55 protein-coding genes and 2 pseudogenes (2 of these 57 only partly in view) are annotated in these 54,972 nt (G+C 73.5%); 32 read left to right on the top strand and 25 right to left on the bottom strand.

What is annotated here, in order from left to right:
* Positions 1-150, top strand: the 3' end of a protein-coding gene (locus ACIBIW_RS11785; protein ID WP_399334667.1) for a sulfurtransferase. The gene continues 681 nt to the left of window position 1, outside the view; only the last 150 of its 831 coding nucleotides appear in the window; its start codon lies beyond the left edge, outside the window; the stop codon is at positions 148-150.
* A gap of 104 nt (positions 151-254) precedes the next feature.
* On the opposite strand, the gene sepH is transcribed toward ACIBIW_RS11785, so the two are convergent.
* Positions 255-1,292 carry a septation protein SepH gene (gene sepH, locus ACIBIW_RS11780; protein WP_399334665.1) on the bottom strand — a complete coding sequence of 346 codons (1,038 nt, stop codon included), beginning with the start codon at positions 1,290-1,292 and terminating at the stop codon, positions 255-257.
* Between the two features lie 510 nt (positions 1,293-1,802).
* Here sepH and ACIBIW_RS11775 point away from each other — a divergent pair.
* A complete protein-coding gene (locus tag ACIBIW_RS11775; RefSeq protein ID WP_399334663.1) occupies positions 1,803-2,921 on the top strand; it encodes a hypothetical protein in 1,119 nt (372 codons plus the stop codon).
* Between the two features lie 95 nt (positions 2,922-3,016).
* On the opposite strand, the gene ACIBIW_RS11770 is transcribed toward ACIBIW_RS11775, so the two are convergent.
* Both ACIBIW_RS11770 and ACIBIW_RS11765 read right to left on the bottom strand, forming a co-directional pair.
* The gene (locus ACIBIW_RS11770; protein WP_399334661.1) at positions 3,017-4,327 is read right to left on the bottom strand and encodes a D-arabinono-1,4-lactone oxidase; all 1,311 of its coding nucleotides are present in this window, start codon (positions 4,325-4,327) and stop codon (positions 3,017-3,019) included.
* The gene (locus tag ACIBIW_RS11765; RefSeq protein ID WP_399334659.1) at positions 4,296-5,534 is read right to left on the bottom strand and encodes an MFS transporter; all 1,239 of its coding nucleotides are present in this window, start codon (positions 5,532-5,534) and stop codon (positions 4,296-4,298) included. Before ACIBIW_RS11765 ends, ACIBIW_RS11770 begins: the two co-directional genes overlap by 32 nt.
* 220 nt (positions 5,535-5,754) lie before the next feature.
* Here ACIBIW_RS11765 and ACIBIW_RS11760 point away from each other — a divergent pair, with 220 nt between their 5' ends.
* Both ACIBIW_RS11760 and ACIBIW_RS11755 read left to right on the top strand, forming a co-directional pair.
* Positions 5,755-6,882 carry a ferrochelatase gene (locus ACIBIW_RS11760; RefSeq protein WP_399334657.1) on the top strand — a complete coding sequence of 376 codons (1,128 nt, stop codon included), beginning with the start codon at positions 5,755-5,757 and terminating at the stop codon, positions 6,880-6,882.
* A gap of 107 nt (positions 6,883-6,989) precedes the next feature.
* Positions 6,990-7,790, top strand: coding sequence for an inositol monophosphatase family protein (locus ACIBIW_RS11755; RefSeq protein ID WP_399334655.1), 801 nt, complete (start codon positions 6,990-6,992; stop codon positions 7,788-7,790).
* 241 nt (positions 7,791-8,031) lie between these two features.
* Here the strand turns inward: ACIBIW_RS11755 and ACIBIW_RS11750 are convergent, their stop codons facing one another.
* Positions 8,032-8,205 (bottom strand): hypothetical protein, encoded by a 174-nt coding sequence (locus ACIBIW_RS11750; protein ID WP_399334653.1) that lies wholly within the window; start codon positions 8,203-8,205, stop codon positions 8,032-8,034.
* Between the two features lie 301 nt (positions 8,206-8,506).
* Here ACIBIW_RS11750 and ACIBIW_RS11745 point away from each other — a divergent pair, with 301 nt between their 5' ends.
* From ACIBIW_RS11745 to ACIBIW_RS11730, 4 genes are all read left to right on the top strand, one after another.
* On the top strand, positions 8,507-9,160 hold the full coding sequence (locus ACIBIW_RS11745; protein WP_399334651.1) for a response regulator transcription factor: 654 nt from the start codon (positions 8,507-8,509) through the stop codon (positions 9,158-9,160).
* A 6-nt stretch (positions 9,161-9,166) separates the two neighbouring features.
* Positions 9,167-10,411: a sensor histidine kinase gene (locus ACIBIW_RS11740; RefSeq protein ID WP_399334649.1), complete on the top strand. Its 1,245-nt coding sequence runs from the start codon at positions 9,167-9,169 to the stop codon at positions 10,409-10,411.
* 379 nt (positions 10,412-10,790) lie between these two features.
* Positions 10,791-11,087 carry a DUF4193 domain-containing protein gene (locus ACIBIW_RS11735; RefSeq protein ID WP_003951337.1) on the top strand — a complete coding sequence of 99 codons (297 nt, stop codon included), beginning with the start codon at positions 10,791-10,793 and terminating at the stop codon, positions 11,085-11,087.
* A 13-nt stretch (positions 11,088-11,100) separates the two neighbouring features.
* Positions 11,101-11,964 (top strand): hypothetical protein, encoded by an 864-nt coding sequence (locus tag ACIBIW_RS11730; RefSeq protein ID WP_399334646.1) that lies wholly within the window; start codon positions 11,101-11,103, stop codon positions 11,962-11,964.
* Between the two features lie 129 nt (positions 11,965-12,093).
* On the opposite strand, the gene ACIBIW_RS11725 is transcribed toward ACIBIW_RS11730, so the two are convergent.
* Positions 12,094-12,552: a DUF3093 domain-containing protein gene (locus ACIBIW_RS11725; protein WP_399334644.1), complete on the bottom strand. Its 459-nt coding sequence runs from the start codon at positions 12,550-12,552 to the stop codon at positions 12,094-12,096.
* Between the two features lie 80 nt (positions 12,553-12,632).
* Here ACIBIW_RS11725 and ACIBIW_RS11720 point away from each other — a divergent pair, with 80 nt between their 5' ends.
* The 9 genes from ACIBIW_RS11720 (at position 12,633) to ACIBIW_RS11680 (ending at position 22,063) form a co-directional block, all read left to right on the top strand.
* Positions 12,633-13,217: a PaaI family thioesterase gene (locus ACIBIW_RS11720; RefSeq protein WP_399334642.1), complete on the top strand. Its 585-nt coding sequence runs from the start codon at positions 12,633-12,635 to the stop codon at positions 13,215-13,217.
* Positions 13,214-13,753: a dUTP diphosphatase gene (gene dut / locus ACIBIW_RS11715; protein ID WP_399334640.1), complete on the top strand. Its 540-nt coding sequence runs from the start codon at positions 13,214-13,216 to the stop codon at positions 13,751-13,753. Before ACIBIW_RS11720 ends, dut begins: the two co-directional genes overlap by 4 nt.
* Before the next feature lies 1 nt (position 13,754).
* On the top strand, positions 13,755-14,567 hold the full coding sequence (locus tag ACIBIW_RS11710; RefSeq protein WP_399334638.1) for a DUF3710 domain-containing protein: 813 nt from the start codon (positions 13,755-13,757) through the stop codon (positions 14,565-14,567).
* Between the two features lie 266 nt (positions 14,568-14,833).
* On the top strand, positions 14,834-16,060 hold the full coding sequence (locus tag ACIBIW_RS11705; RefSeq protein WP_399334636.1) for an alginate lyase family protein: 1,227 nt from the start codon (positions 14,834-14,836) through the stop codon (positions 16,058-16,060).
* A 207-nt stretch (positions 16,061-16,267) separates the two neighbouring features.
* Positions 16,268-17,167, top strand: coding sequence for an ABC transporter ATP-binding protein (locus ACIBIW_RS11700; RefSeq protein ID WP_399334634.1), 900 nt, complete (start codon positions 16,268-16,270; stop codon positions 17,165-17,167).
* Between the two features lie 198 nt (positions 17,168-17,365).
* A complete protein-coding gene (locus ACIBIW_RS11695; RefSeq protein ID WP_399334632.1) occupies positions 17,366-19,909 on the top strand; it encodes an ATP-binding protein in 2,544 nt (847 codons plus the stop codon).
* A gap of 110 nt (positions 19,910-20,019) precedes the next feature.
* On the top strand, positions 20,020-20,706 hold the full coding sequence (locus ACIBIW_RS11690; RefSeq protein WP_399334630.1) for a response regulator: 687 nt from the start codon (positions 20,020-20,022) through the stop codon (positions 20,704-20,706).
* A 133-nt stretch (positions 20,707-20,839) separates the two neighbouring features.
* The gene (locus tag ACIBIW_RS11685; RefSeq protein WP_399334628.1) at positions 20,840-21,247 is read left to right on the top strand and encodes an OB-fold nucleic acid binding domain-containing protein; all 408 of its coding nucleotides are present in this window, start codon (positions 20,840-20,842) and stop codon (positions 21,245-21,247) included.
* A 3-nt stretch (positions 21,248-21,250) separates the two neighbouring features.
* On the top strand, positions 21,251-22,063 hold the full coding sequence (locus ACIBIW_RS11680) for a DUF3159 domain-containing protein (RefSeq protein WP_399334626.1): 813 nt from the start codon (positions 21,251-21,253) through the stop codon (positions 22,061-22,063).
* 21 nt (positions 22,064-22,084) lie between these two features.
* Here the strand turns inward: ACIBIW_RS11680 and ACIBIW_RS11675 are convergent, their stop codons facing one another.
* Positions 22,085-22,762 (bottom strand): potassium channel family protein, encoded by a 678-nt coding sequence (locus ACIBIW_RS11675; protein ID WP_399334624.1) that lies wholly within the window; start codon positions 22,760-22,762, stop codon positions 22,085-22,087.
* On the bottom strand, positions 22,762-23,430 hold the full coding sequence (locus ACIBIW_RS11670) for a potassium channel family protein (protein WP_399334622.1): 669 nt from the start codon (positions 23,428-23,430) through the stop codon (positions 22,762-22,764). Before ACIBIW_RS11670 ends, ACIBIW_RS11675 begins: the two co-directional genes overlap by 1 nt.
* Before the next feature lie 239 nt (positions 23,431-23,669).
* Here ACIBIW_RS11670 and ACIBIW_RS11665 point away from each other — a divergent pair, with 239 nt between their 5' ends.
* Entirely contained in the window at positions 23,670-25,757 is a 2,088-nt protein-coding gene (locus ACIBIW_RS11665) for an APC family permease (RefSeq protein WP_399334620.1), read from the top strand.
* A gap of 94 nt (positions 25,758-25,851) precedes the next feature.
* Positions 25,852-27,180 carry a class I SAM-dependent RNA methyltransferase gene (locus tag ACIBIW_RS11660; protein WP_399334619.1) on the top strand — a complete coding sequence of 443 codons (1,329 nt, stop codon included), beginning with the start codon at positions 25,852-25,854 and terminating at the stop codon, positions 27,178-27,180.
* Here ACIBIW_RS11660 and ACIBIW_RS11655 read toward each other — a convergent pair.
* The 3 genes and pseudogenes from ACIBIW_RS11655 to ACIBIW_RS11645 form a co-directional block, all read right to left on the bottom strand.
* Positions 27,134-27,451, bottom strand: a pseudogene (locus ACIBIW_RS11655) (TetR-like C-terminal domain-containing protein); the annotation flags it as partial. The gene ACIBIW_RS11660 and the pseudogene ACIBIW_RS11655 sit on opposite strands and share 47 nt — an antisense overlap.
* A 103-nt stretch (positions 27,452-27,554) precedes the next feature.
* Positions 27,555-27,884 carry a nuclear transport factor 2 family protein gene (locus ACIBIW_RS11650; protein ID WP_399334617.1) on the bottom strand — a complete coding sequence of 110 codons (330 nt, stop codon included), beginning with the start codon at positions 27,882-27,884 and terminating at the stop codon, positions 27,555-27,557.
* Between the two features lie 307 nt (positions 27,885-28,191).
* Positions 28,192-28,659, bottom strand: coding sequence for a hypothetical protein (locus ACIBIW_RS11645; RefSeq protein ID WP_399334615.1), 468 nt, complete (start codon positions 28,657-28,659; stop codon positions 28,192-28,194).
* Positions 28,660-28,904: 245 nt separating this feature from the next.
* On the opposite strand from ACIBIW_RS11645, the gene ACIBIW_RS11640 reads away from it, so the two are divergent.
* Entirely contained in the window at positions 28,905-29,837 is a 933-nt protein-coding gene (locus ACIBIW_RS11640) for an aldo/keto reductase family oxidoreductase (RefSeq protein ID WP_399334613.1), read from the top strand.
* A gap of 331 nt (positions 29,838-30,168) precedes the next feature.
* On the opposite strand, the gene ACIBIW_RS11635 is transcribed toward ACIBIW_RS11640, so the two are convergent.
* Positions 30,169-30,927 (bottom strand): thioesterase II family protein, encoded by a 759-nt coding sequence (locus ACIBIW_RS11635; RefSeq protein WP_399334611.1) that lies wholly within the window; start codon positions 30,925-30,927, stop codon positions 30,169-30,171.
* Between the two features lie 213 nt (positions 30,928-31,140).
* Here ACIBIW_RS11635 and ACIBIW_RS11630 point away from each other — a divergent pair, with 213 nt between their 5' ends.
* Together ACIBIW_RS11630 and ACIBIW_RS11625 are read left to right on the top strand one after the other, a co-directional pair.
* Entirely contained in the window at positions 31,141-31,791 is a 651-nt protein-coding gene (locus tag ACIBIW_RS11630) for a HEAT repeat domain-containing protein (RefSeq protein WP_399334609.1), read from the top strand.
* A complete protein-coding gene (locus ACIBIW_RS11625) occupies positions 31,785-32,789 on the top strand; it encodes a MerR family transcriptional regulator (RefSeq protein ID WP_399334607.1) in 1,005 nt (334 codons plus the stop codon). The genes ACIBIW_RS11630 and ACIBIW_RS11625 overlap by 7 nt, the downstream gene beginning before the upstream one ends.
* A gap of 24 nt (positions 32,790-32,813) precedes the next feature.
* On the opposite strand, the gene ACIBIW_RS11620 is transcribed toward ACIBIW_RS11625, so the two are convergent.
* From ACIBIW_RS11620 to ACIBIW_RS11595, 6 genes and pseudogenes are all read right to left on the bottom strand, one after another.
* On the bottom strand, positions 32,814-33,488 hold the full coding sequence (locus ACIBIW_RS11620) for a class I SAM-dependent methyltransferase (protein WP_399334605.1): 675 nt from the start codon (positions 33,486-33,488) through the stop codon (positions 32,814-32,816).
* A 335-nt stretch (positions 33,489-33,823) separates the two neighbouring features.
* Positions 33,824-34,159, bottom strand: a pseudogene (locus ACIBIW_RS11615) (aminopeptidase P N-terminal domain-containing protein); the annotation flags it as partial.
* Between the two features lie 30 nt (positions 34,160-34,189).
* Positions 34,190-34,828, bottom strand: coding sequence for a DUF3995 domain-containing protein (locus ACIBIW_RS11610; RefSeq protein ID WP_399334603.1), 639 nt, complete (start codon positions 34,826-34,828; stop codon positions 34,190-34,192).
* Between the two features lie 346 nt (positions 34,829-35,174).
* Complete coding sequence (locus ACIBIW_RS11605) at positions 35,175-36,353, bottom strand: enolase C-terminal domain-like protein (RefSeq protein WP_399334601.1); 1,179 nt, start codon at positions 36,351-36,353, stop codon at positions 35,175-35,177.
* Between the two features lie 144 nt (positions 36,354-36,497).
* Positions 36,498-37,265: a FadR/GntR family transcriptional regulator gene (locus ACIBIW_RS11600; RefSeq protein WP_399334599.1), complete on the bottom strand. Its 768-nt coding sequence runs from the start codon at positions 37,263-37,265 to the stop codon at positions 36,498-36,500.
* A 134-nt stretch (positions 37,266-37,399) separates the two neighbouring features.
* The gene (locus ACIBIW_RS11595) at positions 37,400-38,746 is read right to left on the bottom strand and encodes an MFS transporter (RefSeq protein ID WP_399334597.1); all 1,347 of its coding nucleotides are present in this window, start codon (positions 38,744-38,746) and stop codon (positions 37,400-37,402) included.
* Positions 38,747-38,945: 199 nt separating this feature from the next.
* On the opposite strand from ACIBIW_RS11595, the gene ACIBIW_RS11590 reads away from it, so the two are divergent.
* From ACIBIW_RS11590 to ACIBIW_RS11575, 4 genes are read left to right on the top strand one after another with little or no spacing between them, the layout of a single operon-like run.
* On the top strand, positions 38,946-39,665 hold the full coding sequence (locus ACIBIW_RS11590; RefSeq protein WP_399334595.1) for an RraA family protein: 720 nt from the start codon (positions 38,946-38,948) through the stop codon (positions 39,663-39,665).
* A 46-nt stretch (positions 39,666-39,711) separates the two neighbouring features.
* Entirely contained in the window at positions 39,712-40,743 is a 1,032-nt protein-coding gene (locus tag ACIBIW_RS11585; protein ID WP_399334593.1) for a zinc-binding dehydrogenase, read from the top strand.
* Positions 40,740-41,504 (top strand): SDR family oxidoreductase, encoded by a 765-nt coding sequence (locus ACIBIW_RS11580; protein ID WP_399334591.1) that lies wholly within the window; start codon positions 40,740-40,742, stop codon positions 41,502-41,504. The genes ACIBIW_RS11585 and ACIBIW_RS11580 overlap by 4 nt, the downstream gene beginning before the upstream one ends.
* Before the next feature lie 59 nt (positions 41,505-41,563).
* Positions 41,564-42,730 carry an enolase C-terminal domain-like protein gene (locus ACIBIW_RS11575; RefSeq protein WP_399334589.1) on the top strand — a complete coding sequence of 389 codons (1,167 nt, stop codon included), beginning with the start codon at positions 41,564-41,566 and terminating at the stop codon, positions 42,728-42,730.
* A 71-nt stretch (positions 42,731-42,801) separates the two neighbouring features.
* On the opposite strand, the gene ACIBIW_RS11570 is transcribed toward ACIBIW_RS11575, so the two are convergent.
* From ACIBIW_RS11570 to ACIBIW_RS11560, 3 genes are read right to left on the bottom strand one after another with little or no spacing between them, the layout of a single operon-like run.
* Entirely contained in the window at positions 42,802-44,925 is a 2,124-nt protein-coding gene (locus tag ACIBIW_RS11570; protein WP_399334587.1) for a xanthine dehydrogenase family protein molybdopterin-binding subunit, read from the bottom strand.
* Positions 44,925-45,932, bottom strand: coding sequence for an FAD binding domain-containing protein (locus tag ACIBIW_RS11565; protein WP_399334586.1), 1,008 nt, complete (start codon positions 45,930-45,932; stop codon positions 44,925-44,927). The genes ACIBIW_RS11570 and ACIBIW_RS11565 overlap by 1 nt, the downstream gene beginning before the upstream one ends.
* Complete coding sequence (locus ACIBIW_RS11560; protein WP_399334584.1) at positions 45,929-46,516, bottom strand: 2Fe-2S iron-sulfur cluster-binding protein; 588 nt, start codon at positions 46,514-46,516, stop codon at positions 45,929-45,931. The genes ACIBIW_RS11565 and ACIBIW_RS11560 overlap by 4 nt, the downstream gene beginning before the upstream one ends.
* A gap of 103 nt (positions 46,517-46,619) precedes the next feature.
* Here ACIBIW_RS11560 and ACIBIW_RS11555 point away from each other — a divergent pair, with 103 nt between their 5' ends.
* Positions 46,620-47,786: an XdhC family protein gene (locus ACIBIW_RS11555; RefSeq protein WP_399334582.1), complete on the top strand. Its 1,167-nt coding sequence runs from the start codon at positions 46,620-46,622 to the stop codon at positions 47,784-47,786.
* 74 nt (positions 47,787-47,860) lie between these two features.
* Positions 47,861-48,313: a DUF6924 domain-containing protein gene (locus ACIBIW_RS11550; protein WP_399334580.1), complete on the top strand. Its 453-nt coding sequence runs from the start codon at positions 47,861-47,863 to the stop codon at positions 48,311-48,313.
* 47 nt (positions 48,314-48,360) lie between these two features.
* Here ACIBIW_RS11550 and ACIBIW_RS11545 read toward each other — a convergent pair whose 3' ends face one another.
* Entirely contained in the window at positions 48,361-49,230 is an 870-nt protein-coding gene (locus ACIBIW_RS11545) for a LysR family transcriptional regulator (protein WP_399334578.1), read from the bottom strand.
* 85 nt (positions 49,231-49,315) lie between these two features.
* Here ACIBIW_RS11545 and ACIBIW_RS11540 point away from each other — a divergent pair, with 85 nt between their 5' ends.
* The 3 genes from ACIBIW_RS11540 (at position 49,316) to ACIBIW_RS11530 (ending at position 50,959) form a co-directional block, all read left to right on the top strand.
* The gene (locus ACIBIW_RS11540) at positions 49,316-49,732 is read left to right on the top strand and encodes an ester cyclase (protein ID WP_399334576.1); all 417 of its coding nucleotides are present in this window, start codon (positions 49,316-49,318) and stop codon (positions 49,730-49,732) included.
* Complete coding sequence (locus ACIBIW_RS11535; RefSeq protein WP_399334574.1) at positions 49,722-50,480, top strand: SDR family NAD(P)-dependent oxidoreductase; 759 nt, start codon at positions 49,722-49,724, stop codon at positions 50,478-50,480. The genes ACIBIW_RS11540 and ACIBIW_RS11535 overlap by 11 nt, the downstream gene beginning before the upstream one ends.
* Positions 50,481-50,575: 95 nt before the next feature.
* Positions 50,576-50,959, top strand: a complete 384-nt coding sequence (locus ACIBIW_RS11530) for a VOC family protein (RefSeq protein WP_399334571.1) — start codon at positions 50,576-50,578, stop codon at positions 50,957-50,959.
* A gap of 55 nt (positions 50,960-51,014) precedes the next feature.
* On the opposite strand, the gene ACIBIW_RS11525 is transcribed toward ACIBIW_RS11530, so the two are convergent.
* From ACIBIW_RS11525 to ACIBIW_RS11515, 3 genes are all read right to left on the bottom strand, one after another.
* On the bottom strand, positions 51,015-51,140 hold the full coding sequence (locus ACIBIW_RS11525; RefSeq protein ID WP_399334569.1) for a hypothetical protein: 126 nt from the start codon (positions 51,138-51,140) through the stop codon (positions 51,015-51,017).
* 2 nt (positions 51,141-51,142) lie between these two features.
* The gene (gene trpS, locus ACIBIW_RS11520; RefSeq protein WP_399334567.1) at positions 51,143-52,255 is read right to left on the bottom strand and encodes a tryptophan--tRNA ligase; all 1,113 of its coding nucleotides are present in this window, start codon (positions 52,253-52,255) and stop codon (positions 51,143-51,145) included.
* Positions 52,256-52,473: 218 nt separating this feature from the next.
* The gene (locus tag ACIBIW_RS11515; RefSeq protein ID WP_399334565.1) at positions 52,474-53,094 is read right to left on the bottom strand and encodes a TetR/AcrR family transcriptional regulator; all 621 of its coding nucleotides are present in this window, start codon (positions 53,092-53,094) and stop codon (positions 52,474-52,476) included.
* 86 nt (positions 53,095-53,180) lie between these two features.
* Here ACIBIW_RS11515 and ACIBIW_RS11510 point away from each other — a divergent pair, with 86 nt between their 5' ends.
* A complete protein-coding gene (locus ACIBIW_RS11510) occupies positions 53,181-54,101 on the top strand; it encodes an NADP-dependent oxidoreductase (RefSeq protein ID WP_399334564.1) in 921 nt (306 codons plus the stop codon).
* A gap of 89 nt (positions 54,102-54,190) precedes the next feature.
* Here ACIBIW_RS11510 and ACIBIW_RS11505 read toward each other — a convergent pair whose 3' ends face one another.
* Positions 54,191-54,972, bottom strand: partial view of a TerD family protein gene (locus ACIBIW_RS11505; RefSeq protein ID WP_399334562.1) — the 3' end only. It continues 1,162 nt past the right edge of the window; 782 of the gene's 1,944 nt are visible here — the last part of the coding sequence; the start codon falls outside the window, past its right edge — the gene reads right to left on this strand; its stop codon occupies positions 54,191-54,193.

Here is a 54,972-nt window from a genome sequence, read left to right as displayed (position 1 = left end):
GGCGTGTACTGCGGCTCCGGGGTGTCGGCGGCGCAGGAGGTGCTGGCGCTCGCGGTGGCGGGCATCGAGGCGGACCTGTACGCGGGTTCGTGGTCGGAGTGGTCTTCGGACCCGGCGCGTCCGGTGGCCACGGGCCCCGGACCTCGGTAGCCGGCCGCGGCGGCGGGTCGCCCGCGCGGCGCGTGCCGCCGGGCGTGGCGGGCGCGTCGAAGGGGCCGCGGGCGAGCGCCCGGGTCCCTTCGACGGCTGCTGAATCAATCCTGCTTCTTCCGGCGGGTGCCGAACACGATCTCGTCCCAGCTCGGTACGGCGGCGCGGCGCCCGGGGCGCACCCCGTCGGCCTCCGCCTGCCGGTCGGTGGAGCCGACGAGCCGGTCGCGGTGGCTGGTGACGGAACGCGGCATCAGTACGTCCGCGTAGGCGGACCCGGCGGACGCGGCGGGCGCGGGCGGCTCCTCCGCCTCCGGCTCCTCCTCGGGCTCCTGCGGGGGGTGTTCGGCGGCGGGCGCGGGGCGCTCGGGCACGACGAGGTCGCCGCGGAAGCTGGGCACGGCCTCCAGCAGGCTGGTGAGGGAGTCGCGGCCGTCGCCCGTGGCCTCGTCGGCGTCGCCGGTGCCCGGCGGCAGTCCCGGGCGCTCGGGGGTGCGCTCGGGCCGCTCCCTGGGGAGCCTGGCGATGCGGGGCACGAAGGGGAAGCTGGGCTCGGGGGCCGCGAGGTCGTCGTCGGCCTCGCCGATCAGCGAGCGTGCCTCGGCGTCGACGGCCTGCACCAGGCGGCGCGGCGGGTCGTAGGTCCAGCTCGCGGAGTGCGGTTCGCCCGCGACGCGGTAGACGAGCAGGACTTCCCAGGTGCCGTCGTCGCGGCGCCAGGAGTCCCACTGGACGGTGTCCTTCTCGGCGCCGCGGAGCATAAGACGCTCCTGCACGGCCTCGCCGAGCTGGGGGCCCGCGTTCTCACCGGGGCGGCGTACGGGGGTCTTGCGGGCGCGCTCGGCCATGAAGGCGCGCTCGGCGAGCACGGGGCCCTCGAAGCGGCGCACCCGGTCGACGGGGATGCCCGCGAGCTGGGCGACCTCCTCGGCGGTGGCGCCCGCTCTTATACGCGCCTGGATGTCGCGCGGGCGCAGGTGGCTCTCCACCTCGATCTCGATCTGACCGAGGCGTGGCCGGTCGCCGCGGACGGCGGCACGCAGCCGTTCGTCGATGGCAAGCGTGTACTCCGTGCTGTCCGCAGCCTTCAGCACCAGCCGTGTGCCGTCATTGGAGACGGCCACGACACGCAGTTCGGGCATGGGGACCTCCCGGGTGGTGCCTGCCGACGTCACGTGCGTCGCTGCTTCCGCTAGTCGAGTGTGGCCTGCCCGGGTGCAGCCTGCCACAACCTTGCCGAGTTGCCCGGCGTGTCGGGCGTGGACCCAGGAACGCCGTTATGGCACGGTTACCTGTTCGCAACGCTGAGTGATCAGTCTGGTCACCCTACGCAACGCGCGCTCCCTTCCGGCGTTCCTCGCGGGTCCTTGAGGTCTGGCCATCCCTGGTGGGAGACCGAACCCAGGGATCGCAACAGTACTCCATTCGGGCCACCCGGATGGAAGGGCGCGCCATCGAAGTTCGGCCGGTGATCGTGAAATCCCCGTCTCTGACCGGGGGTTTGTGAAGGTTGCGGGTGGCGTACTTCACGTAACCCCCCGAAAGGGAACTTCGGCACTTCACCCATACGTACCCTTATCCATGCAATCAGTGGAACGGGGCGGGCAAGGCGGGCAAGGTTCGACATGGGCGGTGGGCCGGTGAAGCCGGACATGGGGGTTTCCCGACGGAGAGCGGGGCGGCGCGGGGAGCCGGGCCCCGGCGAGGAGCGGCCCGGGCGCCGCCGGCTCGACCTGAACGTGCCGCAGGTGGCGGGCAGCGCCGTCGCCGCCGTGGTCGCCGCCAAGCTCGCCTCCAACCTCGGGGTGTACGGGACGATCCTCGGCGCGGGCGTCGTCAGTATCCTCGCCACCTGTGGCGGAACGATCTTCCAGCACTTCTTCCGGCGCACCGGCGAGCAGTTGCGGGACGCGGCGGTGCAGGCGAAGCCCCGGGCGCGGCAGGTGCCGGTGAGCGGCACGGGCCGCCCGGTGCCCGATACCTTCCGGCCCTCCCCGGCGCCGCCCGACCTCCCCGGCGGCCTCCCGCACCCCGTGCGCCCCGAGGACGACGCCACGGCCCTGCTCCCCACCGCCGGGGCCCCCGACGCCGTACCGCCTGGCGAGGAGGACCCGGGGGCCGACCCCACGCTGCTGCTGCGGCCCGTCCCCGGGCCGCGCCCCCCGGCCGACGACGCCACCCAGGTGCTGCGGCGCATGGCGCAGGCGCCGCCGCCCGCCGACGGGTTCGGCGAGGCGACCGTGCACCGGGCGGGCCGGCGGTTCGGCTGGAAGCGGCCGCTGCTCGCGGCGGGGCTGGTCTTCGCCGTGACGATGGGCGGCATCACGGTGTACGAGACCGCGTCGGGGCACAGCTTCGACGGCGGCGGTCACGGCACCACGATCGGCTCCGTGCTCACCGGCGGCGGCTCGGACACCGGCCCCTCGCACCGCCCCTCGGACGGGCCCGCCTCGACGCCGGGCGACTCCCCCTCGCCCTCGGCTCCCGACCCCTCCGATTCGGCCACCCCCGGCGACGGCGACCGCGGCGGCGCCACGACGCCCTCCACACCGGGCGGCACCCGCGGCACCGACCGCGCCCCCGGCGCGACCACGGACCCGGGGCAGGACGGGAGCCCCGGCGCCTCACCGGGCGGCGACGGCACCACCGCGCCCTCGGAAGCGCCCTCCGAGTCCCCGCAGGGCCCGGACGACCCGGGCTCCGCGCCCGGCTCGGGTAACGGCGCCCAGGACCAGCGGCAGGACCAGCGCGAGGAGGCGCCGACGCCCTGAGCGGCCGGGGGCGGCCCGGGGAGGGCGCCGCGCTCCAGCGGAAGCGCCGCCCGCGCGGGCGGCCGGTCGCGCGGCCCCGGGCCGGTCGCGCCGGGTCAGTCGCCGAGGACGCGCCGCAGATAGGCGTTGGCGAACCTGCGCTCCGGATCGAGCCGGTCGCGTACCGCCGTGAACGCGCCGAAGTCCGGGTAGGACGCGGCCAGGCCGGCGGCCCGCCGGGTGTGCAGCTTGCCCCAGTGCGGCCGCCCCCCGTACGCCGTGAAGATGCGTTCCGCGGCGGCGAAGTACGCGCGGTACGGCGTGCCCCGGTACATGTGCACCGCGATGTAGCCGCTGTCGCGGCCGCTCGCGGTGGACAGCGGGATGTCGTCGGCGGGCGCCACCCTGACCTCCACGGGGAAGCCGACGCGCAGCCGCGAGCGGTCCACCATCGCCTTCAGCTCCCGCAGCGCGGGCACCACGGCGGCCCGCGGCAGCGCGTACTCCATCTCGACGAAGCGGACCCTGCGGGGGCTGGTGAACACCCGGTGCGGGATGTCCGTATAGGTGCGTGCGGACAGCGCGCGGCTGGAGACAGCGGCGATCGCGGGCACCGTCGCGGGCAGCGCCCTGCCGAGGCTGCTGACGACCTGGAAGAGGCCGTTGGAGAGGAGTTCGTCGTCGACCCAGCCGCCGACCAGGCCGAGCGGCCTGGCGGGACCTGGGGCGCGGTTGTTGCGCTTGGTGACGCACCTGTCGGTGTGCGGGAACCAGTAGAACTCGAAGTGCTCGTTCTCGGTCGCGAAGGCGTCGAAGTCGGCCGTGACCCGGTCGAGGCGCATCGGCTCCTCGCACGCCCTGAGCAGGAACAGCGGCTCCACGGCGAACTCCACCGCGGTCACCACCCCGAGGGCGCCGAGCCCGACGCGGGCCGCCGCGAACACCTCGGGGTGCCGGGTGGCGGAGCAGGTCAGCAAGGAGCCGTCGGCGGTGACGAGTTCGAGGCCGCGGACCTGGGCGGCGAGCGCGGCCGAGTCCCGCCCGGTGCCGTGGGTGCCGGTGCCGATGGCGCCCGCGACGGTCTGCACCGCGATGTCGCCCATGTTGGTCAGGCTGAGCCCCGCGTGCGTGAGCGCGGCGTTCAGCTCCCGCAGCGGGGTGCCCGCGGCCACCGTGACGGTGCCCGCCGCCCGGTCGACGTGCCGGACGCCGGTCAGCCGCCGCAGGCTCAGCAGGACGCCCTCGGTGGCGCCGACCGCGGTGAACGAGTGGCCCGCGCCGACCGCCTTCACCGTGAGGCCGTCCTCCGCCGCCGCGCGCACCGCGGCCCGTACCCCCTCGACGGACGCGGGCGCCACGGCGTGCTCGGGGCGCACGGCGACCGTGCCCGCCCAGTTACGCCATGTCGGGCTCTTGCTGTTCGCCATGGGCCGCGGCTCCTTCCGTACCCGGCTGCGGACATGCCAGACGGCGGTACCCGAGCAGGGCGGTCACCAGCGCGAGCGCCCCGGCGACGCCCGGCACCGCGAGCGCCGTCTCGGCGCCCGCCGCGTCTATGACCCATCCCGCCGCCGAGGAGCCGACGGCCACTCCGACGGCCAGGCCCGTGTTCGTCCATGTCATGCCCTCGGTCAGCCGTGAGCGTGGCACGTGCTGGGCCACCAGCGCCATGGTCGTGACCATGGTTGGTGCGACGGCGAGGCCCGAGACGAACAGCGCGGCGGCGAGCGACGGCAGATTTCCCGCCAGTTGCAGCGGCACCATGCTCACGGCCATCGCGGCCACGCCCACGAGCCAGCGCCGCGCGGGCGGCCCGGTGAAGTGCACGAGCCCGAACAGCAGCCCCGCCACACAGGAGCCCGAGGCGTATATGGCGAGGACGACGCTCGCCGCCGCCTTGTGGCCCTGCTCGTCGGCGAAGGCCACCGTCACCACGTCCATCCCGCCGAAGATGCCCCCGGTCGCCACGAACGTCCCCACCAGCGCCCGCAGGCCCGGTGAGCGCAGCGCGGTCCCGCCGCCGCGGTGCTCCTCGCCGCCGGGCGGCGGCTCCGTGGCGCGCTGCGACGCGAGCCAGAACACGCCGAGCGCGAGGAAGCCCCCGGAGACCAGCGGCCCCGCCTCGGGGAACCACACGGTGCACAGCCCGATGGACAGGATCGGCCCGACGATGAAGCAGACCTCGTCCACCACCGCCTCCGCCGAGTAGGCGGTGTGCAGCCGCTTGGGCGCGCCGCGGTACAGCTCCGACCAGCGGGCGCGCACCATCGCCCCGGTGCTCGGCACACAGCCCGCGCCCGCCGCGAAGAGGAACAGCATCCCGTCGGGCAGCCGCAGGGCCGTGCTCAGCAGCAGCCCCGCGATGGCCGTGAGCGCGACGAGCGTGGTGGGACGCAGCACCCGTCGCTGCCCGTGCCGGTCGACCAGGCGCGATATCTGCGGTCCCAGCACCGCGGCGGACAGCGCGATCGTCGCGGACAGCGCCCCGGCGAGCCCGTACCTGCCGGTGATCTGTGACACCATCGTCACCACGCCGATCGCGGTCATCGACAGCGGCAGCCGCCCGATGAACCCGGCGACGGAGAACGCGAGCGCGCCGGGTGCCGAGTAGACGACGCGGTAGGGACTGGGCACGGCGGACTCCGGCGGGGAGGCTGGGACGCGCCGTAAGGCGCGAAAGAGTCAAGGAAGCCTACGCACGGCCGGGCCGGCCGGACACCGGTTATCACCGCTCTCCCGCCGTACGCGCGCATGCCGGGCCCGCGGGGCACGCGCGCGCGTGCGAGGCGCGTGCGTGCGTCCGACACCCCGGGCGTTTCCACCGCCGTCACCGGGGGGTGGCAGGATTCCTGTCATGCCACAACCGCTGTCTGCCGCTCCCTACGATGCCCTCCTGTTGCTGTCCTTCGGCGGCCCCGAGGGCCCCGACGACGTCGTGCCGTTCCTGGAGAACGTGACACGCGGCCGGGGCATCCCGCGTGAGCGGCTGAGGGAAGTGGGGCAGCACTACTTCCTGTTCGGCGGGGTCAGCCCCATCAACGAGCACAACCGCGCCCTGCTCGACGCCCTCCGCAAGGACTTCGCGGACCACGGCCTCGACCTGCCCGTGTACTGGGGCAACCGCAACTGGGCGCCCTACCTCACCGACGCTCTGCGCGACCTGGCCAGGGCCGGGCACCGGCGCGTCCTCACCCTCGCCACCAGCGCCTACGCCTCGTACTCGGGCTGCCGCCAGTACCGCGAGAACCTGGCGGAGTCGCTCGCCGCCCTGGACGCGGAAGGGCTCGCGCTGCCCCGCGTCGACAAGCTGCGGCACTACTTCAACCACCCCGGCTTCGTCGGGCCCATGGCCGACGGGGTCGTCGAAGCCCTCGCCGAACTGCCCGAGGACGTGCGCGAGGGCGCCCACATCGCGTTCACCACCCACTCCATCCCGACGGCCGCCGCCGACACCTCGGGCCCCGAGGGCGGACACGGCGACGGCGGCGCCTACGTCGCCCAGCACCTGGACGTCGCTGGCACCATCGCCGGGGCCGTGCGCGAGCGCACCGGCGCCGACCACCCCTGGCGCCTCGTCTACCAGTCGCGCTCCGGCGCCCCGCACATCCCCTGGCTCGAACCCGACATCTGCGACCACCTGGAGGAGCTGCACGCCGCGGGGGCGCCCGCGGTCGTGATGGCCCCCATCGGCTTCGTCTCCGACCACATGGAGGTCATGTACGACCTCGACACGGAGGCCGCCGCCAAGGCCGCCGCGCTCGGCCTCCCGGTGCGCCGCTCGGCCACCGTGGGCGCCGACCCGCGCTTCGCCGCCGCCGTACGGGAACTGGTCGTCGAGCGCGCCGCCGCCGAGAGCGGCCGCCCCGTGGAGCGCTGCGCGCTCGGCGCCCTCGGCCCCAGCCACGACGTGTGCCCGGCCGGCTGCTGCCCGGCCCGCACCCCCAAGCCCGCCGCCGCGGGCGCGGACAGCCCCTACGCGTGAGGCGCGCCCGCGCGCGTACGGGCCGGCCGGGCTCACGCGCGCGGGCTGCCGCCCCGCCCGGCCGCCGCACGAGACCCGTCCCACCCCGCCCGTCGCCGAGGAGAACCGTGACAGAGTCCCCGCACCGACAGCTCCTTGAGCTGGCCCTGGAGGCCGCGCACCGCGCCGGTGCCCTGCTGCGCGACGGCCGCCCCGCGGACCTGGGCGTGGCCGCGACCAAGTCGAGCCCCATCGACGTGGTCACCGAGATGGACATCGCGGCCGAGCGGCTCATCACCGGGTTCCTCGCCGAGCGCCGCCCCGACGACGGCTTCCTCGGCGAGGAGGGCGCGGCGGCCGAGGGCACCTCGGGGGTGCGCTGGGTCATCGACCCGCTGGACGGCACCGTGAACTACCTCTACGGGCTGCCCACCTGGGCCGTGTCCATCGCCGCCGAGTACCGCGGCGAGACGGTGGCGGGCGTCGTGGAGGCGCCGATGCGCGGCGAGACCTTCCACGCGGTGCTCGGCGGCGGCGCCCACGAGGGCGGGCGGCGTCTCGCGCACCGCCCCGCGCCGCCGTTCGCGGAGGCGCTGGTCTCCACGGGGTTCAACTACGTCGCCACCGTGCGTGACCATCAGGCGGAGGTGGCCCGGCAGTTGATCCCCCGGCTGCGCGACATCAGGCGGGGCGGCTCGGCCGCCATCGACCTGTGCGACCTGGCCGCGGGGCGGCTCGACGGCTACTACGAGCGCGGGCTGCACCCCTGGGACCGCGCCGCGGGCTGTCTGATCGCACGGGAGGCGGGCGCGCTCACCGGCGGCCGCCCCGGCGGGCCCGAGACGGACGACCTCACGGTCGCGGCGTCCCCCGGTGTCTTCGAACCGCTCCAGCGCGCCCTGGAGGAGCTGGGCGCCTGGCACGACTGACCGCGCTGCCCGCGGCCGGGAGCCCGTACCGGGCGCGGGGCATCGGGCGGGGGCGCCTCGGCGCAATCACCGCGCGTGTACGCGTGCGCGCGCACGCATTGAGGTCGGCCGCGCCGGTACGGCGCCCGGAGGCGGCGGGCCGGGTGGGCCGGGCGGGATGGGGCCCCGGCATGCGGACGGGCCCCGCGCCCATCAGGGTCGCGAGGCCCGCCCACACTGAACTGAGGGTCGAGAAAGAGCTTCAGGAGCTGGTCGCCCCCACCTCGACGCCGTGCTCGGCCGCCAGTCGGCGCAGGTCGTCGAGCTCGCCCTGCTCGACGTCTGCCAGGAAGTCGTCTCCTGTCTCGCGGGCGCGAGAGAGATCGGACTCCGTCGTCCTTATCCTCTGGAGCAGTCCTGCCGTGAATGCGTCCATGGTTGCGCCCCCTCGTCCTGGGTCGGGTCACTGGCACGGGGGTGTGCCCTGGGAAGGGGCGATCACGATGCGGCGGCGCCCTGAAAAGCGAGTCGTGGCGCGCCCCATACATGGCGTGATCGCGGGTGTGAATTCGTCCTCCCCGCACCGCCTCGGCCGGAAACCTCCAGCCGCGCGGAAAATTCCGGGGCCCCGCGGGCGGTCCCCCACAGTGGCGCCTTACAGCCGGTTTACGGCCGAAAGAGGCAGGATGGAGGCACCGAAGCCGTGCCCTTCCACGGGCAGATGGGAAGGAACCGACGTGCGCGTACTCGTCGTGGAGGACGAGCAACTGCTCGCCGATGCGGTGGCCACAGGACTGCGCCGGGAGGCCATGGCCGTGGACGTCGTGTACGACGGGGCGGCGGCCCTGGAGCGCATCGGGGTGAACGACTACGACGTGGTCGTGCTCGACCGTGACCTGCCGCTCGTGCACGGTGACGACGTGTGCCGGCGCATCGTCGAACTGGGCATGCCCACGCGTGTCCTGATGCTGACCGCGTCCGGCGACGTCAGCGACCGCGTCGAGGGCCTGGAGATCGGCGCGGACGACTACCTCCCGAAGCCGTTCGCCTTCACCGAGCTGATCGCGCGCGTGCGCGCGCTCGGCCGGCGCACCAGCGTCCCGCTGCCGCCGGTGCTGGAGCGCGCCGGGATCAAGCTGGACCCGAACCGCCGCGAGGTGTTCAGGGACGGCAAGGAGGTGCAGCTCGCGCCGAAGGAGTTCGCGGTGCTCGAAGTGCTGCTGCGCAGCGAGGGCGCCGTGGTCTCGGCCGAGCAGCTCCTGGAGAAGGCGTGGGACGAGAACACCGACCCGTTCACCAACGTGGTACGGGTCACGGTCATGACGCTGCGCCGCAAGCTCGGCGAGCCCGCCGTCATCGTGACCGTCCCCGGCTCCGGCTACCGGATCTGACCCGCCGTGGCCGCGAGTCCCGCGCCCCCCGCGGCGCCCCCCAAGCCCACGTGGGACCCCAGACGCCCCGAGCCGACGTTCCCCTGGCTGCGTCCCACCATCCGGATAAGGCTCACACTGCTGTACGGCGGCATGTTCCTGATCGCGGGCATCCTGCTGCTGTCGATCATCTACCTGCTCGCCGCGCAGGCCGTGCACGTGGGCAACGACCTGCCGTTCACGATCCGCTCGGGCAGCATCTCCGTGAGCAGCGACGCCTGCCCCGGCCTCGACCAGAGCACGGCCAACCCCGACGACTTCAACAGGGCGCTCAACAGTTGCGTCAACCACCAGCGCCAGGAGGCCCTGGACAACCTGCTCAGCCGCTCCCTGCTGGCGCTGCTCGGCCTCGCCGTCATCGCGTTCGCCTTCGGCTACGCGATGGCGGGCCGGGTCCTCTCGCCGCTCGGCAGGATCACCCGTACCGCGCGCAGGGTCGCGGGCTCCGACCTGTCACGGCGCATCGAGCTGGACGGGCCCGACGACGAGCTGAAGGAACTCGCCGACACCTTCGACGACATGCTGGAGCGCCTGGAGCGCGCCTTCTCGGCGCAGCAGCGCTTCGTCGGGAACGCCTCGCACGAGCTGCGCACCCCGCTCGCGATCAACAGGACCCTGCTCGAAGTGCAGCTCTCCGACCCGGAGGCGCCCGCCGAGCTGCAACAGCTCGGCAAGACCCTGCTCGCGACGAACGAGCGCAGCGAGCAGCTCGTCGAGGGCCTGCTGCTGCTCGCCCGCAGCGACAACCAGATCGTGGACCGCGGCCCCGTGGACCTCGCCGAGGTCGCCTCCCGCGCCCTCGACCAGGTGCGCGGCGAGGCGGAGCGGGCCGGAGTGGAGATCAGGGGCGTGCGCGGGCCCGCGGTGGTGCAGGGCAACGGCGTCCTGCTGGAGCGGATCGCGATCAACCTGGTGCAGAACGCCGTGCGCTACAACGTGCCGCACGAGGGCTGGGTCGAGGTCACCACGCAGGCGCAGCACGGCCAGGCCGTGCTCACGGTGGCCAACACGGGCCCTGTCGTGCCCGCGTACGAGATCGGTAATCTCTTCGAGCCGTTCCGGCGGCTGCGCACGGAGCGGACGGGCAGCGACAAGGGGGTCGGCCTCGGGCTCTCCATCGCGCGGTCGGTGGCGAGGGCGCACGGCGGGCGGATCGACGCCGCACCGCGCGAGGGGGGTGGGCTGGTGATGCGTGTCACGTTGCCGATCTGAGATGCGCGTGTGTTCGCTTTAAGCGGAATTTTCGCGACGTCCCCCTGCGGCGCCGCTCTGTGATCGATCACATACAGAACCCTGCTTTCTCCACCCTCAGTGATCGTTCATACGATCAGAAAGCCGGGAAAATCCTGGTTTCCCCGGGGGCTGATCACGGGAAGTACACGGGGGTGGTGGGCGCCCGGTGCGGTATTTGCACCGTGTACGGTGCCCTTCGCCATCCAAGCCGATCACTCGTGAGAGGGCCGGTTGGGTGTCGATTGAGTAACAGACCTTGATGTGAGGCAAAATCTCCGCCTCAGGTCGGGCACAAGTCCGGCCTCTCACGCGTTACGTGCGCTGGAGACACCGCAGACACCCAGAGGGGGAGAGCGACATGGCAACGGATTACGACACTCCACGCAAGACCGATGACGACCTCAACGAGGACAGCATCGAAGAGCTGAAGGCGAGGCGGAACGACAAGTCCACCTCGACCGTCGACGTCGACGAGTTCGAGGCGGCCGAGGGCCTTGAGCTGCCCGGCGCGGACCTCTCCAACGAGGAGCTGGCCGTCCGGGTGCTGCCGAAGCAGCAGGACGAGTTCACCTGCATGAGCTGCTTCCTGGTGCACCACCGCAGCCAACTGGCTCGCGAGAAGAACGGCCAGCCGATCTGCCGCGACTGCGACTGAGCCGGGGTCGGGCATGACCGGCTCGACCCCTCCGCGCGGGCGGCGTTTCCGCAGACGCCCCGCGGACGTATCGCAGGACTCCGCACAGGAGCCGACGGGGGAGCAGGACGAGCGGGGCCCCGGGGCCTCGCTCGACGTCACAGGAACGGACAAGGCCCCCGAGGGCCGCAGCCGCACAGCCGCCGTCCGCCGCGGCGTGCGCCTCGGCGGCAGCAGGGCGAGGGCCGCGCTCGCGGGACTCGCCGACCGGCTGATCTCACTGGCCCCCCGCATCCCGGTACGCGACCTCGCGACGCTGCGCGCCCAGTTTCCCGGCCTCGGGCCCGAGGAGCTGGCCGACAAGCTGGTCACGGGGGCGGCGGGCGCCACCTCCACCGTGGGCGCCGGGATCGGCGCCGCGGCCATGCTGCCCGTGCCGCCCGCGATGCCCACAGAGCTGGTCGCCGAGCTGACCGGCGTCGCGGCCATAGAGCTGAAGCTCGTCGCCGAGCTGCACGAGGTCTACGGCCTCAGACCGCCGGGCGACCTCAAGACCAGAAGCCGCGCCTACCTGGCCTCGTGGACCGAGGAGCGCGGCGTCGACATGAGCAAGCCGTCGAGCCTCGACACCGCCTTCGGCGGCCATCTGCGGCGCGAGCTGCGCCAGCAGATCATGAAGCGCATGGTGCGCAACCTCCCCAACCTGATGCCGTTCATGGTCGGCGCCGCCGTGGGCGCCGTGATGAACCGCCGCGACACCAGGAAGCTCGCCGAGCACATCAGGTCCGATCTGCGCCGCCGCCAGGTCCCCTGGAACGCCCTGCCCGAGCTGCCGCCCCTTGAGCGGCCGAGGGACGCGCTGCCGCCCGGTGAGTTCCCGGACGACCCGCGGAGCTGAACCGTCCGCGGCCGCGCCGGCCGCTCTCCTGTGGGCTCACACCGTTTCCCGGGCCCGCCGTCCCCCTGTGCAGCACGCGCGCGCGTGCGCGTGGGGCCCGTGTGCCGCCCCGTGCGCCCGCGACGGCCCTCAGGCCGTCCTGGCCGCCGCCAGGGCCCTGGTGAGGCGCTCGGGCTCGCGGGTGGACAGATAGGCGTACGGCGTCGGGTCCTCAGGATCGGTGATCTTGACCCGTACCGCGGTCGGCACATAGCTGCGCAGCAGCATGAAGGCCCGGGGATCGGCCTTGTACGAGCGCCAGGCCCGCGCCTCCTCCGGGTCGAGGACCTCCGCGTCGCCGAGCGCCGAGAGCGGAATCCGCGCCTCCCCCGCGACCAGCGAGTCCGCCACCACGCGGATGCGCACGGAGCCGTACGAACTCGCCACCATGGCCGAGACCGCCGTACCGCCTACCAGCCCCCCGAGCAGCGGCAACGGGCCGAACGGCAGCAGGATCAGCGCCACCGCGACCCCGACGAGAAACGAGACGAGCCACCAGGAACGGGGCGCGGTGAGGCGTTCTTCGAAGACGGCGGCGGAGGGCTCCATGGCCCAAGCTTGGCACGGCGCCCACGGCGACCATGGAGCAGGGCGGCCCCCGGGCCCCGGCGGGGGTAAGGTTCCCGCCTGTGAGTGCTACGACTTCCGCCCTGACGCCGCCCGAGGACGCGGCGCTCCCCGAGCGGCACCCCGACGCGCCCGCGCCCGGCGAACCGCTCGGCACGCACTACGCGCACTGCTTCGGCTGCGGCGACGAGCAGCCGCACGGGCTGCACCTCGTGGCGCGCGCGGGCGAAGGGCTCACCGTCAGCGCCGAGTTCGTCCCGCGCCCCGCCCACCAGGGCGCCCCCGGGCTCGCCCACGGCGGCGTCCTGACCACCGCGCTCGACGAGACCCTGGGCTGGCTGTCGCGACTGCTCGGGGTGATCGTGGTGACCGGCCGCCTGGAGACCGACTTCGTACGCCCCGTGCCCATCGGCACGACCCTCTTCCTCCAGGCCGAGATCACCGCACGCGCGGGCCGCAAGGTCTACACCCGCGCTACCGGGCGTCTCGGCGGCCCCAAGGGGGCGGTGGCGCTGCGCGCCGAGGCGCTGTTCATCGAGGTCAAGGTGGAGCACTTCGTCAAGAACGGCCGCCGCGAGGAGATCGAGGCCGCCATGGACGACCCGGACCAGGTCAGGCGCGTGCGCGCCTTCGAGGTGAACCCGTGACGGCGCCGCACCTCACCGTGCGCGCCGTACGGCTCGACCCCGACGTGCCGCTGCCCTCCTACGCGCACCCCGGGGACGCCGGCGCCGACCTGGTGACGACCGAAACCTGTGAACTCGCCCCCGGCGAGCGTAGGACGCTGCCCACCGGGGTATCCCTCGCCCTGCCCGAGGGCTACGCCGCCTTCGTGCACCCGCGCTCCGGCCTGGCCGCGCGCTGCGGCGTCGCCCTGGTGAATGCGCCCGGGACCGTGGACGCCGGGTACCGTGGAGAGATCAAGGTGATCGTGGTGAATCTCGACCCGCGCGAGTCGGTGCGGTTCGAGCGCCTGGACCGGATCGCCCAGCTGATCGTCCAACGGGTCGAGAGGGTGCGCTTCCAAGAGGTCGTGGAGCTTCCCGGCTCGGCTCGGGCCGACCGGGGCTTCGGCTCCACCGGTGGGCACTCCGCTTCCGGCGGCGGCCCCGGTGGGCACGTGGGTGGGCAACTGGATGGGACTAGCTACGCATCGGTCGTATCCGACCGGGAAGGACAGTGACGTGTTCGGACGTCGCAAGAAGAGGACTTCCGCCGAGGACGCGGCGGACGAGGCGAGCGAGGCCGAGCAGGTCGGCGACGTCGATGAGGCCGACTCGGCGGACTCCGGGGCCCCGGCGGACGCCGAGTCCGCGGAGCCTGCCGAGGAGGAGCAGGAGCGTGTACGGCTCGAACCCGAGCCCCGCCCCGACGGCCCCTGGGACAGCACCGAGCTGGGCGATCCCGGCGAGGGCCGGGTGAACCTGGGCGGCATGTACGTACCGGGCGTCGAGGGCATGGAGCTGCGCGTCGAGGTCGCCGGTGACGCGATTGTCGCCGCCACCGTGGTCCTCAAGGACAGCGCGGTACAGCTCCAGGCGTTCGCCGCGCCCAAGCGCGAGGGCATCTGGGGCGAGGTGCGCGAGGAGATCGCGTCCGGCATCACCCAGCAGGGCGGCGTCATCGACGAGGTCGAGGGCCCGCTCGGCTGGGAGCTGCGGGCGCAGGTGCCGGTGCAACTGCCCGACGGCAAGAGCGGTTTCCAGGTGGTGCGCTTCGTCGGCGTCGACGGCCCCCGCTGGTTCCTGCGCGGGGTGATCTCCGGCCAGGGCGCGGTGAAGCCCGAGGCCGCGGGGCTGCTTGAGCAGATCTTCCGGGACACCGTGATCGTGCGCGGCGAGGGCCCGATGGCGCCCCGCGACCCGATCGTCCTCAAGCTCCCCAACGACGCGCAGATGGTGCCCGAGGGCGTCCAGCAGGAGGAGCAGAGCGTGTCCCGCTTCTCCGGCGGCATGGGCCAGCTCGCCCGCGGCCCGGAGATCACCGAGGTCCGCTGAGCCGCGCCCCCGCGCCGGGGCCGCACACCGGAGCACGAGGGGCCGTTCCCCCCAGGGGGAGCGGCCCCTCGGCATGTCCGCGGGTGTCTCCGTACTGCCGCGGCTCCTGCCTTCGTGACGTGCGCGGAAGCCCACCGTCTGGTCATGTACATGAACCTCTGCTCGGACCCTTGACGGCCCTCTTGGTCCGTACCTATGGTCACTGGCCATCGCGAGTGTTCAGCATTTCACCCATCGTTCATGTATGAGAATGGATGGCCCCCCACATGACAGACACTCACGCCCGCCCCCGCCCCGCGGGACGCCGGGGCCGGCGCGCCGCGCTGTGCGGCACCGCCGCTGCCGCCGCCCTCGTCGCCGGGCTCCTCGCGGGCCCCGCCGCCTCCGCGGCGCCCGGCACCTTCGTCCACCCCGGCGTCACCGTCTCCGCCGCCCAGCTCGACTTCGTACGGGAGAAGGTGAACGCGGGGGAGCAGCCCTGGAAGGACGCCTACGACCAGATGACCGGCAGCGGCTACGCGGACCTGGACCGCACGCCCAGGCCCCGCGAGGTCGTCGAGTGCGGCCCCTACTCCGACCCCAACCTCGGCTGCACCGACGAGCGCGAGGACGCCATCGCGGCCTACACCGACGCCCTCGTCTGGTACCTCACCGGCGACGAGCGGTACGCCCGGAAGTCCATCGAGCTGATGGACGCCTGGTCCGCCACCCTCAGGGACCACACCAACAGCAACGCCCCCCTCCAGACCGGGTGGGCGGGCTCCTCCTGGCCCAAGGCCGCCGAGATCATCAAGTACGCGTACACCGCCGACGGCGGTACCTGGGCGAACGAGGGCCGCTTCGCGGACCTGCTCCGGGACGTCTACCTGCCCAAGGTCATCGCGGGCTCCGACTCCAACGGGAACTGGGAGCTGACCATGACCGAGGCCGCGGTCGGCATCTCCGTCTTCCTTGAGGACAAGGCGTCGTACGACCGCGCGATGGACACCTTCAGGGTCCGGGTCCCGGCGTACGTCTACCTCGCGTCCGACGGCGACCTGCCGAAGACCGTGCCAGGCAGCGGGCGCGACAGCCGCGACGAGATCATCGCGTACTGGCAGGGCCTCGACCACTTCGAGAACGGCGTCACCCAGGAGACCTGCCGCGACCTCACCCACACCGGCTACGGCATCTCCTCCATCTCGCACATCGCCGAGACCAGCCGCATCCAGGGCGACGACCTCTACGGGACCGACGTCGGCGAGCGGCTGCGCTACGCGCTCGGCTTCCAGTCGAAGTACGCGCTGGGAGCCCAGCCGCCGAGCTGGCTGTGCGGCGGCGCCGTCAAGGACGACCTGGGGCCGATCACCGAGGTCGGCTTCAACGCCCTCCACACCCGCCTCGGCAACGCCATGGACAACACCCAGACGCTCACCGAGCAGAAGCGCCCCCAGGGCACCAACAACCTCTTCGTCGCCTGGGAGACGCTCACCCACGCCGAGAACCCCAACTGACCTGCCCCGCGCGGCGGGTGCCCACCGCCCGCCGCGCCCCGGCCACCGCCCGCCGCGCCCCGGCCACCGCCCGCCGGGACCGGCATTGCCCGGCCAGGGCGCGTCCGGCGATACTGGGCGCTTCGGCGCACGGCCGCCCGCCACGGCGGCCCGGGAGACGGCCGGCAGGGCCGACCCGGCAGGGCGGCGGGGACGACGGGGGGCGACATGGCGGACACCGGGCGCACCGCGCTCGCGCGGGGCGCGGCGGACACGGACGGCGAGCGGGACGGGGCCGAAGGCGCCGACGGCGGGCCGATGGTGCGCGCCGAGGGACTGCACCGCTCGTACGGCACCGGCGCCGCCGCCGTGCACGCGCTGCGCGGGGTCTCCTTCACCGTCCCGCGCGGCGAACTGGTGGCGCTCAAGGGCCGCTCCGGCTCCGGCAAGACCACCCTGCTCAACCTCGTCGGCGGCCTCGACAGGCCGGACGCGGGCACCGTCGTCGTGGACGGGCTCGACCTGGCGGGGCTCGGCGAGAAGGGCGCGCTCGACCTGCGCAGGGACCGTATCGGCTTCGTCTTCCAGTCCTTCGGCCTCATCCCGATCCTCACCGCCGCCGAGAACGTCGGCGTGCCGATGCGGCTGCGCGGGGCCGACCCGCGCGAGCGCGAGGAGCGGGTCGAGCTGCTGCTCTCCCTCGTCGGCCTCGCGGACCACGCGCGCCAGCGCCCCGGCGAGCTGTCCGGCGGCCAGCAGCAGCGCGTCGCCATCGCGCGCGCCCTCGCCAACCGGCCCTCGCTGATCATCGCCGACGAGCCCACGGGCCAGCTCGACGCCGAGACCGGGCACGCCGTGATGGAGCTGCTGCGCGCGGTGGTGCGCGGCGAGGGCGTCACCGCGCTCGTGGCCACCCACGACGCCGCCCTGCTCGACCTCGCCGACCGCGTCCTCGAACTCAGCGACGGCACCATCGTCCACCGCAGGGGGCCGGGGGACCCGGGAGAGCCGGGCGGACACGGAGGCCGCACGGACCGGGCCGCCGCCCCTGCCTCCGCACCCGCCTCCGCCGAGGCCGCCACACCCGCCGAGACCGCCCCCGGGCCCGGCCGCCCCGGGAGAGCGTGAGCCCCCGGTCTCCCGTCACCCCCGGTGAGCGGCGCGCGCCCCGGGGCGCACCCGGGGTGACGGAGGCCGCACCCGCCCCGTTCCCGCCATCAGGGATGCGTCAAGGACGCACCAACCCCGGCCACCTGCCCGTTCGGTCCCGACCCGGCGTCGTAATGTCGACGGCGCGCACAGATGTCAGCGAAAGACAATGGACCCATGGGACGCGGCAAGCTTCGTATCTACCTCGGCTCGGCCCCCGGCGTGGGCAAGACGTACGCGATGCTCTCCGAGGCGCACCGCCGCCTCGAACGCGGCACCGACTGCGTCATCGGCTTCGCGGAGCACCACGAGAGGCCGCGCACCGAGGCGCTCGCGCAGGGCCTTGAGGAGGTCCCGCGCCGGGAGCTGACGCACCGCGGCGCCGTCTTCGGCGAGATGGACGTCGACGCCGTCCTGGCCAGGGAGCCGGAGCTGGCCCTCGTGGACGAGCTGGCCCACACCAACGTGCCGGGCTCGCGCAACACCAAGCGCTGGCAGGACGTCGAGGAACTGCTCGCCCGCGGTATCAACGTCATCTCCACCGTCAACATCCAGCACCTGGAGTCCCTGGGCGACGTCGTCGAGGCCATCACGGGCGTGCGGCAGCGCGAGACCGTGCCCGACGAGGTGGTGCGCCGCGCCGACCAGATCGAACTCGTCGACATGGACCCCCAGGCCCTGCGCCGCCGCATGGCGCACGGCAACATCTACCAGCCGGACAAGGTCGACGCCGCGCTGTCGAACTACTTCCGCCCCGGCAACCTCACCGCGCTGCGCGAGCTGGCCCTGCTCTGGGTCGCCGACCGGGTCGACTCCTACCTCCAGCAGTACCGCGGCGAACACGGCATCCGCAGCACCTGGGGCACCAGGGAGCGCATCGTCGTCGGCCTCACCGGCGGCCCCGAGGGCCGCACCCTGATCCGGCGGGCCGCCCGGATGGCCGCGAAGGGCTCGGGCAGCGAGATCCTCGCCGTCTACGTGGCCAGGAGCGACGGGCTCACCTCGGCCTCCCCGAAGGAGCTGGCCGTCCAGCGCACCCTGGTCGAAGACCTCGGAGGAACCTTCCACCACGTCGTCGGCGACGACGTGCCCGCCGCGCTGCTCGACTTCGCGCGCGGCGTCAACGCCACCCAGATCGTGCTGGGCTCCTCACGCCGCAAGACCTGGCAGTACGTCTTCGGGCCCGGCGTCGGCGCCACCGTGGCCCGGGAGTCCGGGCCCGACCTCGACGTGCACATCGTCACCCACGAGGAGGTCGCCAAGGGCCGCGGGCTGCCGGTGGCGCGCGGCGCCCGGCTCGGCAGGTCCCGTACCGTCGCCGGCTGGCTCACCGGCGTCGGCGGCACCGCGCTGCTCGCGGTGGTCCTCGCCAACGTCGACGCCGACCTCGGCCTCGCCAACGACATGCTGCTGTTCCTCGCGATGACGGTCGCGGCGGCGCTGCTCGGCGGGCTCGCCCCCGCGCTCGCGTCGGCCGCCGTCGGCTCCATCCTGCTCAACTGGTTCTTCACGCCGCCGCTGCACCGGGTCACCATCGCCGACCCCAAGAACATCGTCGCCATCGCCGTCTTCGTCGCCGTGGCGCTCTCCGTGGCCTCCGTCGTCGACCTCGCGGCCCGCCGCACCCACCAGGCCGCGCGGCTGCGCGCCGAGGCCGAGATCCTCTCCTTCCTCGCGGGCAACGTGCTGCGCGGCGAGACCTCGCTCGACGCCCTGCTGGAACGCGTCCGCGAGACCTTCGCCATGGAGTCCGTGGCGCTGCTGGAGCGCGCGGGCGACCACGAGCCCTGGACCCGGGCCGGCAGCGCCGGGCCCGCGCCCGTCGCACGGCCCGAGGACGCCGATGTGGACATGCCCGTCGGCGACCACATGGCGCTCGCCCTGTCGGGACGGGTGCTGCCCGCCGCCGACCGCCGCGTCCTCGCCGCCTTCGCCGCGCAGGCCGCCGTCGTCCTCGACCGGCAGCGGCTGAAGACCGAGGCCGAGCAGGCACGCGCGCTCGCCGAGGGCAACCGCATACGCACCGCCCTGCTCGCCGCCGTCAGCCACGACCTGCGCACCCCGCTCTCCGCGATCAAGGCGGCGGTCAGCTCGCTGCGCTCCGACGACGTGGCGTGGTCCGAGGAGGACCAGGCCGAACTGCTCGAAGGCATCGAGCAGAGCACCGACAGGCTCGACCACCTCGTCGGCAACCTCCTCGATATGTCACGCCTGCACACCGGCACCGTCACCCCGCTGATGCGTGAGACCGACCTCGACGAGGTGGTGCCGATGGCCCTGGTCGGCGTCCCCGAGGGCAGCGTCGGCCTCGACATCCCCGAGACCCTGCCGATGACCCTCGCCGACCCCGGGCTGCTGGAGCGCGCGGTCGCCAACGTCGTCGAGAACGCCGTCAAGTACAGCCCGGGGCCCGCCTCCGTGCTGGTGTCCGCTTCCACCCTCGGCGACCGCGTGGAACTGCGCGTGGCCGACCGCGGCCCCGGGGTCCCCGACGACGCCAAGGAGCGCATCTTCGCGCCCTTCCAGCGGTACGGCGACGCCCCGCGCGGCGCCGGCGTCGGACTCGGCCTCGCGGTAGCCCGCGGCTTCGCCGAGGCCATGGGCGGCACCCTCGACGCCGAGGACACCCCCGGCGGCGGCCTCACCATGGTCCTCACCCTCGCCGCCGCACCGGCCGGCGCCAGGAGCCGCGCCGACCTGCCGGCGAAGGCCGCGCCGTGACCCCCGCGGCGGCCGCCGCCACGCCCCGAGGCACGGCGCTCCCGCTCCCCGCGCCCCGGGACGCGGCGCTCGGGCACCGACAACCATCCGCACGAGACTGGCAGGTAACGATGACCCGGGTGCTCGTCGTCGACGACGAACCGCAGATCGTCCGCGCGCTGGAGATCAACCTCAAGGCGCGCAAGTACGAGGTCGACTCGGCCACCGACGGCGCCTCCGCACTCCGCCTCGCCGCGGCCCGCCACCCCGACGTCGTCGTCCTCGACCTCGGCCTGCCCGACATGGACGGCGTCGAGGTGATCAGGGGGCTGCGCGGCTGGACCCGGGTGCCGGTGCTCGTGCTGTCCGCGCGGCACAGCTCCGACGAGAAGGTCGAGGCGCTGGACGCGGGCGCCGACGACTACGTCACCAAGCCGTTCGGCATGGACGAACTCCTCGCCAGGCTGCGCGCCGCGGTGCGCAGGGCCGAGCCCACCGGGAGCGCCGAGGGCGACGACGTGCTCGTCGAGGCCGAGGGCTTCACCGTCGACCTGGCCGCGAAGAAGGTCCACAGGGACGGCCGCGACGTCAGGCTCACCCCCACCGAGTGGCACCTGCTCGAAGTGCTCGTACGCAACGGCGGCCGCCTCGTCGGCCAGAAACAGCTCCTCCAGGAGGTCTGGGGCCCCTCCTACGGCACCGAGACCAACTACCTGCGGGTCTACATGGCGCAGCTCCGCCGCAAGCTGGAGGCCAACCCCTCCCACCCCCGCCACTTCGTCACCGAGCCCGGCATGGGATACCGGTTCGAGAAGTGACCCCGCGGGGCGAACTTTCCCCGTGCCCTCGCACCGCGGGGGACACCCCGTCGGCCCCGCCGTCCCGCCCCTCGCGCACTCCCGACGCCCTGCGTTTACCGCACCCCGGGGGCCCACCGGTACGCTTTCCCGTATGAGCGCAGTTCCCCGTTCCGGCAAGCAGTCGGGCCGGCTCCGACGCATGCTGGGCCGCCTGGCCGACATCACCGCTGCCCCGGAGGACCTGGACTCCGAGGAACTGCGCGAGGAGGCCGAGAACACCGGCTGCACCCGCATCGGCGACTGCCGGGACCGGCAGATCGTCACCGTTACTGGTACGTTGCGCACGGTCACCCTGCGGCCCCGGGCCGGGGTCCCCGCGCTGGAGGCCGAGCTGTTCGACGGCACCGCCGCGTTGGACGTGGTATGGCTCGGCCGCCGCTCCATCGTGGGGATCGAGCCGGGGCGCAAGCTCATCGCGTCCGGCCGGATCTCCATGAGCCACGGCCGCCGGGTGCTGTTCAACCCGAAGTACGAACTCAGACCCCTCGGACGGGAGTAAGCGGTGACGTCGCTCGACAAGTCGACCGGACGCCAGGACGGGTCCGGAGCCGATGACGACGCCGAGGCCGCGGCCGACGCCCGCGCCGCCACGGAGGCCGCGCTCTTCGAGGCGTTCGGCGGCGTGCGGGGCATGGTGGAGACGGTCCTTCCCGGGCTGCTCTTCGTCTCGGTCTTCACGGTCAACAAGGACCTGAAGACCTCCGCGATCGCCGCGATCGCCGTTGCCCTGCTGCTCGTCGTGGTGCGCTTGGTGATGCGCGACACCCTCAAGCACGCCTTCAGCGGCGTCTTCGGAGTCGGCTTCGGCGTGCTCTTCGCGCTCTTCACGGGCAACGCCAAGGACTTCTACCTGCCCGGGATGATCTACACCCTGGGCCTCGCGCTCGCCTACGTCGTCACCACGCTCGCGGGTGTCCCGCTGATCGGCGTCATCCTCGGCCCGATCTTCAAGGAGAACCTCTCCTGGCGCACCAGGAACCCCGGCCGCAAGAAGGCGTACAGCCGGTCGAGCTGGGCATGGGGGCTGATCCTCCTCGCCAAGTGCGTCATCCTCTTCCCGCTGTACTGGTGGGCCGACACCACCCAGCTCGGCTGGGTCCTGGTCGCCCTGAAGATCCCGCCGTTCCTGCTCGCCGTCTGGCTCACCTGGGTCTTCCTCGCGAAGGCGCCGCCGCCGATCGACGTCTTCGCGGAGATGGAGGCCGAGGAGGCCCGCCAGGCCGCCCTGGAGCGCGGCGAGGACCCCGACGCGGCCGCCGCCCCCGGCGCGGAGCAGCCCACCACGCCGGGGGAGGGCGGCCGCCACCGGCGGTAGCCCCCGCCGCCCCCGCGGGCCCTACTCCAGATCCGCCTCGTCCCGTACCGAGAGCAGTTCCTCCAGCTCCTGCTCCCGGGTCTGCGCCGCCACGAACAACAGCTCGTCGCCCACCTCAAGGGCGTCGTCCGCCGACGGGACCAGCACCCGGGTGCCCCTGATGATCGTCACCAGGGAGGTGTCGTCGGGCCAGCGCACATCGCCGACCTGGGTCCCGGCGAGCGCCGACTCCGGGGGCAGGGTCAGCTCCACCAGGTTCGCGTCCCCGTGGCTGAAGCGCAGCAGCCGTACCAGGTCGCCGACGCTCACCGCCTCCTCCACCAGCGCCGACATCAGCCGGGGCGTGGACACCGCGACGTCGACGCCCCACGCCTCGTTGAACAGCCACTCGTTCTTGGGGTTGTTGACCCGGGCCACCACCCGCGGAACCGCGTACTCCGTCTTCGCGAGCAGCGACACCACCAGATTGACCTTGTCGTCCCCGGTCGCCGCGATCACGACGTTGCAGCGCTGCAACGCGGCCTCGTCCAGCGACGTGATCTCACAGGCGTCCGCGAGCAGCCACTCGGCCTGCGGCACCCGCTCCACCGAGATGGCCGTCGGCGCCTTGTCGATCAGCAGCACCTCGTGCCCGTTCTCCAGCAGCTCCCCGGCGATGGACCGGCCCACGGCGCCGGCGCCCGCAATGGCGACCCTCATCACTGACCGCCCTCCCCAGGACCCTCGGCGAACGCGGCCTCGACCCTGCCGACCTCACCGGTCCGCATCATCACATGCACCAGATCGCCCTCCTGGAGGACCGTGCTCGACGTCGGCAGCATCGCCTCCCCGAGCCGGGTCAGGAACGCCACCCGCACCCCGGTCTCCTCCTGGAGCTCGCTGATACGGTGCCCGACCCAGTCGGGCGAGGTGTGCACCTCCGCGAGCTGCACACCCCCGGTGGGATCGCGCCACAGCGGCTCGGCGCCCGACGGCAGCAGCCGCCGCAGCATCTGGTCGGCGGTCCAGCGGACCGTGGCCACCGTGGGGATGCCGAGGCGCTGGTAGACCTCGGCGCGCCGGGGGTCGTAGATGCGGGCCGCGACGTTCTCGATGCCGAACATCTCCCTGGCCACCCGCGCCGCGATGATGTTCGAGTTGTCACCGCTCGACACGGCCGCGAACGCGCCCGCCTCCTCGATCCCGGCCTCCCGCAGGGTGTCCTGGTCGAAACCCACCCCGGTGACGCGCCGCCCGGCGAAGCCGGAACCCAGACGCCTGAACGCGGTGGGGTCCTGGTCGACCACGGCGACCGTATGCCCCTGTTGCTCCAGGGCCTGGGCCAGCGCGGACCCCACCCTGCCGCAGCCCATGATCACGATGTGCACCTGTCCTCTACCTCGCACTCCTGGTCGTCCCACTGACCCGTCGTTCGCCTTCGCGCGCCGTCCCGCCCGCCCCGACGGTCCGGGCGGGACCATGCGGGATGGATGGGCCACGGTGCCGGATGTTGAGCTTAAGGGCTCATGCGCCCCGTGTGCTCGGCGCAACCGCGCGTTCCGGGACAAGGGCCGCAGTGGTGGGGGTGTGCTGGGCGCGGACCGGCCGAACGCTTACGATCCTCAGCGTGTCCAAACTGACCGACGTGCCCAAACGCATTCTCATCGGGCGCGCACTGCGCAGCGACCGGCTGGGCGAAACGCTCCTGCCGAAGCGCATCGCCCTCCCCGTCTTCGCCTCCGACCCGCTGTCCTCGGTGGCGTACGCACCGGGCGAGGTGCTGCTCGTCCTCTCCATCGCGGGCGCGTCGGCCTACCACTTCAGCCCCTGGATCGCGGGCGCGGTCGTGGTGCTGATGTTCACTGTCGTCGCCTCCTACCGGCAGAACGTGCACGCGTACCCCTCGGGCGGCGGCGACTACGAGGTGGCCACCACCAACCTCGGCCCCCGCGCCGGGCTCACCGTGGCCAGCGCCCTGCTGGTCGACTACGTGCTCACCGTCGCCGTGTCGATCTCCTCCGGCATCGAGAACCTCGGCTCCGCGATCCCCTTCGTCGTCCACCACCAGGTCTTCTGCGCGGTCGCCGTCATCGTGCTGCTGACCGTCATGAACCTGCGCGGGGTGCGGGAGTCGGGCAAGCTCTTCGCCATCCCCACGTACGTCTTCGTGGCCGGCGTCTTCCTGATGATCCTCTGGGGCCTGGTGCGCGGCCTCCTCCTCGGCGACACCATGCGGGCGCCCACCGCCGGCTACCACCTCAGGGCCGAGCACTCGGGGCTCGCGGGCTTCGCCCTCGTCTTCCTGTTGCTGCGGGCCTTCTCCTCCGGCTGCGCCGCGCTCACCGGCGTCGAGGCCATCAGCAACGGCGTGCCCGCCTTCCGCAAGCCCAAGAGCAGGAACGCCGCCACCACCCTGGCCATGATGGGCCTGCTCGCCGTCACCATGTTCTGCGGCATCATCGCGCTCGCCATGGCCACCCACGTCCACATGGCCGACGACCCGGGCCGCGACCTGCTCGACCACGGCAGCCCGCTCGGCTCCGGCTACGTCCAGAACCCGGTGATCTCCCAGGTCGCCGAGGCCGTCTTCGGCGACGGCAGCTTCCTGTTCATCGTGCTGTCCGCCGCCACCGCGCTGGTCCTCTTCCTCGCCGCCAACACCGCGTACAACGGCTTCCCGCTGCTCGGCTCGATCCTCGCGCAGGACCGCTACCTGCCGCGCCAGCTCCACACCCGCGGCGACCGGCTCGCCTTCTCCAACGGCATCGTGCTGCTCGCGGGCGCCGCCACCCTCCTCGTCGTGGTCTACGGGGCCGACTCCACCCGCCTGATCCAGCTCTACATCGTCGGCGTGTTCGTCTCCTTCACCCTCAGCCAGACCGGCATGGTGCGGCACTGGAACCGTGCCCTCGCCACCGAGCGCGACCAGGGCAAACGGCTGCACATGCTCCGCTCCCGCGCCATCAACACCTTCGGGGCCTTCCTCACCGGCCTCGTCCTCGTCGTCGTCCTGCTCACCAAGTTCACCCACGGCGCCTGGGTGGCCGTCCTCGGCATGGTCATCTTCTACGCGGTCATGTCCGCGATCAGGCGGCACTACGACCGCGTCGCGGAGGAGATCTCCGCGCCCGAGGTCCCCACCGAGGACAGCGCGCGGCCCTCCCGGGTGCACTCGATAGTCCTTGTCTCCAGAATCCACCGGCCCACCCTGCGCGCCCTCGCCTACGCCCGGCTGATGCGCTCCGACAGCCTGGAGGCCGTCAGCGTCAACGTCGACTCCGAGGAGACCCGCGCCCTCAAGGACGAGTGGGAGCGGCGCGGCATCGACGTCCCCCTCAAGGTCCTCGCCTCCCCCTACCGCGAGATCACCCGCCCCGTCATCGAGTACGTGAAGGGCCTGCGCAGGGACGCGCCGCGGGCCGCGGTCAGCGTGATCATCCCCGAGTACGTGGTCGGCCACTGGTACGAGCATCTGCTCCACAACCAGAGCGCCCTGCGCCTCAAGGGCCGCCTGCTCTTCACGCCAGGCGTCATGGTCACCTCGGTGCCCTACCAGCTTGAGTCCTCCGAACTCGCCCGCAGGCGCGCACGGCGGCGGCAGAACTGGAGCGCGCCCGGCGCGGTCCGCCGCGGCCCCGTGACCCACGGGCACCCGCGCGAGCCGGGCACGACCGACCCCACGGGGCCCTCGGAGCCCACCCGCCGCCGCGACTGAGCGCGCACCACCCCCGTGCTCCCGGACGACCGCCTCCGGCGCACGGCGTACCCTGTGGCGGTCCCCGTCCGCACACCCCTGGAGTCAGCGCACCATGCCCGCCGAGGCCGCCGAAGAGAAGACATCCCTCGTGGGGGAGGAGTACGAGGTCGAGGTCGGCCCCGTCGCACACGGCGGCCACTGCGTCGCCCGCAGTGCGCAGGGCCAGGTCCTCTTCGTACGGCACACCCTGCCGGGCGAGCGCGTCGTCGCCCGGGTCACCGAGGGCGCGGCGGGCGACCGCTTCCTGCGCGCCGACGCGGTACGCGTGCTCGACCCCGCGAAGGACAGGATCGAGGCGCCCTGCCCCTACGCGGGCCCGGGCCGCTGCGGCGGCTGCGACTGGCAGCACGTGAAGCCGGGCGGCCAGCGCCGTCTGAAGGCCGACGTCATCGCGGAGCAGCTACGGCGCCTCGCCGGGCTCGCCCCGGAGGATGTCGGCTGGGACGGCACGGTGGCCCCCGCCCCCGGCGACAAGCTCCCCGCGGGTGAGGTCCCGGCCTGGCGCACCCGCGTGCAGTACGCGGTCGACGCCTCGGGCCACGCGGGCCTGCGCAGGCACCGTTCGCACGAGGTGGAGCCCGTCGAGCGCTGCCTGATCGCCGCCGAGGGCGTCACGGAACTCGGCGTGGAGGCCCGCGACTGGCCGGACATGGAGACCGTCGAGGCCATCGCCGCCTCCGGCTCCGGCGACCGCCAGGTCGTCCTGACCCCGCGCCCCGGCGGCCGGCTCCCGCTGGTGTCGCTGGACCGCCCGGTGTCCGTGCTGCGCGTCGACGAACGCGACGGCGCCGTGCACCGGGTGCACGGCCGCCCCTTCGTACGCGAGCGGGCGGCGGAGCACACCTGGCGGGTGGGCGCGAGCGGCTTCTGGCAGGTGCACCCGCGCGCGGCCGACCTGCTGGTGGAGGTCGTCATGCAGGGCCTGCTGCCCCGCAAGGGCGACACCGCGCTCGACCTGTACTGCGGCGTGGGCCTCTTCGCGGGCGCGCTCGCCGACCGGGTGGGCGAGCGCGGCGCGGTCCTCGGCATCGAGTCCTCGAAGCGCGCGGTGGAGGACGCCCGCCACAACCTGGCCTTCGCCGACCGGGTCAGGGTGGAACACGGCAAGGTCGACCAGGTGCTGCCCCGCACCGGTATCACCGAGGCCGACCTGATCGTCCTCGACCCGCCCCGCACGGGCGCGGGCCGGGCGACGGCGACCCGTCTGACCACCCTGGGCGCCCGCCGCATCGCCTACGTGGCCTGCGACCCCGCAGCCCTCGCCCGCGACCTCTCCCACTTCCACACAAACGGCTACCGCACACGGACCCTACGGGCGTTTGATTTGTTTCCTGTTACGCATCATGTGGAGTGCGTGGCGATTTTGGAGCCGGTGAAGTAGGGGGCCGGTCCCCCGCAGCGCCGTCCCGGGAGCAGTGGTCATGCCCCCGGGGGGGTTGTTGGGTGATGCCGTTGAACAGGTTGTTGATCAGGGACTCGGTGAATGCTTTGTCGACTGGTTCGTCGGGGATGAGGAGTCGGTGGTGGACGGCGCCCCAGAGTTGGTCGACAAGTACCCGTACGTCGATGTCGGGACGTATCTGGCCTGCTTCCTGGGCGCGGTCGAAGCGGTCTGTGGCGAGTCGGCGCCGTACCGAGGAGTAGAGGTGGCGGTACTCGGAGGCGTGGGGCGTGGTCGACGATGCGGGATTCCCAGGAGGTCATGAGCGTCGGAGTGCCCGGCCGGTCAGTGCGGGGGTGCTCGGCGGGCCCGGATCAGCTGATGGTCAGCCGTGAGATGAGCCCGTCGCGGAGTTCGAAGCGCATGGGGCCCGTGCCGTTGTAGCCGTCGCCGGTCACGGTGAGGGTGACGACGTAGCTGTCGGGCTTGTCCCCGGGCTCGAACGTGACGAGGTCGAAGTGGGAGCGCACTCCGATGTTGTCGGTGCCGTTCCAGGAGCGGATGCCGTCGTGGCCGCGGAACTCGCGGCCCCAGTCGTTGAGGTACGCGTCGGTGGTGAACGCGGTGACGAAGCCCTCGGAGTCTCCCGCGTTCGTGGTGTCGATGAACGTCCGGATGGCGGTGGGCAGGGCGGCTTCGGTCATGGTGGCACCTTCTGTCGGGGGCACGGAGATCATGGTCGGGGCGGAGCCCGGCATGGTGCCGACGGTACGGCGGTTACCTCGGCCGGGCACGTGAGGGGCATGCGTCAACGGGGGAGGTGGAGGGGGTGGCGGTGGTCGGCAGTCGGCAGGGGCGGCCCGTGCGGGGGCCGTGGGCGGCACGGTCGCGTCGGGCTCGTCCATGCGGGTGAGCGTGGTGGTCATCGGCCGGGGCTCTCGTGTCGGTGCCTCGTCGGGGGGTGGTACGAGAGATACGAGCGGTGAGGCGTTGCGCGGCGACGGCGGGGCCTCACCTGGTGGTGAGCAGGTCCGCGAGGTCGACGCGGGTGAGGAACTCGCGGCGGATGCGGTCGGCCACCTCCGAGAACTCCTGCGAGCCGTCGTTCGCGGGGTCGATGTGGACGCGGTACGGGCGCTCGCCCGCGGGGAGGGCGACGATCCGCGCGATCTCGTCGGAGACGAGCGAGGTGTCGGCCCCCTCGGGGGCGAGGGCGGCCGGCTTCTCGGCGACCTGGTCCATGAGACCGGCGTAGCGGGTCTCGTAGGCGGCCTCGACCGCGGTGTCGGCCGGGCGGCCGGAGTGTGCGAAGTGGTTCGTGCCGCTCGTGAACGAGCCGGGCACGACGATCGAGGTCTCGACGCCCCAGCGCGCGAGTTCGGCGGCGTAGGAGACGGCGAGGGAGTCCATGCCCGCCTTCGCCGCGAAGTACGGCGCGAGATACGGGGGTGTGCCGCCCTTCACGGACGAACTCGACACCCAAACGCAGCGTCTATATCGAGGTCCCGTCATGACTCCGGGGGGCGCGAGGGCCGGGTATGGGGGGGCGGGGCTGAGTGTGTGTGGGGGGTGATGCGGGGTCCCCCGCCGCGGGTCCTTGCCGCAACCGTCACCTTCCGGCCCCTGCCGGTGGCCAGCGCGTAGCCTGCACCTCGCGTGATTCCTCCGCCGTGCGGTCGACCACGTGAGCTGATGCCCGCCTGATCCGATCCAGAGAGAGTCAAGTGAAGACCTTCACCCTGCCCGGCACCGACATCGTCGCGCCCAATGTCGTCCTCGGCCTGATGCGCATCCAGGACAAGTCCGACGAGGAGGTGCGCACCCTCGTCAGCACCGCCCGCGACGCCGGTATCGCCTTCCTCGACCACGCCGACATCTACGGCACCGGTGTGCACGGCTGCGAGCGTCGCTTCGCCGAGGCGCTGCGGCTGACCTCGTCCGAGCGTGAGCAGTTCGTCATCCAGTCGAAGGCCGGGATCGTCAAGGACGGCCCGTACTACGACTTCTCGTACGAGCACATCGTCGAGTCGGTGAACGGCTCGCTGGAGGCGCTCGGCACCGACTACCTCGACATCCTGCTGCTGCACCGGCCCGACGCGCTCGTCGAGCCGGAGGAAGTCGCCCGCGCCTTCGACGAGTTGTCGGCCGCGGGCAAGGTGCGCGCGTTCGGCGTCTCGAATCACACACCGCGCCAGATCGACCTGCTGCGCCGCCATGTGACCCAGCCGATCGTCGCGAACCAGCTCCAACTGTCGATCACGCACGCGCCGATCGTCGCCCAGGGCGTCGCGGCCAACATGCAGGGCCTGGACCAGGCGATCGTGCGGGACGACGGGATCGTCGACTACTGCCGTCTTCATGACATCACCGTGCAGGCGTGGTCGCCTTTCCAGGCCGGGTTCTTCGACGGCCCGTTCCTCGGCTCCGACCGCTACCCGGAGCTGAACGCCGTCGTCGACCGGCTTTCGGGGAAGTACGGTGTGCCCGGCGAGGCGATCGCGGTGGCGTGGATCACGCGCCACCCCGCGCAGATGCAGGTGGTGCTCGGCACCACCACGCCCGCGCGGGTGTCCGCCGCCGCCCTCGGCTCCGACCTCCCGCTCACCCGCCCCGAGTGGTACGAACTGTTCCGCGCCGCCGGCTACACCGTGCCGTAACCGGTCCCACTCGGTGACACCGCTCTCCCGGCGACAACCGCTCTCTCGGCGACAACCGCTCTCTTGGTGACACCGCCGGGTGCCTGTCCCTTCCTGGGGCGGCACCCGGCAGCCCCGTGCGGCGCGGAGGCGGTCCTCGACGGCTGTCACGGTGTCTGCTCCAGCCTTCTGGCCAGGGCGGCGAGCGCCCGGCCCGCCGTGGACTTCCATCGCCACGGCCGACGTCACCGCCACCCGCCCCTGGACAGGCATCGGCCCCCGGCACGCCGCCACCGCCCCGCACCGGGGAGCCGCAGCCGAGGCACCACAGGCCCGGCGGCCGGCCGCTCGCTCAGGACACGGCGAGGCGTTCCCGTAGGGCCGTCGCGAACTCGGTCGTCCTGTTGTTCAGGTAGAAGTGGTCGCCCTCGAACACAATCAGCTCGAAGGCGTCGGCGGGGGCGTGGTCCCTCCAGTCGGCGGCCTCCGGCACCGTCGTCCTGGGGTCCGCGTCGCCGGTTAGGGCGGTCACGGGGCAGCGCAGGGCGGCTCCGGGGCGGTGGCGGTATGTCTCCGAGGCGCGGTAGTCGCTTCTGAGGGCGGGCAGGACGAGCGCCCTCGTCTCCGGGTCGGCCAGGATCCGGGAACCCGTACCGCCGAGCGCCCCCACCTCGGCGACGAGGGCGTCGTCGCTCAGACGGTGGACGGTCTCCTCGCGGTGGTGGTGGGGCGCGCGGCGGCCGGACACGAACAGGTGCACGGGGGCGTCGTCACCGGCGGCCGCGAGGTTGCGGGCGATCTCGTACGCCACGATCGCGCCCAGGCTGTGCCCGAGGAGGGCGAACGGCCGGTCGCCGCGGTCGCGCAGTGCCAGGGTGCTGAGGCGGGCGAGTTCGTGGACGCTGTCCACGCAGGGCTCACGGAAGCGGTCCTGGCGGCCCGGGTACTGCACCGCCAGCACCTCCACCGACGGCGCGAGCGCCCGCGCCAGCGGGAGGAAGGCGCTCGCCGAGCCGCCCGCGTGCGGGAAGCACACGAGCCGTACGGCGGCACCGTCCGAGGGGACGTACCGCCTGAACCACAGTTCTCCCTGGGGGGCCGTGTCGGTCATGGTTGTCGGATGACCCTTCGCAGTGCTGTCGGTCGTACGGGTGGGGCGGGCCCGCAGGGGGCGGCCCCGGGGCGGCACGGTACCTGACGCGGGTTGACCCTGACACGGTGGCAAGGTGTCCCCTGGACGGAGGAGGTGGTCGCCATCAACACGACCGAGGGGAATTCGCGTGCCGCACGAGTGGCCGGGGCGCTGGGCGCCGAGGACGCTTCCGTGCGGCTTCAGGCGGCGCTGGCGGTGGGCTCCGACCCCGCCCCCGGCCTGGTGGACGCGCTCGTCGAGCGCTGCGGGGTCGAGCCGGACTTCTTCGTACGGGACATGCTGACCTGGGCGCTGACCCGCCTCCCGCCGGAGGCCACCCTGCCCCGGCTCCGTCAGGAACTGCGCTCCGGGAGCCCGGGCGCCCGCGGCCAGGCGCTGCACACCCTCTCCAAGATCGGGGACGGCAGCGCGTGGCCCTGGATCACGCGCGAGCTGCTGCGCGACGCCGACGACGAGGTCGCGCGGACCGCGTGGCGCGCCGCGGTCGTCCTCGTGCCGCAGGACGGGAGGAGCGGCCTCGCCGACGAGCTGCTGTCGCAGCTCGGCCGGGGCGAGCGCGAGGTGCGGCTCAGCCTCAGCCGCGCCCTCATCGACCTCGGCGACGCGGCCGTGCCCGCCCTGGAGAGGGCCGCGGCGGGCCCCGACCGTGCCGTGTCCGCCCACGCGCACGCCACCGAGCTGCTGCGGCGCAACCCGGCGGCCGGCTTCGACGCCGCCGTCGAGGAGGCGAGGCGGCTGGCCGCACTCGGCGCGGAGCGTGCCGCGGCCCTCGCGCGGGCGGACACCGGGACCGGCGGGGCCGCGGAGAGCGCGGGGTGCTGATCGGCGAGGTGGCCCGCAGGTCGGGGCTGAGCACCCGGGTGCTCCGGCACTACGACGCGCTCGGTCTAGTGCGGCCGACCGGTCGCACCGTCGGCGGCTACCGCGAGTACTCCGCCGACGACGTCCGCCGGATCTTCCACGTGGAGAGCCTGCGGTCCCTCGGGCTCTCCCTCAAACAGGTCGCACGGGCGCTCGAAGACCCGGACTTCACCCCGTCCGCCCTGGTCGGCGACCTCGTCCGATGGACACGGGAGCGCCTGGAGCGGGAGCGGGAACTGCTCGGGCGGCTCCGCGCGATCGACGCCGCGGCGCCCGCCGACTGGCAGGACGTCCTGGACGTCGTCGGGCTCATGCGGGGGCTCGGCTCGGCGAGCGCCGCGCGCAGACAGCAGGCCGTACTGGCGCATCCCGAGGGGGTGCCGGTGCCCCTGGAGGTGCTGGCCGGTGCGGTCCTGGCGGAGTCCGACCCGCATGTCGCGGGCGCGCTGCGCTGGGCGCTCGCCCGCTCCGGCGGCGACGGGGTGGCGGCGCTGGCCGACGGCATGCGCGCGCCGGACCCCGCGGTCAGGCGGCGCGCGGTGCTGGCGGTCGCCGCGGTGCCCGCGGCCCCGGGCGCGGCCACGCTGCTCACGGACGCGCTCGGGGACGCGGACGCGACGGTGCGCGGGCGGGCCGCGCTGGTGTTGGGCGGGCGGGGGGTGGCCGCGGCCGTGCCGGTGCTCGTCGGCATGGTCGTCAAGGGGGCGGGTGACGTCGACGCGGCGGACGCCCTCGTGACGCTGTCAGGGGACGCCGGGTGCGCGGAGCGGATTCTCGCGGCGCTGGCCGACGAACTCGCCGCGCCGGGCGCGGACTCCGCGACACGGCTGCGGCTGACCCAGGCCCTGGTCGAACTGCCGGGGAGCGCCCCGCGCGCGGTGCTGCGCGAACTGGCCGGGGACGGCGATCCCGCCGTCGCCCTCGTGGCGTCCGCCTTCGTGAAGGACGACGAGGTGTGACCGGCCGGGGCGGCGGGTCGCGTCTCACTCCCCGGGCCCGGAGGACTCCGTCCCGTCCTTGCGCGCCAGCAGGTGGATCTCCTTGAACCGCCGCCGGTCCGTGGGCTGTGGCGCGCGGACCATGCGGGCCACCTCAAAGAGCCCGGCGGTGTGCAGCAGTGCGGCGAGGTGGTCGGGCCACCACCGGTAGGCCGGTGCGACCGCGTGGTCGAAGACCTGCGTGGGGTGGGACGGGCCCTCGCTCGCCGAGAAGCCGATGAGGAGGTGGCCGCCGGGCGCCAGTACGCGGTGGAACTCCGCGAGGACTGCGGGGAGTTCTGCCGGGGGAGTGTGGATGACCGACCAGCGGGCGAGGACGCCTCCCAGCGCGCCGTCCGCCGTGTCGAGCGTGGCCATGGAGCCGTTCTCGAAGCGCAGTTGGGGGTGGGCGCTGCGGGCGAGCCCGACCATCCCGGGGGAGGCGTCGACGCCGAACGCCCTGAGCCCGAGGCCGTGGAGGTGCGCGGTGACATGGCCCGGCCCGCACCCCACATCCGCCACCTCGGCCTTCCCGCTCGCGGCCACGGACTCGGCGAACACGCCCAACATGGCGCGGTCCAGGGGGCTTTCGCGCAGCGAGTCGCGGAACAGCCTCGCGTATTCGGCCGCGGCGGCGTCGTACGCCTCGCGGGTGGCACTGAGGGTGTCCTGCTCGGTCATGCGCCAGACCGTAGCCCCTCCCGTCCTGCCGGACCACCCGGCCCCCGCCGTACGGTGGCCGCTTCGGAGGCGGCGGGTGAAGACGACGCGGTGCTGCCCCGGGCCGTCGTAGTCGGGCACGGGGGCCGAGCGGTCGAAGCCCAGCGCGGTGTGGAAGGCGATGGAGCGGGTGTTCTCCGGTGAGGTGACCGCCCTGACGAGGGTGCGGCCGTCGTGTCCCCCGGCGGTGCAGAACGTTCGTAGAGCGTCCGGGCGAGCCCGCCGTCTCCGGCCGCGGCGACGAGGCTGGTGTCGTGGAAGTGGTCGAGGTAGAGCCTGCCCAGCAGGGCGGTGAACCGGTCGCCGGTGAGGTAGGCGTAGTCGGAGGCGGCGCGGAAGGGGTACGCCGTGTCGCCCGAGCGGGGCCGCAGCCGGCCCGCGGGCACCACGAGGCGCTCGCCGGGGAAGCGTGCCGACACGGCGGCGCGGCGCTCCGAGGTCCTGGCGGCCTGGGCGAGGGGGGCCACGTCCCGCCGCCCGGTGTCGGCCCAACCGGTCCGCATGGCGGCGGTCAACGCGTCGGAGACGCCGGGGCGGAGACCGTTCTTGCGCTGTCCGGCCGGTCCTGCGGCCTTCTCGTCCCGTCCGGTCCCCGTGGTCCGCGGGAGCCCGGGGGCGGTGTCCTCAGGCACGGTTGGTTCCTCCTTGCGGTGTCCTGTGCGTCAGCCGAGGGCGACGTGCGTGTTGCCGAGCGAGAGCAGCAGTCCGAAGGCGTCGACGGCCGCGACGCCCAGGACGAAGGAGCGCGACCACCCGCGGCGCCCTGCCGGGGTGGGCACGAACTGCCGGGCGGCCAGCGCCGGCAGGACGCCCTGGACCAGGAAGCACGCTTCGAAGAGCCACAGGTCCCGCACCGCGGACAGCCGGTGGTCGTGCGCCAGCGCCGCCGGGTCCACCCCATGTGCCGCGGGGAAGTCGACGGCGCCGTGCGCCCCCAGCAGGTAGAGCGTCTTCGTGACGAAGCCGAAGACGGCGTGCGAGACGCAGACCACGCCGCCGCACCAGAGCGGAACGAGCAGCGCCCACGCCGGTACCCGCCCGGCGGCGCGGTGGTTCAGCGCCGGCACCCAGGCGGCGCCGACCAGCATGGCGGCGGTCACGACCCAGTTGGCGGCCCTGACGGTGCCGGGGTCCTGGCGGGCCGCGACGGGCACACGCCAGGTGCCGCCCACCGCCCAGTACACGTGGACGCCCGCGTAGAGCAGGGTGAACACGACCGTGAGCAGCACAAGACGCGGTCGTACCGCCAAGTCGGTGCCGTCGCCCGGCCGTACGGGCGTCTTCTCGTCGAGTGCCGTCAAGGGATGGCTTCTTCCGTCGTGCACGGCCCGCGCCCACGGGGGCGCCCGTCCGGGCCCGCAGGGGGGTCGGCCGTACCCGCACAGGGGGGGCAGGCGGGTACGGCCGAAGACGGGGTGGATACCGCGGCTGTCGTCGAACCACTGGCGTCGCGGTGCTCCGGAGGCCGCCGCGACTCCCACGACCAGGGGCTCACCGACGACGGTAGGCAGCGGCCGCGGCCCGGGCCACTGCGGAAACGCACCGTTCGCGCCCCCGGGCTCTCGAAATGCCACGGCGCGCAGGTACGGCGGTGCGGGGCTGTGCAGTTCGGAAGGGGCGGGGACCGCCCGGGTGCACAGGCGGTACTCAGGCGCCGCCGGTGCCGGGGCCGATCTTCATGCCGAGGCCGGGCACGAACGCGAACTCCTCCTCGATCCGCGGTGTGAGGACGGCCCCGCTGCCGGGCTCCGCGAGGTCGTCGCGGGAGATGGTGCCGCCGTGGATCGGGAAGGGCGCCGACTGGGTCGCCTCGCGCAGCGGGTTGCGCAGGGTGCACACCTCGACGAGCGGCATACCGAGGGCGAAGGCGACATGGGTGCTGTTCAGGAGCTGGACCCCGCTGCCCCACACATGCGGGATGGAGTCGAGGCCCTGCCGCCTCGACCGCTCGACGACGCGGCGGAAGTCGGCGAAGCCGCCGACCATGCCGACGTCGGGCTGAACGATCCCGACGCCGCCCGCGTCCATGAGGTGCCCGAAGTCCTGGATCACGCTGTAGCTCTCCACGCCCGACACCGGCACGTCCAGGGCGCGGGTGACGGCCGCGTAGCCCTCGATGTCCTCGGCCGCGCACGGCTCCTCGTACCAACTGTGCGGCAGGGTCTCCTGGAAGGCGCGGCCGACCGTGATGGCGTCCTCGACCCGCCACGGGTGCGAGGAGCAGCCCTGCACCAGGTCGAGGGCGACCCTGGTGCCCGAGGACAGCCGGGGCGCGAGGTGTTCGAGGAGCCGCACGGTGGTTCCGGGGTCGCGCATGGCGCGGATCTTCACGATGTCGAAGCCCGCGTCCTCCTGCGCGGCCACCCAGCCGTGGATCTGCTCGTGCGTCACGCCGAGGCCGCCGCTCGCGTAGCCCCTGACAGCGGTGGGCACGGCGTCCGGGTCCTCGGCGAGATGCCGCCACAGCGGCACACCGGCCTCCTTCGCCTCCGCGTCCAGGCAGGCCATCTCGATCGCGGCGATGACACCGGAGGCGATGCCGCCGCGGGCCCAGAAGCGGGTGTACGCGCGCAGGTGGTCGCCGATGTTCACACCGCGGAACTCGCCCGTGGGCAGATACGGTTCGAAGGCGGTCAGCAGCCCGGGCACGGCCTCGGCCGCCATCGTCGACTGGGACACCTCGCCGAGCCCGCGGGCGCCGGTCTCCGTCGTGACCTCCACCAGTGCCGCGTTCCACGCCCAGATGCGGCCGCCGACCCATTCGAGCGGCGGGGCACCGGAGTTGTCGTGGCTCAGCAGGACGGAGCGGATGGAAGCGATCTTCATGAGTCTCCTTGCGACATCCCGGGCGATCGATCCGACACCGGGCAGACTGGCAGGGCCAAAGAGGGACCACGACGGGAGACTAACGCCGTCGTCCGCGGAACTCCATGATTTTGGCCCAACCAATATCGGGATGGTGGGCGATGGTCAGAACTCGACCCCGGTGTCCTCCCGGTCGAGCGCGGCGCGCAGCGCGGTCTCGACGGCGATGACATGGGCTGCCGCGAGGGTGCCCGCCCGCGACGGGTCGTGGTCGCGCACCGCCGCGAAGATCGCCTCGTGTTCGCCGCGCGTGCCGACGGTGGTGCCGCTCGTGCGGTACATCCCGGCGGCGATACGGGCCCGGAAGGTCATGCTGTTCAGCGCCGTGCCCAGGGCTTCGAGCGCGGGATTGCGCGCGGCGGCGTTGAGGATGGCGTGGAACTCGATGTCGGCCGCCTGGTCCTCCTCCGTGGTCCCGCCGCTGCCGCCCGGCGGCGACATGCGGTCGACGCAGGCTTCCAGCCTGGCCAGCTCGTCGTCGGCGATGTGGACGGCCGCGAGGGCCGCCGTCTCCGCCTCGACGATGCGGCGGATCGTGAGGTATTCCAGCAGCCGCTCGGTCGGCGACACCTCGACCATGACGGCCATGCTCTCCAGCAGCGACGTCGAGGAGAGGCTGCGCACGAAGGCGCCGGAGCCGCGCTTGACCTCGACGAGGCCCATCCGGGCCAGGGTGGCGAGCGCCTCCCTGATGGTGTTGCGCGAGACCCCCATCTCGGCCGCGAGCTGGCGCTCGGGCGGCAGCCTGTCGTTCTCGCCGAGCTGCCGTGACGCGATCATCAGCTTGAGCTTCGCGACCACCGCGTCCACCGCGGAGGACGACCCGCCGGCCGGGCCGCCGGGGCCGTCGGCACCGCCGACGCCGTCTGCCACGATCGATTCCTCCCCGTTCCGCGGAGTCCCGCGCACTCGTCCCGCGGTCCGCGGTGTCGGCAAGTGTACTGAAAGCGACGGCCGCGCCCGGCGGCGGCCGGGCCGCACGGCACCCGCCCCCGGCCGTGTGCCGTTCAGTCCGCCGAGGGCACCGGCACCGCGGCGGCGGGCGCCGGGCGATGCCGGATGGCGGGCAGGAACACGACGTAGTTGACCGCCCCGACGATGGCGAGCGCGCCGGTGATCAGCAGCGGCACGAGGAACGACCCGGTCGACGCGACGAGGGCGCCGGTCACCACGGGGCCGAGGAACCCGGCGACGTTGCCCGCCGAGTTCTGTATGCCCGCCAGCGAGCCGATGTGCCGTGCGGTGGGCGCGAACTCGCCGGGGAACGTGCCGAGCGAGGGCCCCCCGATCAGCAGGGCGCCGTAGCTGATGCTCAGCAGGAGCAGCGCGGTGGCCGCGTTGGGCGCCACCACGGCGGTCGCGATGAGGCTGGAGACCAGCATCCCGGCCACGATGAACCCCTTGCGGACGGCGTTCACACTGCGCCCGCCCGCGATCAGCCGGTCCTGGAGGAAGCCGCTCGCGAGCTCGCTGAGCACCGCGACGATGCCGGGGACGGCGCCGAAGACACCCAGCGTGAGCAGGCTGAAGTGGCGCGCCTCCACCAGGTAGGTGGGGAACCAGGTGATGAAGAAGTACGCGACGTAGTTGAAGCAGAAGTACCCGATGACCAGGCCCCAGGTCGCGCGCAGCCGGAAGAGGTCCAACCACCGCACCTGCGCGGCCTCCGGCGGGTCGGCGGGCGCCTGGTCCGCCGCGATGTGCTCGCGTTCCGCGCGGTTGACCCGGGGGTGGGTCTCGGGGCTGCGGTACTCGACGAGCCAGCCGAGCGCCCACACCAGCGCGAGCGCGCCGACGACGACGAACGCGGCGCGCCACCCGGCCCACGCGATGATGCCGGACATCAGCGGCAGGGTGAGCACACCGCCGACCCGGGCGCCGATGTCCCAGACGGCGGTGGCCGCGGTGCGCTCACGGCGCGGGAACCACTCGTTGGTCGCCTTGGTGCACGACGGGTACTGGGTCGACTCGCCGGCGCCGAGCAGCAGCCGCAGGCTCAGCAGCGCCCCCACCCCCTGGACGGCGGCGGTGGCGACGGTGGCCGCGCCCCAGACGAGTGCGCCGACGCCGTAGGCGAGGCGGGCGCCCAGCTTGTCGACGAGGTAGCCGATCGGGAGCAGGAACGCCGCGTAGGCCAGGAAGAACCAGCCGAGGACGAAGCCCTGTGCCACGGACGAGATGTGCAGGTCCTTGCTCATGTACGGCAGGGCCACGCTGATCGCGGAGCGGTCGATGTTGGTGATGACCACGCCGACCCCCGCCAGCACCGCGAGTCGCCACCTGATGCCGGTGCGGCGGGCCGCGGTGGCACCAACAGGGGTGTCAGGGGTGTCAGGGGTGTCAGGGTGCGTCATCGCACTCACTCTCCTCTAGTGCCCGCCCTTGGATTGGACCAGCCAATATCGCGAATTGCAGGCCAAGCTACCACTGCTTCCTGCTTCTTTGGAGATTTTGGTAGGGCCGATTTTCTTGACGGGTGGATCGACGCCGTCCTACGGTGAGGGTCGGCGGCGGTGCGCGGTGCGCGTCGCGGAGGCGAAGGAGCGACGTACTGTGCCCATCACCGACGACCAGCACGAGGGGGCGGCCCGGGCGGACACGGCGGACCGCCGCACCCTGCCCCCGCTCGACGAGCGGGTCACCGCGGCCCAGCTCTCCGACTCGCTGGACTCCCTGGAGGTGCGCGGCCAGGTGCTCGACGGCCGCATCAGACCGCTGCGCGGCGGCTCCCGGATCGTCGGGCGGGCCAGGACAATCCGCTTCGAGCCGGTGACACGCCCCGCCGCGGAGGTCTACGCGGACCCCGACCCCTACCGCCCGTTCATCGAGTTCATGGACGGGGTACGCCGCGACGAGGTCGTGGTGGTCGCGACCGGCGGCGACGAACGCACCGCTTACTGGGGTGAGTTGTTCTCGGCGGCGGCGCTCGGCCGGGGCGCCGTCGGCCTGGTCTGCGACAGCTACACCCGGGACAGGGGCCGGGTGGAGGCGCTCGGCTTCCCGGTGTTCTCGCTGGGCACCAGGCCGCTGGACTACCGCGGCAGGATGCGGATCGCGGGGGTCCAGGAGCCGGTCGTCTGCGCCGGGGTGCGGGTGTGCCCCGGCGACCTCGTGCTCGCCGAGGACGACGGCATCGTCGTCGTACCGGCCGCCGCCGAGGAGGGCGCCGTCGAGCGGGCCAACCGGCGCGCCGCGACCGAGTCGACGGTGCTGCGCGAACTGCTGTCCGGCAGGACGATCGGCGAAGTCTGGGACGACCATGGCGTCCTGTGAGCCGGCGCCCGGCCGGGCGGCCCCACCGACACCGAAGGAGCCCGTCATGCGCGCCGCCGCGTACACCGGCAACGCCACCGTGGAGACCGTAGAGCGCACCCCCGTTCCCCCGGGGCCCGGACAGGTGCAGATCGCGGTCGCCTACGTCGGCCTGTGCGGTACCGACCTGCACGTCCTGCACGGCGACATGGACGCCAGGGTGGCCACGCCCGCCGTCCTCGGCCACGAGATGTCGGGCACCGTCGCGGCGGTGGGCCCCGGCACCACCGGGGTGTCCCCCGGCGACCGGGTGACCGTCATGCCGCTCGACTGGGACGGCACCTGCCCCGCCTGCCTCGCCGGCCACCAGCACGTCTGCCAGAACCTGACCTTCATCGGCATCGACTCCCCGGGCGCCCTCCAGCAGTGGTGGAACGTGCCCGCGCGCTGCGTCGTACCGCTGCCCGCAGGTCTTACGCTCCGGCACGGCGCGCTGGTGGAGCCGGTCGCGGTCGCCGTCCACGACGTGCGCCGCGCCGACGTGCGCCACGGCGAGCGGGTGGTGGTCATCGGCGGCGGCCCCATCGGGGTCCTCGTGGCGAGCGTCGCCCGCGAGTTCGGGGCCACGGCCGCGGTCGTCGAGATCGACGGGGGCCGCCGCGAGCGCGCCGCCGCGCTCGGCTTCGAGACCGTCGACCCCGCCGCGGTCGACCAGGCCGCGTGGGTACGGGAGTGGACGGAAGGGGCGGGCGCCGACGCGGTGTTCGAGGTGTCGGGCGCCGAGGCCGCCGTGCTCGCAGCGACCTCGCTGCTGCGGGTGCGCGGCCGGCTCACGGTCGTCGCGATCCACGGGCAGCCGCGCCCGGTCGACCTGCACCGGGTGTTCTGGCGCGAGCTGACCCTCCTGGGCGCCCGGGTGTACGAGCGGCGCGATTTCGAGACCGCCGCGGAACTGCTCGCCCGCGGCGTGATCCCGGCGGACGAGCTGATCACCGCCGTCGTCCCGCTGGCGAGGACGGCGGACGCGTTCGCCCAGCTCGACGCGGGACGGGCGCTCAAGGTACTGGTGGACGTCGGCGCAGAGGAGGCCGCGGCATGAGCACACCCTTCGCACTGGACGGCAGCACCGCACTGGTCACCGGCGCGGGCCGCGGCATCGGCCGCGCCGTCGCCGAGGCGCTGGCCGCCGCGGGGGCCGACATCGTCGCCGCCTCGTCAGGGCTCGACACCGAGGGCGGCGAGGTACGGCGCCGCGTCGAGGAACACGGCAGGCGCTACGAGGCACACCGCGTCGACTTCGCCGACCGGGACGCGGTGGCGGACTTCGCACGGCGCCTCGCCGGGCGCCCCGAGCCCGTCGACATCCTCGTCAACAACGCGGGCACCATCTCCCGGGCCCCCGCGCTCGACGTCGCTCAGGACGACTGGGACCGGATTCTCCAGGTCAACCTGTCCAGCCAGTTCCTGCTGACCCAGGCGCTCGCCCGCCCGATGGTCGACCGCGGCGCCGGGCGGATCATCTTCGTCGCCTCCCTGCTGAGCTTCCAGGGCGGCATCAACGTACCGGCCTACACCGCGTCCAAGTCGGCCGTCGCGGGCCTGACCAAGGCGCTGGCCAACGAGTGGACGGCGCACGGTGTGACGGTCAACGCGATCGCGCCCGGCTACATCGCCACCGACAACACCACCGCGTTGCGCGAGGACCCGGAGCGCTCCAGGGCCATCCTCGAACGCATCCCCGCCGGGCGGTGGGGCCGCGCCGACGACATCGCGGGCGCCGCCGTCTTCCTGGCGAGCCCCGCCGCGGCCTATGTGTCGGGCGCGGTGCTCCCGGTCGACGGCGGATGGCTCGGACGGTGAGCGCGCCGTCCCGGCGCGGGCGCGACACACGCGGTAAACCACCGGCAGGAGGAGGCGACATGGGCGACCAGCACGAGCGGGCGGCGGAAACCGCAGGCGGCGGGGGCGGGGGCGCGGACACCATCACCCGCATCGAGATCCGGGTCTGCCGCGGCGACAGCGCCCCGGACGACGTACGCGCCTCCGCGGCGCTGCCCGGCGGCACCCGGCCGCCCTTCGTGGTGCTCACCCTGGAGACCGCCGACGGGGTGACGGGCACCTCGTTCGCGTTCTCCACGTTCAACCCCCGGGCCGCCGGTGAGGCGATGGTGCCGATCAAGCGGTTCTTCCTCGGCCGCGACGTCTTCGAGCGCGAGCGCGCCCAGTTCGACTTCCGCCGCTTCGACCGCAGTTGGACCCTCTCGCCGATCTACGCCTACGGGCCCTTCGACAACGCGAGCTGGGACGCCATCGGCAAGAAGACCGGCCGCTCGGTGTCCCGGCTGCTCGGGCGGGCGCGCGACACCGTCCCGGTGTACGTCAGCTCCATGTTCCTGCCGCGTGGCGTCGACGCCTACGTCGAGCAGGCGCGCGAGGCCAGGGCGGCCGGCTTCCACGGCTACAAGATCCACCCCGGTGGCCGGCTCGACGAGGACCTGGCGGTTTACGCGGCCGTCCGCGAGGAGGTCGGCCCCGACTTCGCGCTGATGGTCGACCCGGTCGGCGCCTACACCTACGACGAGGCGCTGACCGCGGGGCGGGCGCTGGAGCGGCTGGGCTACCGCTGGTTCGAGGAGCCCGTCCAGGACGTCGACTGGCTGAGCCAGCAGAAGCTGACCGCGGCCCTCGACATCCCCGTCGTCGGCACCGAGACGCTGTCCGGCGGGCACCGCGGCACTTCGCAGGCCATCGCGGGCCGCCTCGTCGACGCGGTGCGCACCGACGTGTCCTGGCGCGGTGGCATCACCGACGTCATGAAGACCGCCGCCCTCGCGGACGCCTTCGGGATGCGCTGCGAGCTGCACACCTGCGTCTACCACGCGCTCGACCTGGTGAACCTCCAGTGCGTCTCGGCCCTCACCAACTGCACCTACCTCGAACTGCTCTACCCGCTCGCGGACAACGACTTCGGGCTCGCCCACGGCATCGACATCACCGAGGGCCACGCGAGCGTCCCCGACGAGCCGGGGCTCGGCATCGCCTACGACTGGGACTTCATCGAGGACCGCACGGTCGCCGTCCTCTGAACCCCGCCGCCACGGGACCGGGCAGCCACCGCCCGCCCGGCCCCGGTGGTCCGGGTTTTTGAAGACACCCCCTAGGCAGGGGCGGCCGCCGCACGCGTCCGCGCCAGGCCGCGCCTCGCGTCCTCGATGCGCAGCGGCAGATCGCGGACCCGTGCCCCGGTGGCGTGGTGGAACGCGTTGGTGACGGCGGCCGCCGTGCCCACGATGCCGAGTTCGCCGATGCCCTTGCCGCCCACAGGATTGAGCCGGTCGTCGCGCTCCCGGAGCCAGTGCGCCTCGATCGCGGGCACGTCCGCGTTCGCCGCGTAGTGGTAGCCGGCCAGGTCGTTGTTGGCGAAGTCGCCGAAGAGCGGGTCGAGTTCGCCGATCTCCAGCAGCGCCATCGACAGGCCCATCGTCATCGCGCCGACGAGCTGTGAGCGCGCCGTCTTCGGGTTGAGGATGCGCCCCGCGGTGAACACCCCGAGCATCCGGTCCACCCGGATCTCACCGGTGTCGGTGTCCACGCGCAACTGCACGAACTGCGCGCCGTACGCGTGCCTGGCCAGCGCCTGCATCGCCCCGACGTCCTCGGTGGTGTCGGCGCTCGCCTCCACACCCTCCTCGGGCACCGCGCCCGCGTGGGCCCCGAGCTTGTCGAGGAGCGCCCGGCACGCCTTGACCACCGCCCAGCTCCACGAGGCGGTGCCCTGGGAGCCGCCGGCGAACGTCGCCAGGCCGAGCGAGGCGCGGCCGATCTCCAGACGGAGCCGCTCCAGCGGGATCCCCAGCGCGTCGGCGGCGACCTGCGCCATGGCGGTGCGCGCCCCCGTGCCGATGTCGGTGGCACCGACGCGTACGAGGAAGGTGCCGTCGGGCTCGGCCCGCGCCACCGCGGTGCTCGGTCCCACGTAGACGGGGTGGGTGGAGGAGGCCATGCCGGTGCCCACCAGCCAGCGGCCCTCGCGGCGGCTGCCGGGCTCGGGGTCGCGGTAGCGCCAGCCGAACCGCTCGGCGCCCTCGCGCAGACAGCCCACGAGGTTGCGGCTGCTGAACTCGGTGCCGGTGAACGGGTCGACGGCCGGCTCGTTGCGCACCCGCAGCTCCACCGGGTCGACACCGACCGCGCAGGCCAGCTCGTCCATCGCCGACTCCAGCGCGAACATGCCGGGGGTGTGTCCCGGGGCGCGGAAGAAGGCGGGCGTGGGGACGTCGAGCCGGGAGATCCGGGACACGGTCCTGATGTGCGGCGCCGCGTACATCATCCGCGCGTCGGCGGTGGCGTTCTCGCCGAACTCCTTCAGCCGGGAGGTGTGGTTCAGCGACTCGTGCACGACGGCGGTGAGGGTGCCGTCCGCGTGCGCGCCGAGCCGTACCCGCTGGATGGTGGGGGCCCGGTGGGTGACGAGCGCGAACATCTGCTGCCTGGTCAGCGCGATCTTCACCGGGCGTTCCAGGGTCCTGGCCGCCATGATGGCCAGTACGGCGCCCGCCCGCGGGTACGCCTTGGAGCCGAAGCCGCCGCCGACGTACTCGGTGACGATCTCGATCGCGGAGGCGTCGATGCCGAACAGCTCCGCGATGCTCGCCGCGTACCCGAACGGGCCCTGGTTGGCGTCGTACAGCGTCAGCCGGTCCTCGTCCCAGACCGCGATGGTGGCGTGCGGCTCCATCGGCATCGCGTGCTCGGCCGGTGTGGTGTACGAGGCGTCCACCACGACGTCGGCGGCGGCCAGCGCCGCGTCCGGGTCGCCGCGCTCCTGGCGGGCGTCGACGCCGCCCACCGCCTCCGGTGTGTAGGCGCTCTCGTCGTCGCGGAGCACCACGTCATGGGGCTCCTCGCGGTAGGAGACCGGCAGCACCTCGGCGGCCCGGCGGGCGGCTTCGAGCGAGGTGGCGACGACGGCCGCCACGACCTGCCCGCGGTGGGCGACGTCGGGGGACTGGAGCACCATCAGGTCCGGGTCGGCGTCGGGCCGCAACCGGGGCGCGTTGGTGTGGTCGAGCACGGCGAGCACACCGGGCAGCCCGAGTACGGCCGCCGCGTCGACCCGGGTGACCCGCCCGCGGGCGATGGACGACACCGCGGGGAAGACGTACACGACGCCCTCGACCGGGTACTCGTACGCGTACCGCGCCGCGCCCGTCACCTTGTCGTAGCCGTCGAGGCGGGTGACGGGGGTGCCCAGCGACTCGGTCAGGGTGCCCGTTTCCATCAGCGGTCCTTCCTTGCGGCCCGGCCGGTCAGGTCGAGCACGACGGCGCGGAGCAGGTCGGCGGCCAGGCCGACCTTGAAGGCGTTGTCGGGCCCGGTGCGCGCGGCGGCGAACTCGGCCGCCGCGGCGGCGCCGAGTTCCCCGGCCCCGGGCCGCCGCCCGCGCAGCGCGGCCTCCGCGGCCCTGGCGCGCCAGGGCCTGGTGCCGACGCCGCCGAAGGCGATCCTGATGTCCGCGAGGGTGCCGTCGTCCGCGAGGTCCACCACGGCGGCCACGCTCACCAGCGCGAACGCGTACGACCACCGGTCGCGCACCTTGCGGTAGCGCATCGCGGCGCCGGTCGGCGGCGCGGGCAGCTCCACGGCCGTGATCAGCTCGCCGCGCTCCAGCACGGTCTCCCGGTGCGGGGTGTCGCCGGGCGGCAGGTACAGCTCCTCGACCGGCACGGTGCGTGCGGCGCCGTCGGGCCGCCGCAGATGGGCGACGGCGTCCAGCGCGACCAGCGCGACGGCCATGTCGGAGGGGTGGGCGGCGATGCAGTGCTCCGAGGTGCCGAGCACCGCCATGTCGCGGTGCACACCGCCGCGTGCCGGGCAGCCGGTGCCCGGCTCGCGCTTGTTGCAGGGCTTGGTGGTGTCCTGGAAGTAGCCGCAGCGGGTGCGCTGGAGGAGGTTGCCGCCGAGGGTGGCCTGCGAGCGCAGTTGCCCCGAGGCGCCCGAGAGCAGCGCCTGCGCGAGCACCGGGAAACGGGCCCGCACGCCCTCGTCGCCCGCGAGCGCGCCGTTGCGCACGGTGGCGCCGACGAGGGCGGAGCCGTCCGGCCTGTGCTCCACGGTGTCCAGCGGGAGCCGGGAGACGTCGACCAGCAGGCCGGGCTGCGCCACCCCGAGCTTCATCAGGTCGACGAGGTTGGTGCCGCCGCCGAGGAACGTGGCGTCGGGCCGCTCGGCGACCAGCGCCTGCGCCTCTGCCGTCCCCGGGGCGCGTACGTAGGCGAACTCCTTCACCTGGCTTCTCCGTTCGCGGGCGCGGGCGCGGCGGCCGCTTCGAGTACCGCCTCGACGATGCCGCCGTACGCCCCGCAGCGGCAGAGGTTGCCGCTCATCCGCTCGCGCACCTCCGCGGCGTCGAGCGCGCCCGCCCCTGCCACACCGGCCGCGGTGTCCTCGGTGACCACGCTCGGCCAGCCGCGCTCCGCCTCGCCGAGCGCGCCGACCGCGGAACAGATCTGGCCGGGCGTGCAGTAGCCGCACTGGAGGCCGTCGTATTCGAGGAACGCCTCCTGGAGCGGGTGCAGTCGGCCGCCGCTTTCGGCCGCCTCCGGGAGGTCGGCCACGCCCTCGACGGAGACGATGTCGCGGTCGTCGACGGCGACCGCCAGCAGCAGACAGCTGTTGGCGCGCTCCCCGTCGACCAGCACCGTGCAGGCGCCGCACTGGCCGTGGTCGCAGCCCTTCTTGGCGCCCGTCAGACCGAGTCGCTCGCGCAGCGCGTCCAGCAGGGTCGTGCGGTTGTCCACCGTCAACTCATGGCGTTTGCCGTTGACATGGAGTACGACGTCACTGATCGACGCGGCAGAGGAGAGAGTCATATCATCTGAATGTACCAAGCAGTTACCCGCGGTGAGAGCCCTCGTGGCGCGCCGTGCGCGCGGGGCGGCAGCGGTGTGGGCGACAAGGGAACGGCGGTCGGGCATGCGTGGCGTGGTGCTGGAGGAGAAGGAGCGCTGGTGGCGGGCCGGTACGCCGTTCGCCTGCGCGACCGTGGTGGACACCTGGCGCTCGTCGCCGCAGCCGCCGGGCGCCCAGATGCTCGTCGGCCCCGACGGCACGGTCGTCGGCAGCCTGTCGGGCGGGTGCGTCGAGGGCGCGGTCTACGAACTGTGCCGGCAGGTACTGGCCGACGGACGGCCGGTGCTCGAACGGTACGGGGTCAGTGACGAGGACGCGTTCGCGGTCGGCCTGACCTGCGGCGGTGTCATCGACGTCCAGGTGGAGCGGGTCGATACGGCCTCCTTCCCCGGCTTCGGGGCGCTGGCCGCCTCCGTGCGCGCGGGGGAGCCCGTCGCCGTCGTCACCTGTGTCTCCGCCGCCGCGCCCGAGAAGGAAGCGCCCGCCGCGTCGCGCGGGGACCGGGACCCGGAGGGCAGGGTGGGCCGCCGCCTCGTGGTGCGCGAGGAGCGGGCCGACGGCTCGCTCGGCACCCCGCTGCTCGACCGCGCCGCGGCCGAGGCGGCCCGCGGCATGCTCGCCGAGGGCCGCACCGGCATGCTGCGCCGGGGCTACGACGGCAGCACCCGCGGCGACGACCTCGGGCTCTTCGTCGCCTCGTACGCCGCACAGCCCCGGATGATCGTCTTCGGGGCGGTCGACTTCGCCGCCGCGACCGCGCGCCAGGGCGCCTTCCTCGGCTACCGCGTCACCGTCTGCGACGCCCGCCCGGTCTTCGCCACCCGGCGCCGCTTCCCCGACGCCGCCGAGGTGGTCACCGACTGGCCGCACCGCTATCTGCGGGCCGAGGCGGAGGCGGGCCGCCTCGACCCCAGGACCGTGGTGTGCGTCCTCACCCACGACCCCAAGTTCGACGTGCCGCTGCTCGAAGTCGCCCTGCGGCTGCCGCTGGCGTACGTCGGCGCCATGGGCTCCCGCCGCACCCATGACGACCGGCTCGCCCGGCTGCGCGAAGCCGGTCTGAGCGAGGCGGAGTTGGGCCGGATGTCGTCGCCGATCGGCCTCGATCTGGGGGCCAGGACCCCGGAGGAGACGGCCGTCTCCATCGCCGCGGAGATCGTCTCCGCGCGCTGGGGCGGCAGCGGGGAGCGCCTGACCGGGCTCAGCGGCAGCATCCACACCGCCGTCTGAGCCCCGGCCGCTTCTCCCGAACACCGTGTCGGCCGCTGCCGCCGATCACCCGACCGCGAACGAGGTGTCCACCCGTGCGAACTCTGCCGACGACCGACAACGACGAGGAGTACCCGCCCATCCTCCTCGTCCGCACCGACTACCGGGACGAGGACGGGTGGCTGCGGGTGCGGGCCGACCTGGACCGGCCCTGGATCGCGGGCCCCCACGACGACGGCCTCAAGGAGGAGGTGCTCGCCGTCGACGACCCGCGGTGGGCGGACGCCGCCCACGCCGACGTGCTCGCCGCACTCGCCGCGGCCGGGGGCGGCGACGACCCGTCCGCGGCGGGCTGGGACGTGGTCTTCCTTGCCGACGCCGCGAGCATGACGGGCCCGGAGGCGACCCTGCTCGCGGTGAGCACCGACCCGGAGGAGACGGAGGGGCCCTTCCGCGTCCACGCCCTCCAGACCCCGCACAAGATGCACTGCAACCTCTTCCAGGGCAACCTGGACTACGACGAGTTCGCGGGCGAACTCCCCGACTGACCCACCGGCCCCGAACTCCCCACCGCCTTCGCTGTCCTGATGCGCCGTCAGCCGCGCAGACAGTCCTGCGCGGCCGTGCGGAACGCGGCGACAAGACGGCCCCGGTCGGCCGTCCGGGTCGCCAGCACGACGTGTCCGGGTTCGACACCGACGAGGGGGACGGTGGTGAGGTCGGGGCGGGTGCCGCCGGTATAGAGGGCGGCGGGGACGATCGCCACCGCCTGCCCGGCGGCGATGCACTCAAGCTTGTCCTCGATGGTGTCGACCGGAGGCCCGCCGGGCGCGGGGCCGCCCCCGGGGCGGGGGTCGATGCGCCAGTAGGCGTCGAAGTCCGGGTCGGGGAAGCGGGGGATCGGCTCGTCCGCGATGTCGTCGAGGGTGACCGACTCCTCCCCGGCGAGCCGGTGCCCCACAGGCACCAGCAGCAGCCGCGGCTCGTCGTGGAGCACCGTCACCCGCAACTCGTCGGTCTCCAGCGGGAGTCGGGTGACCGCCGCGTCCACCCGCCGGTCCAGGAGCGCCCGGCGCGGCTCGTGCCACTCCAGGTGCAGGGTGCGTACGTCCGCATCGGGATGCCGCTGCCGCAGCCGCAGGACCGCGGGGGTCACGACAAGACCCGCGGTGTACCCCACGGTGATACGGGTGGGGCGCCCGGCGGCCCGTGCGGTGGCCGCGGCCTGCTCGGAGGAGCGCAGCAGCGCCCGCGCCCCGGGCAGGAACGCCTCGCCCGCCTCGGTGAGCCGGGTGCCCTGCCGGGTGCGGTCGAGCAGCCGCGCCCCCACCTGGCTCTCAAGACGGCTGATCTGTCGGCTCAACGACGGCTGTGCGACGTGCAGTTCGGCCGCGGCGCGGCCGAAGTGCAGATGGGACGCGACGGTGGTGAAGTAGCGCACGAGACGCAGATCCAGATCCGTCATGCCCGAAGCGTAATGCCGAAACGGTATGACGTCATGCGGAACAGGTCTTTGATCACGGAGGGTGCGCGTCCCTAGCGTGAGCGCCATGACCACGGAAAACGAGAAGGCGGTACGCCGCTTCTACGAGGCGCTCGCCACGGGTGACACCACGCTCGTCGACACGGCGCTCGCCCCCGGCTGGGAGGCCGTCCCCGCCCTGCGGGCCGCACCGGGCCCGGACGGCTGGAAGCAGAGCGTCGACCATCTGCGCGGGGTGTTCTCCGGCCTCGCCCTCACCATCGAGCACCTGGTCGAGGCGGGCGACACGATAGCGGTGCGCTCGGTCGGGCACGGTGTGCACACGGGGGAGCTGCTCGGCGTCCCGGGCACCGGACGCGAGGTCGAGCTGCGGGCGTCGGACTTCCACCAGGTGGCCGACGGCCGGATCGTACGGAGCTGGCACCTGGAGGACTACTTCGGCATCGCCGCCCAGATCGGACTGGAGTTCACCCGTGGCGCTTGACGGGAGGACCGCGGTGGTGACCGGGGCCGCGCGCGGCATCGGGTACGCGTACTGCCGGCGGCTCGCCGCGGAGGGCGCGAACGTCGTCGCCGTCGACGTCGACGACCCGGCCGACGGTGTGCGGGAGCTGCCGGGCGGCGGCGAGAAGCTGGGGGTGGTGTGCGACGTCGGCGAGCCGTCGCAGGTGGACGCGGCGGTCGCCGCGGTGCTCGACCGCTTCGGGCGCTGCGACATCCTCGTCAACAACGCCGCCGTCTTCCCTTTCACCGACCTCGACGGGGTGACGATCGAGCTGTGGCGCACGGTGCAGGCCGTCAACGTCGAGTCGATCCTGCTCTTCTCCCGGGGGTTCGCGCCGGGGATGCGGGCCGCCGGGTGGGGGCGGGTCGTCAACACGGGCTCGGGCATCACCCTCACCCAGAACCGGGACCTCGTCTATATGACGAGCAAGGGCACCGTGCACGCGCTGACCAGGGCGCTCGCCAACGAACTCGGCGAGAGCGGCATCACGGTCAACGCGATCGCGCCGGGCCTCGTGCCCACCGAGGGCTTCCTCGGCCGCACCAGGACCGGCGGCCCCTCGGCGGAGGAGGTCTTCGCCCGGGTGAAGGACCTGCAAACCGTCAAACGTCCGTCGGTCCCCGCCGACCCCGCGGGCGCCCTCGCCTTCCTGGTCTCGGAGGACGCCGACTTCCTCACCGGCCAGATCCTCCACATCGACGGCGGCGTGACCCGCACGGGAGCCTGACCGCACGCCGCCGCGCCCACCCGGAGCGCCCGCCCACCCGCAGCGGACGTACGCACCCGGCGCGGCGGCCCGCCCCGCCGCCTACACTGGCCGCCATGGCATGCCGCATCAGTGAGCTGGTCATCGACGCCGCCGACCCCGAGCGGCTCGCCGTGTTCTGGAGCCAGGTGCTCGGCTATGTCGAACTCGGCCGCGAGGACGACGGAAGCATCGAGATCGGTCCTTCCGACGCCGGGTTCGGCGGCCTCCAGCCCACCCTCATCCTCAGCCGGGGTGGCGCCCCCGGGGCGGCGAAGCTGCCGCTGCACATCGACGTCAGCCCCACCGACCGCGACCAGGAGGCCGAGTTGGAGCGGCTGCTCGCGCTCGGCGCCCGGCCCGCCGACGTCGGCCAGAGCGGCGCGGAGAGCTGGCACGTCCTGGCCGACCCCGAGGGCAACGAGTTCTGCCTGCTGCGCACCCGGCTCCGGCCCCTCTGACCCACCCTCCCGGGCGGCCCCACCACCCGTTCCGCCCGCCGCCCGCGGGCCCCGGTCACATGCCGCCGAACCCGGAACTCGCCAGCCCCTCGATGAAGCGGCGCTGCAACGCGAGGAAGAGCACCATCGTCACCGCGAACAGGAACTCGTGGTACGCGGACAGGCCCGTCGTCGGCGCCACCGTCAGTAGTCGTTGCCCATGGCCGCGCGCACCTCGGCGAGGGTGGCGTCCGCGACGGCCGCGGCGCGGGCGTTGCCGTCCCGCAGGATGCGGCGGAGCTGGCCGCGGTCGCGCGCGTACTGCGCCCTGCGGGCGCGCAGCGGGGCCAGGTGCTCGTTGACCGCCTCGGTGACCGTGCGCTTCAGCGCGGCGGCTCCCCCGCCGCCGATGCCGGAGGCGATCTCCTCGGGGGTGCCGCCCCGGCAGAGGGAGGCGAGCAGCAGGAGCGAGGAGACCTCGGGGCGGGTGGCGGGGTCGTAGGTGATGTGGCGCTCGGCGTCGGTCCTTGCGCCTCTGATCAGCCGGGCCGTCTCGTCCGCGTCGGCGGCGAGCGCGATGGCGTTGCCGCGGCTCTTGCCCATCTTGGCGCCGTCGGTGCCGAGCAGCAGCGGCGCGCTCGACAGCAGGGCCTCGGGTCTCGGGAGGACCGCGGTGCCCGCGCCGTAGCGGTCGTTGAAGCGGCGCGCGACGGTACGGGTGACTTCCAGGTGCGGGAGCTGGTCGCGGCCGACGGGGACCAGGTTGGCCTTGCAGAAGAGGATGTCGGCCGCCTGGTGCGCGGGGTAGGTGAACATCAGGCCGCTCACCGACGACTGCCGGGAGTGCGCGATCTCGTCCTTCACCGTGGGGTTGCGCTCCAGCTCGGCGACGGAGACGAGGCCGAGGAACGGCAGCAGCAGTTGGTTGAGGGCGGGCACGGCGCTGTGCGTGAAGATCGTGCTGCGCGCCGGGTCGATGCCGGTGGCGAGGTAGTCGAGCATCAACTCCTCGACGTGCCCCGCCGGGTCGTCCGCGACATCGCGGTCGGTGAGGACCTGGTAGTCCGCGATGACGACGAACGTCTCGACGCCGAGGTCCTGGAGGCGGACCCGGTTGTGCAGGGTGCCGAAGTAGTGGCCGAGGTGGAGCCGGCCCGTGGGGCGGTCCCCGGTCAGCACCCGGAAGCGGCCGGGGTCGGCGCGGATCAGTTCTTCAAGGACCGCGCTGCGGGCGCGCGCTGCGGGTACCCCCAGCGCGTCGGCGGTGGGGCCGGGGGCCGGGGCGGCCGTGGCGGTGGGGTGCGGGGCGGTGTCCATGGGTTCTCCTGACGGGGGTGGTGTCGACGCCGCCGTCGGGACGCCTCGCCCCCGCCAGGGAACGCGAGAGGGCCGTCCGTCCGAACGGCCCTGGGGTCATGCGTGAGAGGCGGCCGCTCCTACGAGGAGCGCCACCAGCCCAGACACGACGAGAGAGGCATGACCCCATGGTAGCCCCGGGCCAGGGCCGCCCGCGCGGCAGTTGTGTGTGGGCGCGTTCAGCCGGCGGTGCCGCCGTCCGGCGCCCCGGTGGGAGGTGTGCCCGCGGGGGCGGTGCGCAGGCGGAGCGCGCGGTCGAGTTCGCCCGCGGCGTCCGCCATGCACTCCTTGAACGACGTGGTGGTGTGCGGCTCCGTCCACCGGTCGAAGCCCTGCTCGTACACGGTCAGGGCGAGCCGCACCAGGTACGCCGCCTGCGGCTCGGGCACACCGCGCTTGGCGAGCAGCGCCCTGAGCAGGTCGTCGAGCCGCGCCACCTTGAGGACCTCGCGCTCGCGCAGCTCGGGGTTGGCGGCGATCACGTTCTGCCGCTTGCGGGCGAGGCCGCGGTCCTCGGGGAAGAGCCGCCCGGAGCGGGCGAGCGCGGTGAGCAGCGCGTCCCACGGCGGCAGGTCCGCGGGGGCGCTCTCCAACTCCTCCTGGAAGTGCGCCGCGAGCCGGTCGGCGCCGCCGAAGAGCGCCTCGCGCTTGTCGCGGAAGTAGCGGAAGAACGAGCGCTTCATCAGCCCGGCGCGCTCCGCGATGTCCGCGACGGTGGTGCCGTCGTAGCCGCGCTCGGCGAACAGGTCGAGAGCCGCTTCCTCCAGGCGCAGTTGCGCGTTCGGCTCCCATCGTGGCATTGCTCAAGCCTACCCGATGACACGTGGTGTTATGGTTGCGATGACACATGGTGTTGTCACTGAGAAGCGGTCATGAGGGAGTGGTCATGAGGGCTGTGCAGATCGAGAGGTTCGGCGGACCCGAGGTGCTGGGGTTCGTGGAGGCCGAGGCGCCCGTCCCGGGGGCCGGGCAGATCCAGGTGGAGGTGCGCGCCTGCGGGGTGAACCCGGCCGACTGGTTCGTACGGGAGGGCGGCATGGGCGGCGGGCTGCCGCAGGGCACCGGGTTCGAGGTGGCGGGCACCGTGTCCCGGGTGGGGGAGGACGTGACGGGCGTCGCGGTGGGGGAGCGGGTCTTCGGCGGCATGCTCTTCGGGGGCTTCACCGCGGGGGCGGCCCAGTTCGCGGTGCTCGACTTCTGGGCGCGGATGCCGGAGGGCATGTCCTTCGAGCAGGCGGCGGCGATCCCCATGAACGGCGAGACCGCGCTGCGCATCCTCGACGAGGTCGGGGTGGCCAGGGGGCACACCGTGTTCGTCAACGGCGGCAGCGGCGCCGTCGGCCAGATCGCCACCCAGCTCGCGGTGGCGCGCGGCGCGCGGGTGGTCGTGACGTCGGGCGAGGCGAAGGCCGCCACCCTGCGCGGCCTGGGCGCCACGGTGGTCGGCTACGGGGAGGGACTTTCCGAGCGGGTGCGCGAGGCGGCCCCGGGGGGCGTGGACCGGGTACTCGACATGGGCCCGGGCGGACAGCTCCCTGAGCTGGTCGCACTGGCCGGCGGCGATCCCGCGCACGTGGTGACGATCACCGACTTCGCGGGCGCCGACGCCCTCGGCGTCCGGGCGAGCGGCCGCGAGGGAACCGAGTTCCGCTTCGACGCCCTGGAAACGATCGCCACCGCCGTCACCACCGGCTCTCTCAGCGTCCCGGTATGGCGCGTCGAGCCCTGGGAGAACGTGGCCGAGGTCCAGGAGTCCATCAAGTCAGGCACGGCACGCGGCAAGACGGTATTGAGGGTGGCCCCCTGAGGCGGCCGCCCTGGCGTGCGGGGGTGTGGCCGGGGGCGGAAGCCGCGCCCCCGCACGCCACCCCGCGGTTCCGGCTGCGCGGGGGAGGCTCAGGCGCGGCCGCCTGGCTGCCCCTCCCGCGATTCGTCGGTGATGTGCACCCCGTAGCCACCGGCCAGCACGTCGAGACCGTGATCGTATCCCTGCCCCACGGCCCGGAAGCGCCACATGGCACCGCGGCGGTAGAACTCGGCGAGGAGCAGCGTGCGTTCCGTGGTGGCCGCGTCCAGGGTGGTGTGCACCAGGGGTGCCGCGCTACGGCCCGGACGAGCCGTCACCTCGATCGCGCCGACGTCCGCGAATGTCGCGGCGCCGTCGAGTGCGGCGGAGATGACGACCTTGTGGCATGCGGGCGGTAGCTGGGTCAGGTCGACGGAGATGGTCTGCTCATTCGGCCCGTCGGTGAGGAGCCGCACTGTCCCGGCGGGGTTCTCCGGAGCACCGTAGAAGACGAAGTCCTCGTCGGAGAAGACTTGCTCATCGTCGTCCAGAGCGAATGCGACAAGGTCGACCTCGCAACGCTTCAGTGGCACCCACGTCGCGGTGGTGTGCCAGGTGGGCGCCCCGGGGACGGCCGGTGCCGAGGTCAGGTCGACGACACCGCCGCGTGGAAGTACGAGGGGCGCGTGCGGTCGCACGGTTGCCCCCGAACTCGCCGAGGTGTCGGGCGAGTTGTCTCCCGGCCTTTCCGAGTGGAGCCACTGCGCGCCGTGCACGGGGAGGCCGAGTTCGGCGACCCGAACCATACGGCTGTCGTTCTCCCCACCCGCGAGCAGGACGACGTCGGTGACACTGCGGGAGAGGTTGACGGCGGCGGAACCCCCCGACCGGA

Source organism: Streptomyces sp. NPDC050560, assembly GCF_044457285.1.
Taxonomy (GTDB): Bacteria; Actinomycetota; Actinomycetes; order Streptomycetales; family Streptomycetaceae; genus Streptomyces.
The sequence above is the reverse complement of the archived record's forward strand: the minus strand, read 5'-3'. Positions and strand labels throughout refer to the sequence as shown.

Coding starts and splice junctions, on each gene's coding strand:
- sepH (WP_399334665.1), bottom strand. CDS start 1,292: ATGCCCGAACTGCGTGTCGTGGCCGTCTCCAATGACGGCACACGGCTG.
- ACIBIW_RS11775 (WP_399334663.1), top strand. CDS start 1,803: ATGGGGGTTTCCCGACGGAGAGCGGGGCGGCGCGGGGAGCCGGGCCCC.
- ACIBIW_RS11770 (WP_399334661.1), bottom strand. CDS start 4,327: ATGGCGAACAGCAAGAGCCCGACATGGCGTAACTGGGCGGGCACGGTC.
- ACIBIW_RS11760 (WP_399334657.1), top strand. CDS start 5,755: ATGCCACAACCGCTGTCTGCCGCTCCCTACGATGCCCTCCTGTTGCTG.
- ACIBIW_RS11750 (WP_399334653.1), bottom strand. CDS start 8,205: ATGGACGCATTCACGGCAGGACTGCTCCAGAGGATAAGGACGACGGAG.
- ACIBIW_RS11735 (WP_003951337.1), top strand. CDS start 10,791: ATGGCAACGGATTACGACACTCCACGCAAGACCGATGACGACCTCAAC.
- ACIBIW_RS11730 (WP_399334646.1), top strand. CDS start 11,101: ATGACCGGCTCGACCCCTCCGCGCGGGCGGCGTTTCCGCAGACGCCCC.
- ACIBIW_RS11725 (WP_399334644.1), bottom strand. CDS start 12,552: ATGGAGCCCTCCGCCGCCGTCTTCGAAGAACGCCTCACCGCGCCCCGT.
- ACIBIW_RS11705 (WP_399334636.1), top strand. CDS start 14,834: ATGACAGACACTCACGCCCGCCCCCGCCCCGCGGGACGCCGGGGCCGG.
- ACIBIW_RS11700 (WP_399334634.1), top strand. CDS start 16,268: ATGGCGGACACCGGGCGCACCGCGCTCGCGCGGGGCGCGGCGGACACG.
- ACIBIW_RS11695 (WP_399334632.1), top strand. CDS start 17,366: ATGGGACGCGGCAAGCTTCGTATCTACCTCGGCTCGGCCCCCGGCGTG.
- ACIBIW_RS11690 (WP_399334630.1), top strand. CDS start 20,020: ATGACCCGGGTGCTCGTCGTCGACGACGAACCGCAGATCGTCCGCGCG.
- ACIBIW_RS11685 (WP_399334628.1), top strand. CDS start 20,840: ATGAGCGCAGTTCCCCGTTCCGGCAAGCAGTCGGGCCGGCTCCGACGC.
- ACIBIW_RS11675 (WP_399334624.1), bottom strand. CDS start 22,762: ATGAGGGTCGCCATTGCGGGCGCCGGCGCCGTGGGCCGGTCCATCGCC.
- ACIBIW_RS11660 (WP_399334619.1), top strand. CDS start 25,852: ATGCCCGCCGAGGCCGCCGAAGAGAAGACATCCCTCGTGGGGGAGGAG.
- ACIBIW_RS11650 (WP_399334617.1), bottom strand. CDS start 27,884: ATGACCGAAGCCGCCCTGCCCACCGCCATCCGGACGTTCATCGACACC.
- ACIBIW_RS11635 (WP_399334611.1), bottom strand. CDS start 30,927: ATGACCGACACGGCCCCCCAGGGAGAACTGTGGTTCAGGCGGTACGTC.
- ACIBIW_RS11620 (WP_399334605.1), bottom strand. CDS start 33,488: ATGACCGAGCAGGACACCCTCAGTGCCACCCGCGAGGCGTACGACGCC.
- ACIBIW_RS11605 (WP_399334601.1), bottom strand. CDS start 36,353: ATGAAGATCGCTTCCATCCGCTCCGTCCTGCTGAGCCACGACAACTCC.
- ACIBIW_RS11595 (WP_399334597.1), bottom strand. CDS start 38,746: ATGACGCACCCTGACACCCCTGACACCCCTGACACCCCTGTTGGTGCC.
- ACIBIW_RS11585 (WP_399334593.1), top strand. CDS start 39,712: ATGCGCGCCGCCGCGTACACCGGCAACGCCACCGTGGAGACCGTAGAG.
- ACIBIW_RS11580 (WP_399334591.1), top strand. CDS start 40,740: ATGAGCACACCCTTCGCACTGGACGGCAGCACCGCACTGGTCACCGGC.
- ACIBIW_RS11575 (WP_399334589.1), top strand. CDS start 41,564: ATGGGCGACCAGCACGAGCGGGCGGCGGAAACCGCAGGCGGCGGGGGC.
- ACIBIW_RS11570 (WP_399334587.1), bottom strand. CDS start 44,925: ATGGAAACGGGCACCCTGACCGAGTCGCTGGGCACCCCCGTCACCCGC.
- ACIBIW_RS11560 (WP_399334584.1), bottom strand. CDS start 46,516: ATGACTCTCTCCTCTGCCGCGTCGATCAGTGACGTCGTACTCCATGTC.
- ACIBIW_RS11555 (WP_399334582.1), top strand. CDS start 46,620: ATGCGTGGCGTGGTGCTGGAGGAGAAGGAGCGCTGGTGGCGGGCCGGT.
- ACIBIW_RS11545 (WP_399334578.1), bottom strand. CDS start 49,230: ATGACGGATCTGGATCTGCGTCTCGTGCGCTACTTCACCACCGTCGCG.
- ACIBIW_RS11540 (WP_399334576.1), top strand. CDS start 49,316: ATGACCACGGAAAACGAGAAGGCGGTACGCCGCTTCTACGAGGCGCTC.
- ACIBIW_RS11530 (WP_399334571.1), top strand. CDS start 50,576: ATGGCATGCCGCATCAGTGAGCTGGTCATCGACGCCGCCGACCCCGAG.
- trpS (WP_399334567.1), bottom strand. CDS start 52,255: ATGGACACCGCCCCGCACCCCACCGCCACGGCCGCCCCGGCCCCCGGC.
- ACIBIW_RS11515 (WP_399334565.1), bottom strand. CDS start 53,094: ATGCCACGATGGGAGCCGAACGCGCAACTGCGCCTGGAGGAAGCGGCT.
- ACIBIW_RS11510 (WP_399334564.1), top strand. CDS start 53,181: ATGAGGGCTGTGCAGATCGAGAGGTTCGGCGGACCCGAGGTGCTGGGG.